This is a genomic window from Streptomyces xanthophaeus (assembly GCF_000725805.1).
In the GTDB taxonomy this organism is placed as follows: Bacteria; Actinomycetota; Actinomycetes; order Streptomycetales; family Streptomycetaceae; genus Streptomyces; species Streptomyces xanthophaeus.
Genome location: NZ_JOFT01000042.1, coordinates 1 through 56,474, shown reverse-complemented (window position 1 = coordinate 56,474; position 56,474 = coordinate 1). Strand labels below are relative to the sequence as shown.

The following is a 56,474-nucleotide window of genomic DNA, read 5'->3' as shown; positions in this document are numbered from 1 at the left end:
CGGGGCCGTCGATCCCCGCGTAGCGCGCACCGAGGCCGACGCCCAGTTCCTCCGCGACCAGCAGCAGCTCGCCGATCCCGCCCAGCGGACCGGGTCCCGAGCAGGCCACGGCCGTCGCCCGGCCGCCGCTGCGGTCGTCACCGGCGGACGCGACCCCGGTGAACAGCCAGCCCACCGGCAGCGGCCACGGCATCCACACGGGCACCTGGGCCCGGTGGACGACCACGCTCAGGGCCTCGACGCTCGGCGGGATGACGGGTTGCAGGGGGTGGACAGTGCCGTGGTCCGCGCACTGCCAGGAGTCGGAGAAGAGACCGGGCGCCCTGACCCGGCCACCGCACTTCGGGCAACTTGGTTCGCCCCTCATAAGAAGCCACGCTCCTCCCCGCCCGGCGCCCCGTCAAGACACGATCACCCGTCCGGGGGCGGAGCGCCCGGCTCAGTCCAGTGCGACTGCCGTACGCAGAGGGTCCCGCAGATCCGTGCCGCGCGCGAGCCAGCGTTCCTGGAGGGCGGCCGCGCCGTGCACCCGCTTCCAGGCGGCCTCGTTCGCCGTCATGGGCAGCAGGGGCAGGAAGTGCACGGGGTCCATGGGCTCGTCCAGCTCCAGGTCCGCCACCAGCCCGCCCGGTTCCGCCACCAGGACCGAGCTGAACGGCGCCCCTTCCCAGAGCGGTTCGCCCACGTCCAGCGAGGCCCCGGGGGCCACGATCAGCCCCTCGACCTGAGGGGAGGCCGCCAGCACCGCGAGCGGCCTCAGCAGCCGGTCGGTGGGCGCCAGGCCCGCCCGTACGGTCAGCACCAGCTCGGCGCGGGGTCCGCGCACGGGGTCGGCGACCACGGCGGTCGGGTCGGTCATCGGGTGCGCGGACATCCCGAGGGTCGCGTAGCGCACGAGGTCGTCCTCGGCGAAACGCAGTACCTCGATGCGGTCGGTGCCCAGGAAGGTGACGGCGGCGCGGGCGTCGGGTTCCCCGAACGCGGTGCGCAGCCGGGCCTCCACAAGGGCGAGAATTTCTGCCATGGAGCGAGCATAGAACTCGTATCAGCCGGGTAAAGGGCGGGTCTTGACCATCCGTCGGCTGATAGTGTTGACAGCTGTTCGGGGCCGCACGCAGAAGCAGTGTTTCGGTGCCCCGGATACAGGACGTCCCTCACGGGGGACCGGCCGGAGGAGGTGGGGCTGCGGTGGACCGAAGTCGATCGTGCAGTACCAATCGCTCTTCCACTTCTGTGACGGGCGCCTCCCGCCCCCTGTGATCTCCTGATCAGTAGAAGAGCGACGGCAGAACTTTGTCCTCCCGTCCTGCTTCCTTCCGCCTGCCCGGGCCTGCCCGCCCGCCGCAGGAGGAGGGTCTCCCACCCGTACGGTCCGCAGCCGTGCGCGCGAAGGAGCCTGCCATGTCGATGCTGCCCTACCTGCGTGCGGCCGTCCCGTCGCTGCGCAAGTCCACCCCGGCCCAGCCCGGCTACGACACCACCCGCGACCCGTCCGCGAGCAGTGCGGTGGTCGACTGCGCCGTGTACCGGGGCGGCCGGCGCGACGCCCCGGACCTGGGGGCGGCGTGCCTGACGCCGCGTGAGGCGATCCGCCGGGTCCGCGAGGACGGCGGGTTCGCCTGGATCGGCCTGCACGAGCCGACCGAGGCCGAGTTCGCGGGGATCGCCGCCACCTTCGGCCTGCACCCGCTGGCGGTGGAGGACGCCGTGCACGCGCACCAGCGGCCGAAGCTGGAGCGCTACGACGACACCCTCTTCACCGTCTTCAAGACGATCCACTACGTCGACCACGCCCAACTGACCGCCACCAGCGAGGTGGTGGAGACCGGCGAGGTGATGTGCTTCACCGGCCCCGACTTCGTCATCACCGTCCGGCACGGCGGCCAGGGCTCCCTCAAGGGGCTGCGCCACCGCCTCCAGGCCGATCCCGAGCTGCTCGCCAAGGGGCCCTCGTCCGTCCTGCACTCCATCGCCGACCACGTGGTCGACGGGTACATCGCGGTGGCGGCGGCCGTGCAGGACGACATCGACGAGGTGGAGAGCCAGGTCTTCGCCGCTCCCGCCAAGGGCTCCACGCGCGGCGGGGAGACGGGCCGCATCTACCAGCTCAAGCGCGAGGTGCTGGAGTTCAAGCGGGCGGTGTCCCCGCTGCTGCGGCCGATGGAGCTGCTGAGCGAGCGGCCGATGCGGCTGGTGGACCCGGACATCCAGAAGTACTTCCGCGACGTCGCCGACCACCTGGCGCGGGTGCACGAGCAGGTCGTCGGCTTCGACGAGCTGCTGAACTCGATCCTCCAGGCGAACCTCGCCCAGGCGACGGTCGCCCAGAACGAGGACATGCGCAAGATCACCTCCTGGGCGGCGATCATCGCCGTGCCCACGATGATCTGCGGGGTCTACGGGATGAACTTCGAGCACATGCCCGAGCTCCAGTGGAAGTACGGCTATCCGATGGTCATGGCCATGATCGCCGGGACCTGTTTCACCATCCACCGGGCGCTGCGCCGCCACGGCTGGCTCTGACCCCCGAGGAGCCCGTTCCGGGGGCCGGACACCCCCAGGGGGCCCGGGGTGCACCCCCTACTCTGGTCGGCATGACTCTCAGCACGCTCGACCTGGCCCTCGTCGAGGAGGCCACCAAGAAGTCCGGCCTGATCTGGGTCCGCGGCGCCGGGGCCGACCGCGCCCTGTGGCACGCCTGGGTGGACGGCGCGGCCCACGTCCTGGGCGACGGGCCCGGCGAGCAGCCGTTCCCGGGGCTGGCCGACGGCTCGGCCGCGGAGGTGACCGTACGCAGCAAGGACAAGGGCGGCCGGCTGGTCGCCTGGACGGCGACCGTACGGGAGCTGGCGCCCGGCAGCGAGCCGTGGGAGGCCGCGGTCGCCGAGCTGAAGGGCAAGCGGCTGAACGCGCCCGACTCGGAGCGGATGACCGAGCGCTGGGCCCGGGAGTGCCGGCTGCTGCGGCTGGAGCCGGAGGCCGTGCGCCCGGAGCTGCCGGCCGGATCGCTGGCCGCGGCGCCGCTGGAGTCGTCCGCGACGACCCGCGAGCCGGTCCCTGCGGGCCTGCCGAAGCTGCTGCTGAAGCGGAAGAAGGCCGCCCGCTAGCCGGTCACAGCCCTAGGGGGTGGTCGGGTTCGAGCCCTGGCCCGGCCCCTTGGACGGGGAGCCGGACGGGGAGCCGCCGGTCCCCTGGCCCTTCGTCGTCGGCAGCTGGGAGCCGTAGTCCACGGTCTGGTCCTGCGCGGGCGGCTCCAGCGGGAAGGCCTGCCCCCACTCCGCGAGTTCCACCCGGCCGGCGCCGCCGGCCCGCTCCATCAGCAGCGGGTACGGGGTCCCCTCCAGGGACACCGAGAGCTTGCCGCCCTTGCCCGCGTCCGCCGTGACCGGGACGGCGCGGGTGTGCCCGACCTTGCCGTAGGCGCCCTTGGCGAGCTTGCCGTCGAGGCCGAGCAGCCCGTCCAGCAGGACGTCCATGTCGGTGAAGCCGCGGAACTGCTTGTACGAGGGGTCGGCCTCGGGCACCTTCACGTACTTGTCGCCCAGTTTCCCGGCCGAGTCGGACTGCCCCCAGAAGGCGGCGCTGGCCTTCAGGTACAGCTGCTCCCCCACCCGCAGCAGCTGGAAGGTGTCCTCCTGCGACTTCACCTCGCCGGAGCCGCCGTCCGACTTCAGCCGCATGTCCAGGGTGAAGGTCTTGCCGCCGCTGACCAGGGTGCCGGAGAGGTGCACCGATTCCGCTTCCGTGGCGGCGGCCCTCGCCTTCTCCTCGATCTTCTCGGCGGTGAGCTTGCCGACCCCGTTCGTCCCCTTGTCGGGATCCTCCTCGCCCCCGCAGGCGGTGCCGGCGGCGGCCAGGCCCGCGCACAACGCCCCGATGAGGGCGACCCGGCGCAGGCGCGTGGCGGGGAAGGTGGCGGTCACGGGCGGAAGCCTCTCGTCGGCGGGCTACGGCAGCAGGCAGCGTACCCGCCCGTATGCCGCCGCCGGCGACCGCGCCCCGCACGTCCGTTCCTGCCCCGCCCGGACCGCCCCACCAGGACGCCTTCGTCCGGCACGGGCTAGCCTGAGGGGCGGCAGGACTGTCGATTGACGCTCTAGGAGGCGCTCGGATGGCTGCAGGCGCCCCGCGGATCTTCGTCTCGCATCTGTCGGGTGTGCCCGTCTTCGACCCCAACGGCGACCAGGTCGGCCGGGTCCGCGACCTCGTGGCCATGCTGCGCGTGGGCGGGCGCCCGCCGCGGCTGCTGGGCCTGGTGGTCGAGGTGGTCAGCCGCCGCCGGATCTTCCTGCCGATGACCCGGGTCACGGGAGTGGAGTCGGGGCAGGTCATCACGACCGGCGTCGTCAACATGCGCCGCTTCGAGCAGCGCCCCACCGAACGGCTGGTCCTCGGTGAACTGCTGGACCGGCGGGTGAAGCTCGTCGCGGACGGCGAGGAGGTCACCGTCCTGGACGTGGCCATCCAGCAGCTGCCGGCCCGCCGGGACTGGGAGATCGACCGGATCTTCGTGCGCAAGGGCAAGTCGGGCGCGCTGCGCCGGCGCGGCGAGACCCTGACCGTCGAGTGGTCGGCGGTGACCGGTTTCTCGCTGGAGGAGCACGGGCAGGGCGCCGAGAACCTGGTGGCCACCTTCGAGCAGATGCGCCCGGCCGACGTGGCGAACGTCCTGCACCACCTGACGCCCAAGCGGCGCGCCGAGGTGGCCAGTGCCCTCGACGACGACCGGCTCGCGGACGTCATGGAGGAGCTGCCCGAGGACGAGCAGGTGGAGATCCTCGGCAAGCTGAAGGAGGAGCGCGCCGCCGACGTCCTGGAGGCGATGGACCCCGACGACGCGGCCGACCTGCTCTCGGAGCTGCCGGAGGACGACAAGGAACGGCTGCTGACGCTGATGCAGCCGGACGACGCGGCCGACGTGCGGCGCCTGCTGTCCTACGAGGAGAACACCGCGGGCGGCCTGATGACCACCGAGCCGATCGTGCTGCGGCCGGACGCGACGGTCGCCGACGCGCTGGCCCGCGTACGGCAGGCGGACCTGTCGCCCGCGCTGGCGGCGCAGGTGTACGTGTGCCGCCCGCCGGACGAGACGCCGACGGGCAAGTACCTGGGCACGGTGCACTTCCAGCGGCTGCTGCGGGACCCGCCGTTCACCCTGGTCAGCTCGATCGTGGACACGGACCTGCCGCCGCTGCGGCCGGACGCCTCGCTGCCCGCGGTGACCACGCACCTGGCCGCCTACAACATGGTGGCGGTGCCGGTGGTCGACGAGAGCGGCTCGCTGCTGGGCGCGGTCACGGTGGACGACGTACTGGACCACCTGCTGCCGGACGACTGGCGGGAGACGGAATTCCATTCCGAGGAGGCCGTGCGTGGCCACTGAGCGAGGGCGCTTCGACCGGGGGCGCGGCGAGCAGGCGCGCGAACGGCGCCGGGAGCAGATCCGGGAGCGGCGCGAGCAGGCCCGGATGCAGGCGCGGGAGCAGGGGCTGGCCGCGGATGCGGCGGACCGGTCCGCCGAACGCGCCGGGAAGTCCGGCCCGAGCACCGGGGCGAGTGCGCTGACGCGTTCACGGGTCCGGCTGGACCTGCCGCGCGCCCCGCGCCGCTCGCTGCTGCCCGAGTACGACCCGGAGGCCTTCGGGCGGCTGTCGGAGCGGGTGGCGCGGTTCCTCGGCACGGGCCGGTTCATCGTCTGGATGACCCTGGTCATCATCGTCTGGGTGCTGTGGAACATCTTCGCGCCGGACGACCTCCGGTTCGACCAGTACCCCTTCATCTTCCTGACGCTGATGCTGTCGCTCCAGGCCTCGTACGCGGCCCCGCTGATCCTGCTCGCGCAGAACCGGCAGGACGACCGGGACCGGGTCAACCTGGAGCAGGACCGCAAGCAGAACGAGCGCTCCATCGCGGACACCGAGTACCTGACGCGGGAGATCGCGGCCCTGCGGATGGGCCTGGGCGAGGTGGCCACGCGCGACTGGATCAGGTCCGAGTTCCAGGATCTGATCAAGGAGATGGACGAGCGCCGTCTATTCCCGGCCGAGAGTGACGAAGGCGACCGTTAGCAGTCTGCCCCGCAGCATGCTACCGAGCCGTACCATCGGGGCATGGCTACCGACACATCCTCCGACGCCGCCGCCGTGCCCGAGCAGGACGCGATCCTCGACGCGCTGGCGACGGTGAACGACCCCGAGATCCACCGGCCGATCACCGAACTCGGCATGGTCAAATCGGTGGAGATCGGTGACGGCGGCGCGGTCGCCGTCACGGTCTACCTCACCGTGTCGGGCTGCCCCATGCGCGAGACCATCACCAAGAACGTCACCGAGGCCGTGGAGCGCGTCGCGGGCGTCACCTCGGTCGCCGTCACCCTGGACGTGATGAGCGACGAGCAGCGCAAGGACCTGGCGGCCACCCTGCGCGGCGGCACCGCCGAGCGCGAGGTGCCCTTCGCCAAGCCGGGCTCGCTGACCCGCGTCTACGCCGTCGCCTCCGGCAAGGGCGGCGTCGGCAAGTCCTCCGTCACCGTCAACCTGGCCGCCGCGATGGCGGCGGACGGTCTGAAGGTCGGCGTGGTGGACGCCGACATCTACGGCCACAGCGTGCCGCGCATGCTGGGCGTCGAGGGCCGCCCCACCCAGGTCGAGAACATGATCATGCCGCCGTCCTCGCACGGCGTGAAGGTCATCTCCATCGGCATGTTCACCCCGGGCAACGCGCCGGTGGTGTGGCGCGGGCCCATGCTGCACCGTGCGCTCCAGCAGTTCCTGGCCGACGTGTTCTGGGGCGACCTGGACGTGCTGCTGCTGGACCTGCCGCCGGGCACCGGTGACATCGCGATCTCGGTGGCGCAGCTGGTGCCGAATGCCGAGATCCTCGTCGTGACCACCCCGCAGCAGGCCGCGGCCGAGGTCGCGGAGCGGGCCGGCTCGATCGCCGTCCAGACCCACCAGAAGATCGTCGGCGTCGTCGAGAACATGTCGGGCCTGCCGTGCCCGCACTGCGACGAGATGGTGGACGTCTTCGGCTCGGGCGGCGGCCAGAAGGTCGCCGACGGGCTGACCAAGACGGTCGGTGCGAGCGTGCCGGTGCTGGGTTCGATCCCGATCGACGTCCGGCTGCGCGAGGGCGGCGACGACGGCAAGCCCGTGGTCCTGTCCGACCCGGACTCCCCGGCGGGCGCGGCCCTGCGGGCGATCGCGGGCAAGCTGGGCGGCCGCGCGCGCGGTCTGTCGGGCATGTCGCTGGGCATCACCCCGCGCAACAAGTTCTGATCCGCAGTCACGCGAAGGGCGCCGCTCACCGAGCGGCGCCCTTCGCGTGTCCCGGCCGCCGCCGGGGAGCGGCTATTCGTACGTCGCCAGGTCCGAGATGACCGAGAAGCCGAGGCCGTAGGCGCTCATGCCGCGCCCGTACGCCCCCAGGTGGACCCCGCTGCCGGTCGATCCGGCGAGCACCCAGCCGAACTCCGACTCGCGGTAGTGGAAGGGCGTGGGCTCCCCGTCGACGGGCAGGGACAGCGTCGACCAGTCCTCGCCGGCGAGGTCGTCCGCGAGCTCCCAGGCGGCCTCGGTCTGCTGGTCGAGCCAGTCGCTGCGCAGGGAGTGGTCCATCTGCCCGGGCCAGCTGTAGGCCAGCAGCCCGGAGCCGGCCAGCCAGGCCGCCGAGGAGACCGAGGTGGCCTCCAGGACGCCGGTGCCGTCGCCGCTGCGGCGCAGCGGGTTGCTCGCCACGGTGACGACCACGGCGAAGCGCTCCTTCTCGCCGGTGGCGATCTCGCCGCGGGCCGAGGGCTCGTCCCCGTGGCCGGTGGAGCCGTGCTCCACGGTGCCGTCGGCCGCCACGCCCACCTGCATGAGCCAGCGGGGGCCGGTGAAGGCCCCGTCCAGCCCGTACCAGGGGAAGTCGGCCCGCAGGTACCCCTCGGCGGTCCGGCGGGCCCCAGGGACGGGCGCGGTGGCTTCTCCTGGTGCGGGCTGCGCACCCGCCTGCGCGGCGGTCTGCGGTTCCTGCGCGGGTGCGGCGGCGGGAGCGGGTGCTTCGGCGGACTGCGTCCCTACCCGGCTACTGCTCGTCGTCTCCATCTGCGCGGCCTCTCGTTCCGTGGGGTCCGAAGCGGCCCTCCCCCACACTTCGCTGGGGGGACCCCCGCCCTCGGTCGTCCTGGATCCGGACTCATGGAGGATAGCCATCCGTCTGCGGATCGCCGGGCAGGCTGGGGGGTGCGGCTCAGGTGGCGTCGGCGTCGAAGCGTGCGCCGCGGTCCGCCGCGGGGGCCGCGGGCTTCTTCACGAGGTCGGGTGCGGCGGGGGACGCGCCGGGGGCGGCGGAGGCCGGGGCGGGGTCGGTCTCCTTGCTGTTCACGGCGTCGGTGACGTCGTTCAGCTCCTTGCGGAGATCGAAGCTGCTGCGGATCTCCTTGAGGTCCTCGTTCTCGCCCAGCTGCTTGCGGATGAAGGTCTTCGGGTTCAGGTCCTCGAACTCGAAGTCCTTGAATTCCGGGCCCAGTTCCGAGCGGATGTCCTGCTTGGCGCTGTCGGAGAACGCGCGGATCTTCCGGATCACGCCCGTGACGTCCTGGATGACCTTGGGCAGCTTGTCCGGACCGAAGACGAGAATGGCGAGCACCACGATCGTGACCAGTTCGAGTGCGCCTATGTCGTTGAACACCTTGCCGCTCCTCGGCTCTCTTCACTTCGGGCCCCGACACACGGTACCCGGCCCGGTCCGCGGGCCCATACCTGCGTGCCGCTTCCGCCGCGGTTTCACCCGCACGTCATGGCGCGCTCATGAGCCGTTCGCCGACCCGAGGACCACCTCCAGCGTGCGCTCGCGGCCCTCGCGGAGCACCGTGAGGGCCAGCCGGTCCCCCGGGCGGTGGGCCCTGATCTTGATGATCAGCTCGTCGCCGCCGCGCACCCGCTGGCCGTCCACCTTGGTGATCACGTCGCCGGGCCTGATCCCGGCGCGGGCGCCCGGCCCGTCCGCGACCACGGTGGGCTTGCCGTCGTCGCCCTTGTCGCCGACCCGGGCCCCGGCGCCGGTCCAGTCCATGTCGAGGGTGACGCCGATGACGGGGTGGGTGGCGCGGCCGGTGGCGATGAGTTCCTCGGCGACGCGCTTGCCCTGGTTGATGGGGATGGCGAAGCCCAGCCCGATGCTGCCGCCCTGGCGGGTGGGGTCGGTCTTGTCGGCTCCGCGGATCGCGCTGTTGATGCCGACCACCCGGGCCGAGGCGTCGAGCAGCGGGCCGCCGGAGTTGCCCGGGTTGATGGGGGCGTCCGTCTGGAGGGCGTCCACGTAGCTGATGTCGCTGCCGTCGCCCTTGTCGCCGCCCGCGGTGACGGGGCGGCCGGTGGCGCTGATGATGCCCGAGGTGACGGTGTTGGACAGGTCGAAGGGGGCGCCGATGGCCACCACCGGGTCGCCGACCTTCACGTTCTCGGAGTTCCCCAGGCTCAGCGGCTGGAGTCCGCGCACCCCGCTGACCTTGACCACGGCCAGGTCGTAGCCGGAGTCGCGGCCCACCAGCTCGGCGGTGACGCTCTCGCCGGTGCTGAAGGTGACCGCTATCTCCTTGGCGTCGCCGACGACGTGGTTGTTGGTCAGGATGTGGCCCTGCGGGTCGAGCACGAAGCCGGTGCCGGTGCCGCTGCCCGCGGTGCCCCGTACGTGCAGGGTGACCACTCCCGGCAGTGCGGTGGCCGCGATCCCGGCCACGCTCTCGGGTGCCCGGCCCCGGTCCGCGGCGGCGGACTGCGGCAGCTCCAGGCGGGTGCTGCTCTGCCGCTCGGCGAGGACGCCGACGTAGCCGCCTATGCCGCCGGCGAGCAGGGCCACGGCCGTGCCGAAGGCCAGCAGGTGCCACAGGCGGACCGGACGCGCCCCCTTGCCCTGGTCCACGGCCTGCAACGGCTGGTCGCCCCAGGGGTCGTAGCGGGGCACCCGGGCAGCGGACCCGTCCGGGCCGGGGTACGGGTCCTGGTCCGGGTCGGGGTCCGGATACGGGTCGGGGTCCTGGCGCTGCGGGAGCTCCTCGGCAGGGCCGGACGCGGGGTCCTGCCCCGGGCCGTCGGCAGCGGCCGGGTCCGGGCCCCCGGCCCGGTCGCGGTCGGCTTCGGGGCGCGGGGCGGGCACCCCGTCGTGGCGGGGTTCCGCCGACCCCTCGGGCCGGCTCCACCAGGACGGAGCCGGATCGGTCTGCTGCCTGTCGGCCATGGGCGCTCCCCGCGTACTCATGCGCATGTGCCGCAGATTCAACCAGGTCCCGCGTCAGCGCAGGAGCGAGACCGGTCGGGCCGACGCCTGCGGGGAGGGGTGGAGCGGCGGCAGGAGCGTGGGGACGGCGCCGGGGGTCGGCAGCCGGTCGCGGACGACGGCGTCGGACACCGACACCGCGGGGCCGGGCCGGGAGGCGGGGGCGGGGGCATCGCCGCGGGCGTTCGGGTCGACCGTCTCCAGCGGCAGCGAGCCGCCGAGGGCGAGCGCGGCCAGCGAGACGGCCCCGGCCGCGACGAAGGCGAAGCGGCGGCGCGGGCGCCCCACCTCATGGATGCGGAAGCCCTCCTCCTGCTGCGGCCTGGCGGCCGTCGGCAGGGCGTACGCGAAGGAGGCGAGGGGATCGGGGCCGGCGGTCCCGGCCGGGCCGGACGGCCCCAGGGGCCCGGACGGTCCCTCGGGTCCGGTACCCGGCAGGCCCTGGAGCCGTGCCAGCAGTCCGGCGGACAGCGGCGGCGGCGCGCTCTCCACGAACATGGTCTTCAGACGGCGCTGCGCGTCGGCCTCGGCCTTGCACTTGGCACAGGTGGCCAGGTGGGCCAGGACCCGCTCGCGGGCGTCGTGCTTCAGCTCCCCGTCCACCAGGGCGGCCAGCCGGTCACCCAGATGCTGTTCGGCGGGGGATGGACTGACTCCGCTCACTCGGCTCCGCCCTCTCCCCCGGCTCCCGGGGCGCCCACGGCCACGCCCGCCAGCGCGCGCTGCTCGGCGCGGGCCTCGGGAGAGCGGTGCTTGAGCGCCTTGCGCAGGTGCGAACGGCCCCGGTGGATGCGGCTGCGCACGGTGCCGAGCTTCACGCCGAGCGTGGCGGCGATCTCCTCGTACGACAGGCCTTCGATGTCACACAGCACCACGGCGGCACGGAACTCGGGCGCGAGGGTGTCCAGCGCCTGCTGGACGTCCGCGTCGAAGTGGGTGTCGTGCAGCACCTGCTGCGGAGACGGCTCGCGGCTCGGCAGCCGCTCGGCGGCGTCGTCGCCGAGCGCGTCGAAACGGATGCGCTGCTTGCGGCGGACCATGTCCAGGAACAGGTTCGTGGTGATCCGGTGGAGCCAGCCCTCGAAGGTGCCGGGCGTGTAGGTGGACAGCGAGCGGAAGACGCGGACGAAGACCTCCTGGGTCAGGTCCTCGGCATCGTGCTGGTTGCCCGTCAGACGGTAGGCAAGGCGGTAGACCCGCGCGCTGTGCGTGCTGACGATCTCCTCCCATGAAGGAGGGGTCCACGCCTGGGAGCCCGCATCGGCGGCAAAGGTCGCGGTGGTTGCGGTGTCTGCGGTGTGGAAGCGGTCAGCAATGTCGGTCACGGATTTCGGCTCACCCGCCGACCGGAAGAGGCGCCTCAATGCGCCCCTGCGATCCACAGGCGCAGCCGCACCTCCCCTGTCGGCTCTGGTGGTGTCCAGTGGAGTCCCTACCATAGCCACCCCCTCCGTCAGCTCCGGATAAGCGTTTTTGCATTAACTTTGCACGGGACTTGGGCCCCGGACCGGCTCCGGGCCGCCGTTCTGCCCGGCACCGTCCCTTCTTATCCCGCGTCTACCCCTCACAACGCCCGGTCCCATCTGCGGGTTCCCGACGTCAACGGATACAGTCACCGTTGCGCCAACTATGGGGACAGGAGAGGGTCATTACCGGCAACCGGCAGACGAGCTGGGCGTTCGCCGACGCGTTTGTCGCCGAAGACGACGCTCTGCGATGGGCCCGCGACCGGTCCAGGGAAGCGGGCCTGCGCTCCGTCTCCCCCGGCACCGGGGCCGCGCTGCGCCTGCTTGCCGCCACCGCGGACGCCAAGGCGGTCGCCGAGATCGGTACCGGAACCGGCGTCTCCGGCATCCACCTGCTGCACGGGATGCGCCCCGACGGGGTCCTGACCACGGTGGATCCCGAGGCCGACCGGCAGGCCTTCGCCCGCCAGGCCTTCCGCGCGGCGGGCTTCGCGGGCAACCGCGCCCGCTTCATCCCCGGCCGCGCCCTCGACGTCCTGCCCCGGCTCGCCGACGGCGGGTACGACCTCGTCTTCTGCGACGGCGACCCGTCCGAGTCCCTCGACTACCTCGCCGAATCGTTGCGGCTGCTGCGCCCGGGCGGGCTGGTCTGCTTCGAGGGAGTCTTCTCCGACGGCCGTACGGTCGACTCCGCGGCCCAGCCGGTCGAGGTGCTCCGGGTCCGCGAACTGCTGCGCAGCGTCCGGGAGAGCCCGGCGCTGGAGGCCGCCCTGCTCCCGGTGGGCGACGGCCTGCTGTGCGCCGTGCGGCGCTGAGGCCCGTACCGCCCCACCGCCGCACCGCCGCATCGCCCCGCGTCAGCGCAGCAGCACGAAGGTGAGCGCCGCCGTGCTGCCGAGCGCCGAGCCCGCGAGGAGCTGGGCCGGGGTGTGCGCCCGGAGCGCCAGGCGGGACCAGCCGACGGCCACGGCCACCGGGACGGCGAGGAGCATCGGCGCGCCGAAGGCGATCAGAAGGATCATCACGGTGCCGCCGGCCACCGACATGTGGACCGATATCTGCCAGCCGAGGGTGACCAGCAGGGACGAGGCGAGTCCGACGAGCATCGCCACGACCAGCGCGCTGACGTCCGCCGGGGCTCCGAGGACGTGGACGAGGGCGATCCCGGCGACGACGGAGACGAGGCTCAGCGCCATCGGCAGGACCCGCTGACGGCGCACCCGGATGTGCTGGTCGGTCAGGGCGCCCCGCCGTACGCCGAACATGATGATCCCGATCGGGATCACGCCGCAGAAGAACGCGGCGAGCAGCCCCCAGCCGAGGCCCGCCCAGGACCCGGTGCTGTGCCAGCCGATCAGCAGGAGCAGGCCCACCACGAGGTTCCCGGGGGCCAGGCCGTCGGAGAGGACCCGGGCCGCCTTCAGACGGGGGCCGCAGTCCGCGAAGGCGGGGGGCGCGGGCGGGGAAAAGGTCATGGCACGGCTCCGGAGGAAGGACACGTCGCGAGGGGACGTGTCAGGCGAGGAAGGCGGGGCAGGGGCGCGGAAAGAGGAAACGAGGAACGGAGCGGAAGCGGAAACCGGCAGCGGAAGCGAGAGCGGGAAGCGGGAGCAGGAAACCAGCAGCGGGAGCGAGAGCGGGAAGCCGGCAGCAGACGGGGTCGCACCCGAAGGCACCGGAGACCCGGGCGCGCCGAGCGGTGCCGCCGGGCCGACGGCCACCGGCAGCGGAGCCGACGACCGCGGCTGCGGCCGCCAAAGGCCGGCGCGGCGCCGGCGCCGGAGCGGCGCAGCACCGGGACGACGGCCGGCCACCGGAGCACCCGAACGCCCGCCCGCGGCAGAGCACCCGCGGGTGGCGCCACCGGAGCGGCGCAGCACCGGGACGACGGCCGGCCACCGGAGCACCCGAACGCCCGCCCGCGGCAGAGGACCGGCGGACGACCGCCCCGGCGACCCAGCGGTCCGACGGCTCCGACGGCTCCGACGACCAGCGGCCCGGCAGCCCGGCAGGACGACGACCCGACGGAACGACGACCCGGCAGCCCGACGACCCAGCGACCCGCGGCCCGACGGCCGGAAGGTCCGACGCCCCAGCGCCCCAGCGGGCAGCACAACGCTGCCCCGACCGCTCATCGCGGTCGGGGCAGCGCAGAAATCAGGTGGAGAAGTGCGGTCAGCGGGTTAGCCGACGACCTTCTTCAGGGCGTCACCCAGGGCGTCCGCCTCGTCCGGGGTCAGCTCGACGACGAGCCGACCGCCGCCCTCGAGCGGTACGCGCATGACGATGCCCCGCCCCTCCTTGGTGACCTCGAGCGGGCCGTCGCCCGTCCGCGGCTTCATGGCCGCCATGCTCGTTCCCCTTCCTGAAACCAGCTCATCGTCAGCCGACGGCCCCATTCAGGCGCCTAGTACCCGGCATCGAACACATTGCTTCCCAGCCATTATCCCGCATGTCAGGACCCGATGACCAACATCGCCCGGGAACGCTTGTGCAACGCGCTCGACCAAAACCACTCATTTCGGGGACCCGCCTGCGATACTTCGCCGCTGCCCCGGCCGAACCGCATGCGCTTTCTTTGACGCACATCACATGTGCCGTTCACGTCCGGTCCGCCATGCTGGCCCTTGCACCTGCCGATACCGGCCGGTAGCCAAGCCCGCGACGAAGGGGGACCCCCTGCCATGGCCGACAGCGTGCTCTACGAAGTGACCGACGGACTCGCGACCATCACGATCAACCGTCCGGACGCGATGAACGCCATGAACACGGAGGCCAAGGTCGCCCTGCGCGACGCGGTCCTGGCGGCGGCCGGGGACACCGCGGTGCGGGCCGTCCTGCTGACCGCGGCGGGCAACCGGGCCTTCTGCGTCGGCCAGGACCTCAAGGAGCACATCGGGAACCTGGCGGCCGACCGCGAGGGCGGCTCCTCGCTGACGATGACCACCGTGTCGGAGCACTACAACCCGATCGTGCGGGCGCTCACCGAGATGCCCAAGCCGGTGGTGGCCGGCGTGAACGGCGTCGCGGCCGGAGCGGGCTTCGGCTTCGCCCTGGCGGCGGACTTCCGGGTCGTCGCCGACACCGCCTCCTTCAACACCTCGTTCGCGGGCGTCGCCCTGACCGCCGACTCCGGGGTCTCCTGGACCCTGCCCCGGCTGATCGGCGGCTCGCGCGCCAGTGACCTGCTGCTCTTCCCGCGCTCGGTGAAGGCCCAGGAGGCGTACGAACTCGGCATCGCCAACCGGCTGGTCCCCTCGGACTCCCTGCACGCGGAGGCCGAGTCGGTGGCCCGCGCGCTGGCCTCGGGCCCCACGGTCGCCTACGCGGCGCTGAAGGAGTCCCTGGCGTACGGGGCCTCCCACTCCCTCCCCGAGGCGCTGGAGCGCGAGGACGCCCTCCAGACCCGCGCAGGGGCCTCCGCCGACCACGGCATCGCCGTCGAGGCCTTCCTCGCGAAGCAGCCGCCCAAGTACCTCGGGCGCTGAGCGGGCCCTCAGGACGCGGCCGGGCGGTGTGCGCCCGGCCGCGCCGGGCGCTTCATTCGGTGTCGAACCAGTCCCGTCCGGCGGCCCAGTGCCCGGCCCATGCGGCGAAGCCGCCGAAGGGCAGGGCCCCCTCGCCGGTGACGAGCCATACGCGGCCCCGCTCGGCTCCGGTCACGACGAGGTGCCAGTTCATCCCGCAGCCGTCGGTGCCCAGCACGACCGAGCCGTGGTCGAAGACCGGGGCGAGCCGCGCCTCGAACTCCCCTGCGCCCTCCCCGGCGGGCCCGTCCTCGTCGTCCTCCCAGGTCCAGGCCTCCGTCAGGGGGAAGGGCTCGGCGAGCACCCGCGCGGGGCGGCCGTGCCCCCAGTCCACGGGCAGGGCCGCCACCGGCTCCAGGCCGTAGTGCGGCGGCCCGGCCGGGAAGCCGTCGCAGACCTCCGCGACGAGCGTCCGGTAGGGCTCGGGGAGCACGATCGCGTGCTCCGCCTCGAAGGCGCGCACGGCGTCCCAGCCGAGCGGCGGCGTGCCCGCGCCGAAGAGGGTCCGCAGCGCGGCCAGGTCGTCGGGACGGGCGTGTTCGGTGTCCATGGGGACTCGATACCAGCCGCCCGCCGCGCCGGATCAGGCGGGGTCGCGGGAGACACAGGCGGCCAGGTGGTCGTTGACCAGCCCGCAGGCCTGCATCAGGGCGTAGGCGGTGGTGGGTCCGACGAAGCGGATGCCCGCCTTCTTCAGGGCCTTGGCGAGTGCCGTGGACTCCGGGGTGACCGCCGGGACCAGTTCGGTCGTCACGGGGGCCGGGCCGGGCTCCTCCGGGACGTGCGACCAGATCAGGGTGTCGAGCTCGCCCGGCTCCCACCCGGCCAGGACCTTGGCATTGGCCAAGGTCGCCTCGATCTTGGCCCGGTTGCGGATGATCCCCTCGTCGGCGAGGAGGCGTTCCGCGTCCGCCGGTCCGAACTCCGCGACCGCCGCGATCTCGAATGAGGAGAACGCCTTGCGGAAGCCCTCCCGCCGCCGCAGGATCGTCAGCCACGACAGCCCGGACTGGAAGGCCTCCAGGCACAGCCGCTCGTACAGCGCGTCGTCACCGTGGACCGGACGGCCCCACTCCGTGTCGTGGTAGGCGATGTAGTCCTCCGTGGCCAGCGCCCACGGGCAGCGCAGCAGCCCGTCCGCGCCCGCGGCCGCGGCGCTCACCGGTCCCCGTCCCCGTGCTTGGTGAGGTCGATGTGGCCGTCCCCGTCCTGCGGGACCGCGTCCGCGGGGCCCGCGTCCACGGGCGCCGGGCCGGCCGCCACCGCCGTCAGCTGGGCGATCCGGGCGTCCCGCTCGGCCAGCTCCGCCGCCAGCCGCTCCAGGACGTCGTCCACCTCGGCCATCCGGTAGCCGCGGGGCGCGACGGGCAGCCGCAGCGCGTCGATGTCGGCCCGTACGACGGGACGGCTCTCCGGCAGCCCGTCGGCCACCCGGTCCGGCTCCGCTTCCGGCAGCACGGCCTCCGAACCCCCGCCGATCACGGCAAGGGTGACCGCCGCCACGACCACGACCAGCGCGATCATCAAGAAGAAGAACACGATCAACTCCCCTGAGAGACTCCGGCCACCAGGTTAAGGTCGCAGGCGAGGCGCAAGGGCCGCCGAAGGAGGAAAGAGCAGGATGCTGCGACTGGGCAGGCGCGAGTTCGACACCCACGAGCCGGTGATCATGGCCATCGTGAACCGGACGCCGGACTCCTTCTACGACCAGGGCGCGACCTTCCTCGACGAGCCGGCCCTGGACCGCGTCGAGCAGGCGGTCGCCGAGGGCGCCGCGATCATCGACATCGGCGGGGTGAAGGCGGGTCCGGGCGAGCACGTGGACGCGGCCGAGGAGGCGCGGCGCACGGTCGGCTTCGTCGCCGAGGTCCGGCGCCGCCACCCGGACGTGGTGATCAGCGTGGACACCTGGCGGCACGAGGTCGGCGAGGCGGTCTGCGAGGCCGGGGCCGACGTGCTGAACGACGCCTGGGGCGGGGTGGACCCCAAGCTGGCGGAGGTCGCCGCGCGCTACGGCGCCGGGCTGGTCTGCACCCATGCGGGCGGCGTGGAACCGCGTACCCGGCCGCACCGGACAGCGTACGAGGACGTGATGGCGGACATCCTGCGGGTCACCGTCGGCCTCGCCGAACGCGCCGAGGCCCTCGGCGTCCGCCGCGACGCGATCATGATCGATCCGGGGCACGACTTCGGGAAGAACACCCGCCACTCGCTGGAGGCCACGCGCCGGCTGGACGAGATGACGGCGACGGGCTGGCCGGTCCTGGTCTCCCTGTCCAACAAGGACTTCGTCGGCGAGAGCCTCGACAAGCCGGTCAAGGAACGGCTGCTGGGCACCCTGGCCACGACGGCCGTCTCGGCCTGGCTCGGCGCGCAGGTCTACCGGGTCCACGAGGTCGCGGAGACGAAGCAGGTCCTGGACATGGTCCGCTCGATCCAGGGGCTCCGCCCGCCGGCGGTCGCCCGCCGCGGCCTGGCCTGAGCCGTCGGGGCGGCCCGGCCCGAGCCGCCGGAGCTCCGGGGGCCCGGGCCTCCCGGCCCGGGCCCCGTCGCCCTACTTCCCGACTTCCTTCGTCACCAGGGCGATCGCCTCGTCCACGTCGTCCGTGACGTGGAACAGGTAGAGGTCCTTCTCCGAGGCCTTGCCCTGCGCGATCACCGTGTTCTTCAGCCAGTCGATCAGGCCGCTCCAGTACGCCGTGCCGAACAGCACGATCGGGAAGCGGGTGATCTTCTGCGTCTGGACGAGGGTCAGCGCCTCGAACATCTCGTCCAGCGTGCCGAGTCCGCCCGGCAGGACGACGAAGCCCTGGCTGTACTTCACGAACATCGTCTTGCGGACGAAGAAGTACCGGAAGTTCAGGCCCAGGTCGACGTGCTCGTTGAGGCCCTGTTCGAAGGGCAGCTCGATGCCGAGGCCGACGGAGATGCCGCCCGCCTCGCGCGCGCCCTTGTTGGCCGCCTCCATGGCGCCCGGACCACCGCCGGTGATCACCGCGAAGCCCGCGTCGACCAGCGCGCTGCCGATCCGTACGCCCGCCTCGTACTCGGGCGTCCCCGCCGGGGTGCGGGCCGAGCCGAACACGCTGATCGCGGGCGGCAGCTCGGCGAGCGTGCCGAAGCCCTCGATGAACTCCGACTGGATGCGCAGGACCCGCCAGGGATCGGTGTGCACCCACTCGGAGGGCCCGGCGGAATCCAGCAGCCGCTGGTCCGTCGTACTCCCGGCCTGCACCTGGCTCCGCCTCCTCAGCACCGGCCCGAGCTGCTGCTCCTCGGGCCGACGACGAGCTTCCCCGTCAGGATTACCGCGGTTGCCCATGATGTGCTCCCTCCTGCTGATCGTTGGATCAGGGTAGGCGCACAAAGGTGACGGGAGGCGGAATTCAGGAGGTCAGCCAGGCGCGGAGTCGTTCCTCGCAGTGCAGGATCGCCTTCGTCTCGACCCGCTCGTCGACCTTGTGGGCCAGCAGGGCGTTGCCCGGGCCGTAGTTGACCGCCGGGACGCCCAGCGCGCTGAAGCGCGAGACGTCCGTCCAGCCGAACTTCGGCATGGCGCGGCCGCCGACCGCCTCCATGAACGCCGCGGCCGCCGGGTGGCCGAGGCCGGGGAGGGCGCCGCCGGAGGAGTCGTCGACGACGAACTCGGCGATGTCGCAGTCCGCGAAGACCTCCCGTACGTGCGCCAGCGCCTCGTCCTCGCTGCGGTCCGGGGCGTAGCGGAAGTTGACCGTCACCGTGCAGGCGTCGGGGATCACGTTGTTGGCGACGCCGCCCTCGATCCGGACGGCGTTGAGGCCCTCGTGGTACTCCAGGCCGTCGATGACCGGCTTGCGGGGCTCGTACGCCGCCAGCTTGGCCAGGATCGGTCCGGCGGTGTGGATGGCGTTGGACCCCATCCAGCTGCGCGCGGAGTGGGCGCGCTCGCCCGCGGTGCGCAGCAGGACCCGCAGGGTGCCCTGGCAGCCGCCCTCGACCTCGGCGTTCGAGGGCTCCAGCAGGACGGCGAAGTCCCCGGTCAGCCAGTCGGGGTGTGCCTCGGCGACCTTGCCGAGGCCGTTGAGGTCGGCGGCGACCTCTTCCTGGTCGTAGAAAACGAAGGTGAGGTCGCGGTTGGGTTCGGGCACGGTCGCGGCGATGCGCAGCTGCACGGCGACGCCCGACTTCATGTCGGTGGTGCCGCAGCCCCACAGGACGTCGTTCTCGTCGAGGCGGGACGGCACGTTGTCCGCGATCGGGACGGTGTCGAGGTGGCCGGCGAGGACGACGCGCTCGGCCCGGCCCAGCTGCGTACGGGCGACGACGTTGTTGCCGAAGCGGTCCACGGTCAGGTGCGGCAGGGCGCGCAGCGCGTGTTCCACGAGGTCGGCGAGTACCTTCTCGTCGCCGCTCACGGAAGGAATGTCGACGAGCCGGGCGGTCAGCTCGGCGGCGTCCAGGGTGAGGTCCAGCTCGGATTCGGGCATGGAACCGACCCTAACCCGCCGGGACCGGACACACCCCCGTCGTCCGGCCGGTGGACGCGTCATATGCCTCAAGTACGGTGGGCCGCGTGTCCGAGACCCGTCGCATTCGCCCCCGTCGCCGCAGGCCGCTCCGCGTGGCCGTCGGTTTCCTCGTGCTGATCGCGGTGATCGGCTACTTCGCCGTCCAACGGGACTCCAACGGAGGTGCGGGCGCCCCGTACTGCTCCGCCTCCGTGGGCGGCGACGGCGGGCAGAAGTACGAGATGACGCCCGAGCAGGCCGCGAACGCGGCGACGATAGCGGCCGTCGGCATCTCCAAGGGGCTGCCGGACCGGGCGGTGACGATCGCGCTGGCGACCGCGATGCAGGAGTCGGCGCTGCGCAACCTCGACCACGGCGACCGCGACTCGCTGGGCCTGTTCCAGCAGCGGCCCTCGCAGGGCTGGGGCACCCCGGAGCAGATCACGGACCCGGTGTACTCGGCCGCGATCTTCTACGACCACCTCGTCGACGTCCCGGGGTACTCGCGGCTGCCCCTGACCGTGGCCGCGCAGAAGGTGCAGCGCAGCGGCTATCCGCAGGCGTACGCGAAGCACGAGCCGGACGCGACGGTCCTGACGGCCGCCTTCGGCGAGGGCGGCGTGCTGTTCTGCTCGGGTCCGGCCCCGCTGCGCGGTGACCCGCAGAAGATCGAGGCGGAGCTGGTACGGGCCTTCGGCAAGCAGACGCTCGGCGCCGCGGGCAGTGCGCCGGAGGGCCGGACGGAGGCGGGCGCGGTCCCGGAGCCCGAGGTCAACCTCCGGCTCAAGCGGGACGGCGGCCCCGAAGAGGCCCGCCGCGGCCGGGCGATGGCGCACTGGGCGGTGGCGCGCTCGCACGAGCTGGGCATCGCCCGGGTCTCGTACGGCGACGCGGGCTGGGTCGGCGGGCAGGCCCGGGGCCAGTGGCAGCACAAGGGCGACAGCGGCAAGTCCGGTGAGGCGGACCCGCACGACGCCGTCCCCGACGAGGTACGGATCTTCGTCGCCCGCTGACGCCCCCGGGAGCGCAGCGGCGGGCGAAACGCCGCCCGGAGGTGCCCGGCCGCATGTACGAGGGGTCACTCCTGCGGGGGTGACCGAGCGGCCGGTCAGAACGGGCCCCACGGGCAAGGAACCCCTGGTGGGCGCGCATCCGGTGCGTTTGTCGCGGAAGCCGATTAAACGATGCGTTACCGATCCTTTACCTGACGGCTCCGCAACTCCACCCGCCCCACGAGCGGTTGTACACGGCGTACTCAGCCGCTACCGCTTAGGAGCATCATGTCCCTCCCCCTGACCCGTCGGATCGCCCGTGCCGCGCTGCTCCTCGCAGCCGGGACAGCGCCCGTGGTCGGTGCGGCCGGCGTGGCCAGCGCCACCGGCCTGGAGTCCGTGCCGCAGCTGGGCCAGCTCACCGCCCCGCTGACCGCCCCGGACAGCGCCGACGCCACCGCCGCGACCGACGTGGCCACGGACGCCGCGGGCACCGCCACCGAAGCCGTTCCGTCCGTCGCCCCCGCCGCCGGCGGTCTGGCGGGCACCACGGGGGGCCTCCTCGGCGGCCTGCCGACGCAGGACCTCCCGGCCGCCACGGGAGGCCTGCCGACCGGCGGCCTGCCCACGGGCGGCCTGCCGCTGGCCGGCGGTCTCCCGGGCGGTCTTCCCGGCGGCCTGGCCGGCTGACCGTCCAGGAACACACCGAAGGGGCCGGGAGCGCGAACTCCCGGCCCCTTCGGGCCGTTCGGGGGCAAGCAACGCCCTGGACGCCCTCGCAGGCCTCAGCCGAGGCGCTTGACCGCCGCCTCAACCCGCTCGTCGGTGGCCGTGAAGGCGACGCGGACGAAGCGCGCGCCCGCCTCGCCGTAGAAATCGCCCGGCGCGACCAGGATGCCCAGCTCCGCCAGGTGCGCGACGGTGTCCCAGCAGGGCTCGTCGCGGGTCACCCACAGGTAGAGGCTCGCCTCGCTGTGCTCGACGCGGAAGCCGTGCGCCTCCAGGGCCGTGCGCAGCGCCGCCCGGCGGGCGGCATACCGGGCCCGCTGCTCCTCGACGTGACGGTCGTCGCCGAGGGCCGCGACCGTGGCCGCCTGGACCGGGGCCGCGGTCATCATGCCGCCGTGCTTGCGGATCTGGAGCAGCTCGCCGAGGACGTCCGCGTCACCGGCGACGAAGGCGGCCCGGTAGCCCGCCAGGTTGGACCGCTTGGAGAGGGAGTGGACGGCGACGAGGCCCTCGTACGAGCCCCCGCACACCTCGTCGTGCAGGACGGAGACGGGCTCGGCCTCCCAGCCCAGCTCCAGGTAGCACTCGTCGCTGAAGATCAGGATCCCGTGCTCGCGCGCCCAGGCCACGATCCGGATGAGCTCCTCCTTGGAGAGGACCTTCCCGGTGGGGTTGGACGGGGAGTTGAGCCACAGGAGCTTCACCCCGGCCGGGTCGAGCTCCGTGGGGTCGTCGTAGACCACCGGCTCGGCCCCGCACAGCCGCGCGCCGACCTCGTAGGTCGGGTAGGCCAGCCGCGGGTAGGCGACCTTGTCACCGGCGCCGAGACCCAGCTGGGTCGGCAGCCAGGCCACCAGTTCCTTGGAGCCGACCACGGGCAGGACGTTGCGGTGCCCTGCGGCGCTCGCGCCGAGGCGGCCGCGGACCCAGCCCGTGATCGCGTCGCGCAGGGCGGGCGTGCCCCAGACGGTCGGGTAGCCCGGGGAGTCCGCGGCGCCGATCAGGGCGCGCTGGATCAGCTCGGGAACCGGGTCCACGGGGGTGCCGACCGACAGGTCGACGATGCCGTCCGCGTGGGCCGCCGCCGTGGCCTTGTACGGCTCCAGCTTGTCCCAGGGAAAGACGGGAAGACGGTCGGAAACTGCGGCCACGGGACTCTCTGCTCTCTCTGGGTGCGGGTGCATGGACGGAAAACGCCTCGGTCCCGTGCGGCGGGCAGGCCGTACGGGACCGAGGGGCGCTTCTGCCGTGGAACGGTCAGTGCTCGTCGCCGTTGATGCCGGCGGGCAGCGCCGCGACGAAGGGGTGGTCGCGCTCGATCAGGCCCAGCTTGGAGGCACCACCGGGCGAACCGAGCTCGTCGAAGAACTCGACGTTCGCCTTGTAGTAGTCCTTCCACTCCTCCGGGGTGTCGTCCTCGTAGAAGATGGCCTCGACCGGGCAGACCGGCTCACACGCACCACAGTCGACGCACTCGTCCGGGTGGATGTACAAGGACCGCTGGCCCTCGTAGATGCAGTCGACGGGGCACTCTTCGATGCATGCCTTGTCCTTGACGTCGACACAAGGCTCCGCGATGACGTAGGTCACGCTCTCGTTCCTCCTCGGTAGGGCTTTCCATATCGCGCGGGAGCGCGGCGTCGTCGATGCCCGCACCTAGTATCTCCGTTCCCGGGCACGATCCGAACAGGAGGGGCGGACAGAGCTGTGGAAATCACTGCGGGTGGACTGCTGGAGGTCCGTATCACCCCGGCTGACGTGGGAAAACGAGTGTCTGTACGACGGGTGGAGGCACATCCGAGCGGATCCCCCGAGTTCACGGACACGGTAGGAGTTCTCACATCCTGGGACGCGGGTGTGCTGCTGATCACACGAAAGACCGGTGAGTCCGTCCGCATCGCGGAATCGTCGCTGGTGGCGGGCAAGGTCGTACCGCCCGCTCCGGCCCGCAGACGGGGCCCCGCAGCCTCCTTCGAGGAGCTCACGACGGTGGCCGCGCGGTCCTGGCAGCCGTTGGAGAGCGAGCCGCTGGGCGGCTGGACCCTGCGGGCCTCCGAGGGCTTCACGCGGCGCGCCAACTCGGTCCTGCCGCTCGGCGACCCCGGGATATCCCTGGACGATGCACTCGCGCGGGTGACGTCCTGGTACGCGCACCGCGGACTCCCCGCGTACGTGCAGGCCGCGACGGGCGCCGCCGGCACCCAGGAGCTGCTGTGCGCGGAGCTGGAACGGCGGGGCTGGACGTCCGAGGTGTCGGCCGAGGTACGGATCGGCGCGCTCGCGCCGGTGGGCGACGTGGACGCTCCCGAGGCGGCGGCCGTACGGCTGACCCGCACCCCGGACGAGGAGTGGCTGGGGCGCTACGGGAAGGTCACCGACCCGGACCTGGCCCGGCGGATGCTGGTGGCGGGGCCGTCGGTGTGGTTCGCGGCGCTGCCCGGGGGCCGGGCGATCGGGCGGTGCGTGGTGGACGGGCGGTGGGCCGGGTTCGCGGCCGTGACCGTCGATCCCGCGCACCGGCGCGAGGGCCTGGCGACGGCCGTGATGGCGGCGCTGGCCGCGCGGGCACTGGAGGAGGGCGCGTCGGCGGCCTGGCTCCAGGTGGAGACGGACAACGCCGGGGCGCGGGCGCTCTACGACGGGCTGGGCTTCTCGGCGCACCACACCTACCACCACTACCGGGCGGCGCCGTGAGTTCCGCGGAGCGCCGGGCGCAGTTCGCGGCCGAGGCCCGGTCGGAGCGGCCCGACCTCGCGGTCCTGTGCCTGCTGCTGGCGGCGGAGGCCGACCCGGAGCTGGACGAACGGGCCATGGACTGGGCCCAGATCGAGCTGGACCGGCTGGCCGGGATGCTCCCTTACGGGCTGCGCGACGCACGCCAGTGGGCCTCGGCGGTCACGGAACTGCTCGGCGGGCGCCTCGCGTTCCACGGCACTCCCGCGGACTACGACCGGCTGTCGTCCTCGCTGCTGCACGAGGTGCTGCGGCGCCGGCGGGGGCTGCCGATCCTGTTGTCGGTGGTCTGGCTGGAGGTCGCCCGGCGGGCCGGGGCGCCCGTCTACGGGCTGGGTCTGCCGGGCCACTTCGTGGTGGGCTTCGGGGATCCGCAGGACGGGATCGTGGTGGACCCCTTCGCGGGCGGCGCCTCACTGGGCGCCGGGCCCGCGGAACTGGCGACGGGGCCGCGGACGCCCGCCAGGACGCTGGACATCGTGCTGCGGATCCTGAACAACATCCGGGCCTGGGCCTCCGCGCGCCCGGAGGAGTCCGCGGTGGCGCTGTGGGCCCTGGAGCTCTCGCTGCTGCTGCCCTCGCATCCGGCGTCGCTGCGCTACGAACGGGCCCGGCTGCTGGTCGAGCGGGGCTCGTTCCGTGAGGGGGCCGCGGAGCTGGAGGCGTACGCGGAGGTGGTCGCCGCGGTGGACACGGACGCGGCGTCCCGCATCCGGGCCGAGGCCGTCTCCGCCCGCGCCCTGCTGAACTGACCGCCGCCACGGGCGCGAGGGGCCGGGACGGGGCGCCTGCCGGCCGCGCACGGCCGAGCCCCCGGCCCGGGGTCCGGGGCGGGGGCTCGGCGGGCGGGACCGCAGGGTCGGCTAGCCGGCGTTGGTGTCGATGACCACGGTGCGTTCGGCCGTGGTCTTGCCGCGCAGGGCCGTGCCGAGGGCGCCCGCGACGTCCTGCGGGGTGACCGCGGTCTTGGCGCCGGTGCCGCGGGTGATCAGGACCCCGTCGAAGGTGTTCCCGTAGGTCTCCTTGAGGGCGTCCAGGTCGAACTTCTCGACGAGGTGGCCGTCCACGGCCTGCATGCTGAGGATGCGCGGCAGGGACTTGCCGCCGAAGGCGATGGACTTGCCGCCCGCCTTGACGACGGCGTTGGCCGACATGGCCGGCTCGGCGAAGCTCTTCATCGCCCGGTCGAGTTCGGCCTGGTCGATGACCGGCGCCTTGGTGGTGACGGGCAGTTCGACCGGGGCGGCCTTGCCGGTGGCGACCATGTCGCGGAAGGCCTTGGTGACCTGGTCCACGGAGGCGTCCACGTCGAGGGTGTTGCCCGGGGTACCGGGGACGGCCACGGCCTTGCCGGTGTCGAACTTGATCGTGCCCTCGGTGGCCGTGCCCGCGGTGGAGGCGAGCTCCTGGAGCGCGACCTGGAGCTTCTCCTCGTCGACCGGCATGACGGCGTCGGCGGTGCGCTCCTGGCCGAGGAGCGAGCCGATCACGGTGACGGGGTTGTAGTCGCTGCCCGCCGCGTTGCGGACGGTGGTCTGGCTGTCCAGGGTCAGGCCGGCCTTCTCGGGCTTCAGCTCGACGGGCTTGCCGTCGACGCTGAGCTGGAGCGGGGCGCCTGCGCGGGAGCCGAAGGCCTGCTGGAGCTTGGTCACGGCCTCGTCGCGGCTGCCGCTGATGTCGACGCCGAGGACGGTGGTGCCCTTGGGTACGTCGGAGTGGTTCAGAAGCAGCCCCGCGCCGTAGGCCACGCCCAGGAGGGCGATGACTCCGCCGCCGAGCAGGACCAGCTTGGAGCGGCCCTTCTTGGCGGGCTTGGCGGTGGCGGCCGGCTTCGGGGCGGCCGGGCGGGCGGCTGCCGGGGCCGGGGCCGGGGCGGGCAGCGTCGGTACGGGCGCAGGCGCCGGGGCCTGGAGGTGGCCGGGCTGCGGGGTGTCCAGCTCGGGGCCGGGCCAGCGGGGGGCCTCGCCGGGGCGGGGGCCGTCGCCGGGGCCGGTCCCGTAGCCGGGGCCGCCGGTGGGGCCGGCGGGGGCGTCGTTCTGGCTGCCGTAGACGGGGAAGGCCTCGGTGACCGGGCCCGTGTCCTCCTGGCCGTTCCCGTACGCGGGGTAGCCCTGGGCCGAGCCCACGCCGGGGCCGCCGGGGTACGGGCCCGCGGGGGCCGGGGGCTGCGGGCGGCCGGGGCCCGGTCCCATCGGGTCCTGGCCGTAGGGCGTGCCCGGGCCGGGTACCGGCGGGGGCGGGGTGGTGCGGGGCGGGGCGTAGCCCGCACCGGGTACCGGCGGCGGGGTCGTACGGGGCGGGGCGTAGCCCGCGCCGGGTACGGGCCCGGGCGCCGGGGCGGGCGCGGGCTGCTGCACGGGCTGCTGCACCGGCGCGGGCGCCGGCGGCGGGGTGGCCGAGGCGGCGGGCGCGGGGGCCTTGCGGGGGGCGAACCAGTTGCTGGGCGCGTCCCCCTCGGCCGCGGCCGGGGCGGGCGCGGGACCCTGGCCCGGCCCGCGCGGCGGTCCGTCCACCGGCTCCTGCTCGGCTTCGATGCGGGTCGGCCGGGGCTTCGGCCGCGCCGGGAGCGGCGGCTCCGCCGGCTGCGGGGCCGGCTGCTCCTGCGGGGCCGCGGCGTCGGCTCCGGCGCTGGCCCCCATGGCCTTGCGCACGACCACGGGCGGGATCGGACGCGAACCCGGGATGTTGATCCGAATCCGGGTCGTCAGGGTGGTCTCGGTCTTGGGCCCGTCGGAATCGGGCGTGGACGGCTTCGAAGTCACAGAGTTCTCCTCCGGGGCGGTCGCCGCGGCAGGCCCAGGCGGCACAGTCGTGGACGGATACTGGCCGGTTCCATACGGCGGGGTACCCGAGGGGTAGGCGGCTCCACCGCGCCCTTGGGGCCCGGAGGACGAACTGTCAGTTTCACGACTCAAGGCAGGTTCTCCCGGTTGGCTCCGCCGCCCGTCATACCGTGCGCGGGCAGCTCGGCGGCCCGTCCACCATACTGGCCGTCGCCCGGGCGCAACTGACCACCGGGAATCAGAGGTTCCCCATGAGCCCGGTCAAACCCCTCTCAAGCGGCGCCCGGACCCCCCTGAGCCCGTCCCCCTACGGGGTCCGACACCACGTCACTTGGCAGGCCGCACGGCCTGAATCGAACGATCCTGCGGTCCGCGCATCGTGGCACAGATCACAGCGAGCACCGTTCCACCCAAAAGATACGCGTACATGCCGATACCGGACGAACTGAGCAGGAAGTCTCCCTCCGGCCGCGGAACGCTGAGCGCCACGTACGAGAGGAACCAGCCCGCTGCGGCCCCGCCCACGCCGAGGCCGGTGCCGAGGGCGATCCGGCCGCCGAGGAACAGCCCGAAGAGGGCGAGGAGTCCGAGGAGCAGCCCGGCCGGGAACCACAGGTTCACCACGAGCCAGCCGGCCGCACCGGTGAGCACGCCCGCGAGCAACAGGCCCAGGAAGCCGGCGATCCGCCCGGGGTTCATCGTCCCGCTCACGCCTGCACCCCCGCGAACAGGTCGTGCTCGCGGCGGCCCGCGGGGGCGCCCGGCCGGCCGGCGGCCAGTTCGTAGTACTCCCGCGTGAAGAGCGGCTGCGCCAGGTCGTTGGAGAGGGCGAAGAAGGGGCCGTCCACGGCGATCTGGGTGGCGTGGGCGCGCATGGCGGCCGCCTTGGCGGCCGCGTAGGGCTCCTCGTCGCCGATCTCGGCGGTGATCCGCTCGTCGGGGACGACCCCCGGCACGTCGGCCGGTGTCGCGAGCCCCGGGAAGGGCGCCTTGCCCCCGGCGGCCCGCAGGGTCGCGAACCCTTCCTCGACCACCGAGAGCGGGACGCGGTTCCAGTAGATCTTCTCGACGGTGTGCGGCGCGCCGAGGTCGCGCCGGTACGCGCTCTCCGACGCCAGCTCCGCGCCGCGCATGGCGACCCGGTGGGCCTGGATGTGGTCGGGGTGCCCGTAGCCGCCGTCCGGGTCGTAGGTGACGAGCACCTGCGGGCGGATCTCGCGGATCACCTCGACGAGGTACGCGGCGGCCTCGTCCACGTCTGCGGACCAGAAGGCCTGCGGGCGGGTGTTCTGCGGGGCGCCCATCATCCCGGAGTCCCTGAAGCGGCCGGGGCCGCCCAGGAACCGGTGGTCGGCGACGCCCAGTTCGGCCATGGCCGCGGCGAGTTCACCGACGCGGTGGGCGCCCAGGGCGTCGTCGCGATCGGCCGCCAGGTGGGCGAGCCCGGGCGGGATGACCTCGCCCTCCTCGCCGAGGGTGCAGGTCACCAGGGTGACGTGGGCACCCTCGGCCGCGTACTTGGCCATGGTGACGCCGTTGTTGATCGACTCGTCGTCCGGGTGCGCGTGCACGAGCAGCAGGCGACGGGCGGGAAGACCGTTCATGGGCCAAGCCTACGAGCTGGACCTCAGAACTTGAGGCCACTGATCATGCTGGCCACGTTGTTCGTGAGCTGACTGAGGGTCGGCGCCACCGTGGAGCTCGCCAGGTAGAAGCCGAGAAGTACGCAGACCACCGCGTGTCCTGCTTTCAGGCCCGACTTGCGGACCAGCAGGAAGACGATGATCGCCAGCAGCACCACGGCGGAGATCGAGAGTGCCACGGCGTTTCACCTCCACGTCGAGCGGACATCGGTACGCATATTCGTGCTCGGCAGGATTCATACCCACCGCGTGCTACGGATCATAACTATCCGTGCCAGCGCATCGATCGAAATCCGGCAGCACGAGGGGCGCACGGCGCGCATCAGGAGGGGCACAGGGGTGACCGGCCGGACAGGCGTGGCGCCTCTCCGGCCGGCTGTCGGCACCCGCACGGCCGCACGCCACCCAGACTGCACGGCTCATATCTCGGGGCAGAAACGCACAAGTTGCCCCCGTGTTAACGGAGTTGGGCCAGTGACCGGGGTCACCGGCCCACCCCGACGCGGGTGGCTGGAAATGAGCGGTCGGCCGCTCTACTCCTCGGACAGCGGACCCGGAGGTTCCGCCGGCGGCGCCGGGTGCGGCACGACCTGCTTCTCCGCCGCGAAGTGACACGCCGAAGGGTGCGCGGCGGGACCCGTGGGGAAGACCGCCGGGACCGCGAGCAGCGGCACCTCCGCGGCGCAGCGCGCCTCGGCCTTCCAGCAGCGGGTGCGGAAGGGGCAGCCGGAGGGCGGGTTGGCCGGGGAGGGCACGTCGCCGGAGAGGATGATCCGCTCGCGGTGGGCGCGGGCCTCGGGGTCGGGGACGGGCACGGCGGAGAGCAGGGCCTGGGTGTAGGGGTGCGTGGGGTGTTCGTAGATCTGCGCGTCGGTGCCGATCTCCACGATCCGGCCGAGGTACATGACGCCGACCCGGTCCGAGATGTGCCGGACGATCGACAGGTCGTGCGCGATGAAGACGTAGGACAGGTCGAAGTCGCTCTGCAGGCGCTCCAGGAGGTTGATCACCTGGGCCTGGACGGAGACGTCCAGCGCGGAGACCGGCTCGTCGGCGACGATGATCTCGGGCCGCAGGGCCAGGCCCCGGGCGATGCCGATGCGCTGGCGCTGGCCGCCGGAGAACTGGTGCGGGTAGCGGTTGATGTACTCGGGGTTCAGGCCCACCACGTCCAGGAGTTCCTGGACCTTGCGGCGGCGGTCCCCCTTGGGGGCGACCTCGGGGTGGATCTCGTAGGGCTCGCCGATGATGTCGCCGACCGTCATACGCGGGTTCAGCGAGGTGTACGGGTCCTGGAAGACCATCTGAATGTTGCGCCGGACGGCCTTGAGGGCCTTCCCGGACAGTTTGGTGATGTCCTCGCCCTTGTAGGAGATCGCCCCCGCGGTGGGCCGTTCCAGGTTGACCAGCATCTTGGCCACGGTGGACTTGCCGCAGCCGGACTCGCCGACGATGCCGAGGGTCTCGCCGGGGCGCAGGTCGAAGGAGACCCCGTCGACGGCCTTCACGGCGCCGACCTGTTTGCGGAAGACGATGCCCTGGGTGAGCGGGTAGTGCTTGACGAGGTCCTTCACTTCCAGAAGGGACTCAGGCATGGAGGCACTCCTTCCAGAAGTGGCAGGCGCTGGTGCGCGGCGCCGGGGACTCCGTCACCTCGTAGAGCGGCGGGACGTCGGTGCGGCACACGGGCTGGGCCATCGGGCAGCGCGGGTTGAAGGCGCAGCCGGGCGGGATGGCCAGCAGGTTGGGCGGCAGGCCCTTGATCGCGTACAGCTCCTGGCCCTTCTGGTCCAGACGCGGGATCGAGTCCAGCAGACCGCGGGTGTACGGGTGCGCGGGCGGACGACGCCGAGGTCGTGGGTGATCAGGATCAGACCCATGTTCAGCTCGCGCTGGAGCTCGGCCAGCAGGTCCATCACCTGGGCCTGGACGGTCACGTCCAGGGCCGTGGTGGGCTCGTCCGCGATGATCAGCGAGGGTTCGAGGGCCATCGCCATCGCGATCATGATGCGCTGGCGCATGCCGCCGGAGAACTGGTGCGGGTAGTCGCCCACCCGCTCCTTCGCCGCGGGGATCTTCACCCGGTCCATCAGCTCGACGGCCTTGGCCCTGGCGTCCTTGCGGGACATCCCGCGGTGGACCTCGTACATCTCGCCGAGCTGCGCGCCCACGCTCAGGACGGGGTTCAGTGAGGACAGCGCGTCCTGGAAGATCATGGCCATCCCGGCGCCGCGGACCTTGCGCCGTTCCTCCTCCTTCATCTTCAGGAGGTCCTTGCCCTGGAAGAGGATCTCGCCGCCCGCGATCCGGCCCGGCGGCGCCTCCAGGATGCCCATCACCGCCTGGGCGGTCACCGACTTGCCCGAGCCGGACTCGCCGAGCACGGCGAGGGTCTCGCCCTCGTCCACCGAGTAGTTGACGCCGTTGACCGCCTTCGCGACTCCGTCGCGCGTCTTGAATTCCACGTGCAGGTCGCGGACTTCGAGCAGCATGTGCGGGGCTCCTCAGCGCAGCTTGGGGTCGAGGGCGTCGCGCACCGCGTCGCCGAGCATGATGAAGGCGAGCACGGTCAGGCTGAGCGCTCCCGCCGGGTAGAGCAGCATGTGCGGGGCGTTGCGGATCTGGGAGGCGGCGTTGGAGATGTCGATGCCCCAGGAGACCGTGGGCGGGCGCAGGCCGACGCCGAGGAAGGAGAGCGTGGCCTCCAGGGCGATGTAGGTGCCCAGCGCGATGGTGGCGACGACGATGACGGGCGCGACGGCATTGGGCGCGACGTGCCGCAGCAGCATCCGCGAGTTGCCCGCGCCCAGCGCCCGGGCCGCCTGGACGTAGTCGTTCTGTTTGGCGGTGATCACGGAGCCGCGGGCGATGCGGGCGATCTGCGGCCAGCCGAGCAGGATGATGAAGCCGACCACGGGCCAGACGGTGGTGCTGGTGACCACGGACAGGAAGACCAGGCCGCCGAGGACGACCGGGATGCCGAAGAAGATGTCGGCGACCCGGGACAGCAGCGAGTCCCCCCAGCCGCCGAAGAACCCGGCGAGCCCGCCGAGCGCCGAGCCGAGCAGGGCCGCGCCGAGGGTGGCGCAGATGCCGACGGTGATGGAGGCGCGGGCCCCGTAGACGGTACGGGTGTACACGTCGCAGCCCTGCGTGTCGTAGCCGAAGGGGTGGCCGGGGGCGGCGCCCTGCTGGGATTTGGACAGGTCGCACTGGAGCGGGTCCCCGCTGGCGATGAGCTGTGGCCAGATGGAGATGACGATGAGGAAGAGGATCAGCAGCGAGGAGACGATGAAGACGGGGTTGCGCCGCAGCTGGTGCCAGGCGTCGGACCACAGGGAGCGGGCCTTCTCGCGGGGTGCGCCCGGTCCGGGGGCCTTCTCCAGGCTCTCGGCCTCCTGCAGCGCCAGATCCATGACGCCCCCCTGGCCGGTGGGGGAGATCGCCTCTTTGGGGCGCGGGCCCACGGGGTCGTAGCCGCCGGGGCCTTCGGGGCTCTGGGGCTCAGGCATAACGGATCCTCGGGTCCAGGACCGCGTAGAGCAGGTCCACGAGCAGGTTCGCCAGCAGGAAGACGATCACGAGGATGGTCACGAATCCGACCACCGTGGGGGCGTTGTTGCGCAGGATGCCCTGGTAGAGCTGGTAGCCGACGCCGTGGATGTTGAAGATCCGTTCGGTGACGATGGCCCCTCCCATCAGGGCGCCGATGTCGGTGCCGATGAAGGTGACCACCGGGATGAGGGAGTTGCGCAGCAGGTGCCGGGTGATGACCCGGCGGCGCGGCAGGCCCTTGGCGACGGCGGTGCGCACGTAGTCGGCCTTGACGTTCTCGGCGATCGAGGTGCGGGAGAGGCGGGTGACGTACGCGAGGGAGACCAGGGCGAGGACGATGCCGGGCAGGATCAGCTCGCTGAAGGGGGCCTCCGGGGAGACGGTGGGCCGCACCCAGCCCCATTTGACGCCGAAGAGGTACTGGAGCAGGTAGCCCGTCACGAAGGTGGGAACCGAGATGACCACCAGCGTCATCACCAGGACGGAGGTGTCGATGGACTTGCCGCGGCGCAGGCCGCTGACCACGCCGAGCGTGATGCCGACGACGACCTCGATGACGATCGCGACGATGGTCAGGCGCAGGGTGACGGGGAAGGCGGAGGCCATCAGGGAGGTGACGCTCTGCCCGTTGAAGGCGGTCCCGAAGTCGCCCTGGAAGATCTGCCCCATGTAGTGGAGGTACTGCTTCCACAGGGGCTGGTCGAGGTAGAGGTCCTTGCGGATGCGCGCGGCGGTGGCGGGGTCCGGTGCCTTGTCTCCGAAGAGGGCCGCGACCGGGTCACCGAGCGCGTACACCATGAAGAAGATCAGGAACGTGCTGCCGATGAACACCGGGATCATCTGGAGCAGCCGCCGGATCACATAACGTCCCATGGACTGCTCCAGGATCGATCCGTTGGTCGGTCAGCTGACCTTGATCTGGTCGTAGACCGGCACGCTGAACTGGTTGAGGGTGACGTCCGAGATCCGCTCGGAGTAGCCGGCGCTGCCGTTCTGGTACCAGAGCGGGATGGACGGCATCTGCTCGGCGAGGATCTTCTCGGCGTCCTGGAAGATCCCGGTCGCCTTGGCCGCGTCGCTCTCCTGGTTGGCGTCGTCGATGAGCTTGTCGAAGTCCTTGTTGCTGAACTTCCCGTAGTTGGAGGAGGCCCCCGTGTAGTAGAGCGGCTCCAGGAAGTTCTGGATCAGCGGGTAGTCGGCCTGCCAGCCGGAGCGGAAGGGGCCGGTCAGCTTGTAGGAGCTCTGCTGGTTGCGGAAGTCCGCGAAGGTGCCGACCGGGTTGACCGTGCAGACAGGTCCCTCACCGAGGGCGTTGTTGATGCTGTTGCAGACGGCGTCCATCCATTCGCGGTGCGAACCGGTGTCGACGTTCGAGGTGATGGTCATCTTGCCGCCGGGCAGGCCGCCGCCCTCCTGGATGAGCTGCTTGGCGGCCGCGGGGTCGAAGACGCAGGCCTCGCCGCAGGCCGTCTCGGAGAAGCCGCCCGTCGCGCCGAGGGCCGGTGAGGTCCAGTCCTTCGCGGGCGTGCGGGTCTCGTGGAAGATCTGCTTGGTGATCTCGTCGCGGTTCACGGCCCGCGAGATGCCCTGCCGGACCTTCTCCATGCCCGCCTTGCCCCACTGGGGGTCGTAGAGGGGGAAGGTGAGGGTCTGGATGATCAGCGCCGGCTGGTTGATGTACCGGTCGCCGAGGTCGTTCTTGACGTTCTTGAGCTGCTGCGCCGGGACGTCGTCGACGAGGTCGAGGTTCCCGGAGATCAGGTCGGTGTAGGCGGTGTTGTTGTCGGTGTAGACCTTGAGGTCCACACCGCTGTTCTGCGCCTTGTCCGCGCCCGGGTACCCCTCCCACTTGCGCAGCTTCATGCCGGTGCCCTTGGTGTAGGAGTCCACCGTGTACGGGCCGTTGCCGACGGGCTTGTTCAGCCAGCCGGCGTGGTCGGTGAAGAAGGCCTGGGGCAGCGGGGAGAAGGCCTGGTAGCCGAGGGTCTCGGGCCAGGTGGAGAACTTCTCCTTCAGGGCGACGGTGAAGGTCTTGGGGTCCTTGACCACCAGACCGGACATCGTCTTGGTCTTGGGATCGCCGGAGGCCGGGTGCAGGTCGTCGTAGCCGACGATGTCGGAGAAGAACGGCGCGTTGTTCTGCTTGTTGCGCACGTCCGCCGCGTAGTTCCAGGCGTCCACGAAGGACTGGGCGGTGACGGGCTCGTCGTTGCTGAACTTCCAGCCGTCCTTCAGCGTGATCGTGAAGTTCTGGCTGTCGGTGGTCTCGATCTTCTCGGCGAGCATGTTCGTGGCCGCGCCGGTCTTCGGGTCGTACCGCTTCAGACCCCGGAAGAGCATGTCGAGGACCTTGCCGCCCTGCACCTCGTTGGTGTTGGCCGGCTCCAGCGGGTTCTGCGGGTCACCCCAGGAGGAGGACACGATGCCCGCACCGCCGCCTCCGCCGCTGTCGCTTCCGCCGCCGCAGGCCGTCACCGCGAGGGCGACGGCCACCATACCTGCGGCCCACTTGGCGTGGGTGGCTCCGCGCATGGAGTGCCTCCTATGGATCCCAAGACTCACGTGGGCCCAATGTCACCCCATGTCGGGCACCGCACACTCCTCGTTGGACCGATTGCACCCTCGCGTCCCTCGGCTGTCACCCCTGCGAGTGCAAAGCCAGCTCCCAGGTGTCGACCGCATAGTGCAGGCCCATGCCGTGCGCCTCGTAGAGCGCGAGTGCGCCGGTTTCGTTGTCGGTGTCCACGCCGAGGCCCACGGTGTCCCGGCCGCGGGCCGCGTAGGCGGCGAAGGCGTGCCGCAGCAGGAAGCCGCCGATGCCGCGGCCGCGCAGCTCCTGCCGTACGCCGATGTGGCTGAGCCAGCCCATGCTGGTCCGGTCGTCGCGGGTGAGCAGCACCGCGGCGTCGCCGTGCCCGGGCAGGCTCGCGATCCAGACCAGGGACCAGTCCAGGGCGCGGGCGTCCAAGTGGTCCAGCCAGGCCTCGTACGGACGGTCCGCGTGACCGAAGTGTGCGGCGAAGGTCTCCTCCACGAGTGCGTGCGCCCGGCGCCGGTCGGCCTCCTCGGACGCGCAGTGGCGCAGGGTCAGCCCGGCGGGAGGGGTGGGCGGCAGGTCGCGGTCCGGGGCGAGCGCGCGGGTCATGACCTGATAGCTGCGCACGGTGCGGTAGCCGCGCCCGCGGAGCAGGGCGAGGTCGAGGGTGGGTGCCACGTTGAGCTGGATCCGCAGGACGGCGGGGCCCTGCCCGGCGGCCATCTCGCGGGCCCGCTCCTCCATCCGTTCCAGCAGGAGCAGGGCGGCCTGCGGACGGCCGGGCAGTACGTAGTGGTCGCCGTCGACGCGGCCGGGTCCGGCATCGGACCAGACCAGGGCGTAGGCCACGAGTCTGCTGCCCTCGAAGGCCAGCCAGGAGTCGGTGGCCAGATCGACGTCGGGGTGGTGGAGATCGGCCTCGACGGTGCCGAGGTCCGTCTCCGGCCGGCCGATCTCGATCATGTCGACGGCGTTGAGCAGGGCGCAGATGTCGGACGCGTCCCCGGGCCCCGCGGGCCGGACGGTCAGCATGGCGGTCATCGGCCCACTGTCGGCCCGGGCGGCGGGCGGGTGCAACCCGCTTTCCCCGTACCGGAACGCGGCAGGGCGCCCGCTACCGGAAGGATCCGGTACCGGGCGCCCTGGACGCCTTGCTGCGCGGGAGATCAGACGGGCAGGACGGCCCGCTCCTCCGCGAAGTGGCACGCCGACTCGTGAGCGGCGAAGGTGTCCTGGCCCTTGAAGCGCTCCGGGATCGCCAGCAGCGGCTCCTCGGTGGAGCACTTGTCCTGGACCTTCCAGCAGCGGGTGCGGAAGCGGCAGCCCGACGGCGGGTTGGCCGGGGACGGGACGTCACCGGTGAGGATGATCCGGTCGCGGCCCTCGCGGGCCTCCGGGTCCGGGACCGGAACGGCCGACAGCAGCGCCTGGGTGTAGGGGTGCGTCGGGTGTTCGTAGATCTGCGCGTCGGTGCCGATCTCGGCCATCTTGCCGAGGTACATGACGCCGACCCGGTCCGAGATGTGCCGGACGATCGACAGGTCGTGCGCGATGAAGACGTAGGACAGGTCGAACTCGTCCTGGAGCTTCTCCATCAGGTTGATGACCTGGGCCTGCACCGACACGTCGAGCGCGGAGACCGGCTCGTCGCAGATGATGATCTCCGGGTTGAGCGCGAGGCCGCGGGCGATGCCGATGCGCTGGCGCTGGCCGCCGGAGAACTGGTGCGGGTAGCGGTTGATGTACTCCGGGTTGAGGCCCACGACGTCCAGGAGTTCCTGGACCTTGCGGCGCCGGTCGCCCTTGGGAGCCACCTCGGGGTGGATGTCGTACGTCTCGCCGATGATGTCGCCGACCGTCATGCGCGGGTTCAGCGAGGTGTACGGGTCCTGGAAGACCATCTGGATGTTGCGGCGGACAGCCTTCAGGGCGCGGCCGGACAGCTTGGTGATGTCCTGGCCCTTGTAGAAGACCTCGCCGGCGGTCGCCCGCTCCAGGTTCATCAGCAGCTTGGCGACGGTGGACTTGCCGCAGCCGGACTCGCCGACGATGCCGAGGGTCTCGCCCCGGTACAGGTCGAAGCTGATGCCGTCGACGGCCTTGACCGCGCCGACCTGCTTCTTGAACAGGATGCCCTGGGTCAGCGGGAAGTGCTTGACCAGGTTGCGGACCTGGAGGATCGGCTCGCGCTCGGGGGCGTTCTTGGTGAGCTCAGCCATGGATCTGCTCCTTCCAGAAGTGGCACGCGCTGCGGCGGCCCGGCAGCTCGCTGCCGTCCTGCTCGCTGACCGCCTGAAGTACGGGGACCTCGGAGCGGCAGATGTCCTGCGCGGCGGTGCAGCGCGGGTTGAAGGAACAGCCGCTGGGGAGCCGCAGGAGGTTCGGCGGCAGGCCCTTGATGGCGAAGAGCTCCTGGCCCTTCTGGTCCAGACGCGGGATCGAGTCCAGCAGACCGCGGGTGTACGGGTGCGCCGACGACGCCGAGGTCGTGGGTGATCAGGATCAGACCCATGTTCAGCTCGCGCTGGAGCTCGGCCAGCAGGTCCATCACCTGGGCCTGGACGGTCACGTCGAGAGCCGTGGTCGGCTCGTCGGCGATGATCAGGTCCGGCTCCAGCGCGATCGCCATGGCGATCATGATGCGCTGACGCATACCGCCCGAGAAGTGGTGCGGGTAGTCGTCCACGCGCTGCGCGGCGGCCGGGATCTTGACCTTGTCCATCAGCTCGATGGCCTTGAGCCGGGCTTCCTTCTTCGACGCACCCTGGTGGACGCGGAACATCTCGCCCAGCTGGTAGCCGACGCTGAGCACCGGGTTGAGGGAGGACAGCGCGTCCTGGAAGATCATGGCGATCTTCCGGCCGCGGAGCTGGCGCCGCTCCTCGAAGCTCATCTTCAGCATGTCCTGGCCGCGGAAGAGGATCTCGCCCTGCGGGATCTTGCCGGGCGGCATGTCGAGGATGCCCATGATGGCCTGGGCGGTGACCGACTTGCCGGAGCCCGACTCGCCGAGCACGGCGAGGGTCTCGCCCGCGCTCACGCTGTAGTTGACGCCGTTGACTGCCTTGGCCACGCCGTCGCGGGTGTGGAACTCCACGTGGAGGTCGCGCACTTCGAGGAGCGGGCCCTGCTTGTCCCCGTCACGCGGGGCGGGAACCGTACTGGTGTTGTCCATGGTGATCACTTACGCCCTCCTCAGCGCAGCTTCGGGTCGAGGGCGTTGCGGACCGCTTCGCCGAGCATGATGAAGGCGAGGACGGTGATGCTGAGCATGATCGAGGGGTAGAACAGGATGTGCTCCGCCACTCGGATCTGCGCAGCGCCCGCGGAAATGTCCACACCCCACGAGATGGTGGGGGACGCGAGGCCGAGGCCCAGGTAGGACAGGGTCGCCTCGGCGGCGACGTAGCCGCCCAGCGCGATGGTGGCGACCACGATCACCGGTGCCATGGCGTTCGGCAGGATGTGCTTGATCAGGATGCGGGGGGTGCCCGCGCCCAGGGCCTTCGCCGCGTGCACGTAGTCGGCCTGCTTCACGGTGATGACCGCACCGCGCATGACGCGGTTGATCTGCGTCCAGCCGAGGAAGGCCAGGGCGAAGACGACGGTCCACACGGTCCGCTTGGTGAAGGCCTGGAGGACGACCATCGCACCGAGCAGGAAGGGGATGCCGAAGAAGATGTCGGTGACCCGGGACATGATCGCGTCCGTGAGTCCGCCGAAGTAACCGGCGATCATGCCGGTGATGGAGCCGACGACCGTGACGATCGCGGTCACGCAGACGGCGACGATGATCGAGGCACGGGTGCCGTAGATCAGTCGCGCGTAGACGCTGCGGCCCTGGCCGTCGTAGCCGAGCCAGTCGGGCGAACCGATGCTGCCCAGCTCCGGCTTGGTGAGGAAGTGCTTCACCAGGTCGCCCTTGGTCGGGTCGGCGCTGGTGAACAGTCCCGGGAAGGCGGAGATCGTCAGCAGGATGAGGATCAGCACCGACGAGACGATGAAGTACGGGTTGCGGCGCAGGTCGGCCCAGGCGTCGCCCCAGAGGCTGCGGGCCTTCTCGGCCTTCGCCGGCTCGACCGGCGCTTCCGGAGCGGCCGGGGTGGCGGGCGTCACGGCTTCGATCTTGGTCAGGTCAGGCATACCGGATCCTCGGGTCCATGACCGCGTAGAGGAGGTCGACGAGCAGGCTGGCTATCAGGTAGACCACGACCAGGACGGTGACGACACCGACGACGGTCAGGCCTTCGCGCCGGACGATCGAGTCGTAGATCAGACCACCGACGCCCTTGACGTTGAAGATGCCCTCGGTGACGACGGCGCCGCCCATGAGGGCGCCGATGTCGGTACCCAGGAAGGTCACGACGGGGATCATCGAGTTGCGCATGAGGTGCACACCGATGACGCGGCGCTTGGGCAGACCCTTGGCGATCGCGGTGCGCATGTAGTCGGCGCGCAGGTTCTCGGCCATCGAGGTGCGGGTCAGGCGGGCCACGTAGGCGAGCGAGAGCGATCCGAGGACGATGGCCGGGGCGAGCAGCTCGCTCCACAGCTCGTCGTTGCTCACGTTGGGGTCGATCCAGCCGAGCTGGAAGGCGAACACCGACTTCACGATGAAGCCGAGCACGAAGACCGGCATCGAGATGATCAGCAGCGTGAGGATCAGGACCAGGTTGTCGGCGAGCTTGCCGGCCTTGAGGCCCGCCACGATGCCGAGGCCGAGACCGAGGACGATCTCGATGGCGAAGGCCATCATCGCCAGGCGGAGCGTGACCGGGAAGGCGTCTCCGATGACGTCGGTGATCTCACGACCACTGCGGATCTGGGTCCCGAAGTCGAAGTGGAAAAGGATGCTGGATATGTAGTTCCAATACTGGACAATCCAGTGCCTGTCCAAGCCATGCTCATGGCGGAGCTTCGCCAGTGTGGCCGGGTCGGTGCCCTTGTCACCGAAGAGACCGGCCACGGGGTCGCCGGGCAGGCTGTACACCATCATGAAGATGAGCAGGGTCGTCCCGAAGAAGACCGGGATCATCTGGAGCAGTCGTCGTGCGACATAGCGCCCCATCATGCCTCCGTAGAAGATGCGGCAGGCGCAGCCGGACGGGCCCTTTCGCCACGCACGCGCGTGACGGTGTCGTCACTGCGTCGCGAAAGGGCCCCCCGGGCGCTGCGTATAGGCCCGGATGCGGGCCGGCTCCCCGCCGGCCCACATCCGTCGAACGAAATTACGCGGCGGGACTTACTTCTTGACCTCGACCTCTTCGATGATCGGGTCGCCGTCCTGGGCGTACTTGACGTTCTGGACCTTCTCCGAGTAACCCGCGTTGACCTTGTAGTACCAGAGCGGGATGGAAGGCATGTAGGTGACCAGTTCCTTCTCGATGGCCTGGTACGCCTTCACGGACTCTTCCAGGGTCGCCGCGGAGTCGGCCGCAGCGATCTTGGCGTCCAGGTCCGCGTTGGTGAAGCCACCCTGGTTACCGCTGGCGCCCGTACGGAACAGGTCGCTGACGAAGTTGGCGTTCACCGGGTAGTCGAGGACCCAGCCGGAGCGGTAGATCGACTTGACCTGCTTGGACTTGCGGGCCTGGAGGTCGGCCTGGAAGTCCGGCTTGGCGTCACCGGTGCACTTGACGCCGGTGGCCTGGGTGATGCTGTTGCAGACAGCCTCGACCCATTCCTTGTGACCGCCGTCCGAGTTGAACTGGATGGAGATCTCGTTGTTCGGGACGCCGCCGCCCTCGGCGATGAGCGCCTTGGCCTTCGCGGCGTCGAACTTGGTGACGTCACCGGTCGCGTTCGGCGTGTAGCCGAGGACGCCCTTGGCGACCCAGCCGGTGGCGGGCTCGCGGGTGCCCTGGAGCACGGTCTTGGTGATGGTGTCGCGGTCGATCGCCATCGACAGGCCCTGGATGACCTTCGGGTCGACCTGCTTCGGGGTCTTCCACTGGTCGGCGTAGAACGCGATGGCCAGCGTCTGGACGGCGGAGTACGCCTGGTCCACGGCACGGTCACCGAGGTCGGCGCGGTAGACCGGGAGGTCCTTCGGGCCGATGGTGCGCAGGACGTCGACGTTGCCCGACTTCAGGTCCTCGTAGGCGGTCTCGACGGTGGAGTAGTTCTTGAGGATCACACCGCCGTTCTTCGCCTTGTTCTCGCCCTTGTAGTCGTCGAAGCGGGTCAGCTCGATCTGCTTCTTGTGTTCCCAGTTCTTGAACTTGTACGGGCCGTTGCCGACCGGCTTCTCACCGGCGGCCGCGGGGTCCTTGTAGAAGGACTCCGGCAGCGGGGAGAAGACCTCGTAGCCGAGCTTGTACGCGAAGTACGGGACGGCGTTGGCGAGCTCGATGGTGAAGGTGTTCTCGTCGACGACCTTCAGGCCCTCCATCGCGGTGCCGGCGGGCTTGGCGCCCTCGGCCTCGGGGTGGACGGTCTCGAAGCCCTTGATGTCGGCGAACCAGGACGCGTTGCCCTGCTTGTTGTCGATGTTCGCGGCCCAGTTCCACGCCTTGACGTAGGAATCGGCCGTGACCTTGGTGCCGTCGTGGAAGGTCCAGCCGGCCTTCAGCTTGACGGTCCACAGCTTGCTGTCCTTGGACTCCACCGACTCGGCGTTGACCATCGTCAGCTTGCCGTCGGCGTCGTAGTCGACGAGCTGCGAGAACAGACCCGACATGGCGATGGAGCCGTTGGACTCCATCGTGTCGGCCGGGTGCAGGAGCTTCTCCGGCTCGCCGACCTCGATCGAGTAGATACCGTTCGGGTCAACCTCACCCTTTGCGGCATCGCCCTTGTCGCCACCGCCACAGGCGGTCGCTGCCAGGGCGACGACAATCGCGCCCGCTACCCACTTGGCGCTCTTGGCACCGCGCATGGGTTTCCTCCTCATGAGTCCACTGTCTGATGTGAAGGGCACAGGTACGTTTCGCCGACACCCCTGACGGCGATAGGAACAGTGCCCCGAGTGTGCTCGTGAGTCGGCGCTCCCCACAGCGCGTGACCCATTGACCCGAGCTCAATGGAGCCATCCTCAGGGACTGCCTGACCGTAAACCACACTTAAGTGGTCTCGTTTTCACAACATCACCGCACGGCGAAAACCCGAAATCCGGACAAACGGATAGGAGACAGACACGTGCGAAACGGACGGTTAGCTCACCTTCCGGAGTGTCACGGTCGGTATGCGGACACCAGAGCGCAAAAATCAGCTTGACAAACGCGAACAGCCCCTCCCGTCAAGGACTCCATGACGGGAGGGGCTGCCGTATGCCGGGGGTCGGGCCGCCGCTGGTCGCGGCGGCCCTCTACTGCGTTGTTACTTCGCGGACTTGGCGCGCGAGGCGGTGCGCGAGCGGTCCTTCTGGTCCAGGACGACCTTGCGGATGCGGACGGCCTCCGGGGTCACCTCGACGCACTCGTCGTCGCGGCAGAACTCCAGGGACTGCTCCAGGGAGAGCTTGCGGGGCGGCACCACGTTCTCGGTGTTGTCCGCGGAAGCCGCACGCATGTTGGTGAGCTTCTTCTCCTTGGTGATGTTCACGTCCATGTCGTCGGAGCGGGAGTTCTCGCCGACGATCATGCCCTCGTACACCTCGGTGCCGGGGTCGGTGAACAGGACGCCGCGCTCCTGGAGGTTGATCATCGCGAACGGCGTGACCGAACCCGCGCGGTCGGCGACCAGCGAACCGTTGTTACGGGTCACCAGCGGGCCGAACCACGGCTCGTGGCCCTCGTGGATCGAGTGGGCGATGCCGGTGCCGCGCGTGCCCGTCAGGAACTCCGTACGGAAGCCGATGAGGCCGCGCGACGGGACGACGAACTCCATACGGACCCAGCCGGAGCCGTGGTTCGACATGTTGTCCATGCGGCCCTTGCGGACGCCCATGAGCTGCGTGACCGCGCCCATGTGCTCCTCGGGGACGTCGATCGTCATGCGCTCGACCGGCTCGTGCACCTTGCCGTCGATCTCCTGCGTGACCACCTGCGGCTTGCCGATGGTCAGCTCGAAGCCCTCGCGGCGCATCTGCTCGACCAGGATGGCGAGCGCGAGCTCACCGCGGCCCTGGACCTCCCAGGCGTCGGGACGCTCGGTGTCGAGGACGCGGAGCGAGACGTTACCGACCAGCTCGCGGTCGAGGCGGTCCTTGACCTGGCGGGCGGTGACCTTGCGGTCCTTGACCGCGGACTTGGCGTCCGCGCCCTTGCCGCTGCCGCCGCGGCCGACCATCGGGGAGGTGTTCGTACCGATGGTCATGGAGATCGCCGGCTCGTCGACCGAGATCAGCGGGAGCGCGATCGGGTTCTCCGGGTCGGCCAGGGTCTCGCCGATCATGATGTCGGGGATACCCGCGACGGCGCAGATGTCACCGGGGCCGGCGACCTCCGCCGGCTTGCGGGTGAGCGCCTCGGTCATCATCAGCTCGGTGATGCGGACGTTCGACTGGGTGCCGTCGCGCTTGATCCAGGTGACGGTCTGGCCCTTGCGCAGCTCGCCCTGCTCGACGCGCAGGAGCGCGATGCGGCCGAGGAAGTTGTCGGCGTCCAGGTTGGTGACGTGGGCCTGCAGCGGCGCCTCGTCGTCGTACACCGGGGCGGGGACGTGCTCCAGGATGGTGGAGAAGAACGGCTCCAGGCTGTCGCTGTCCGCGGGGACGGTGCCGTCCTCGGGCTTGGTCAGCGAGGCGACGCCGTCACGGCCGCAGGCGTAGACGATCGGGAACTCGATCTGGTCCTCGTCCGCGTCCAGGTCCAGGAAGAGGTCGTACGTCTCGTTGACGACCTCGTCGATCCGGGAGTCCGGGCGGTCGGTCTTGTTGATGCAGAGGATGACCGGCATCTTCGCCTGCAGGGCCTTGCGCAGGACGAAGCGGGTCTGGGGCAGCGGACCCTCGGAGGCGTCCACCAGCAGGACGACCGCGTCCACCATCGACAGACCGCGCTCGACCTCACCACCGAAGTCGGCGTGGCCGGGGGTGTCGATGATGTTGATCGTGATGGGCGCCCCGCCGTCCTTGGGGTGGTACTTCACCGCCGTGTTCTTGGCGAGGATCGTGATGCCCTTCTCACGCTCCAGGTCGTTCGAGTCCATCATGCGGTCGTCGAGGTGCTGGTGGGCGGCGAAGGCACCGGCCTGCTTGAGCATGGCATCGACGATGGTCGTCTTGCCATGGTCGACGTGGGCGACGATGGCGACGTTACGGATGTCGTGGCGCGTGGGCACTTCGGCGCTTCTCCCGGGATCGTGGATGGCGTCGCGTACGGCCTGGCACGCGCGCCTCGACCGGGCGAAAACCTGCCACGGCCTTACCCCATGGTACGTCGCGTGGCGGGAACTGCCTGCCGGGGGGGCTGTCAAGGGGCTGGACGAATGAAGGCCGCCGAGTACGGGGTGGGGGGTCTCGGGTGCCGGTCAGCCCCGTATTCATGCGGGTCAACGGGTATCCACGACCTTGCCCGCCGGATCTGCGGCGGGCAAGGGAATTGAGTCACATCTGAGCTTGAAACCCTGAGGTCAACCCCTCGGGCACCTCTTTGTCACTACTTCTTCTTGTCCTTGGCGTTCGGGGCCTTCTTCCAGCCGATGTCCTGGAAACGGGGGGCGCCGAGACCGAAGGCGCCCGCGTTGACCAGACCCGGCTTCACGGCCACCAGCTCGGGGCGCTGGTAGAGCGGGATGGAACCGGCGGCGGCCCAGATCCGGGCGTCCGCCTTGCGCATCAGCTCGCGGGACTCCTCCTCGTCCAGCTCGCCGACCGCCTGGTCGAACAGCTGGTCGATGTGGTCCGTGCCGACCCGGGTGTAGTTCTGTTCGACGAGGAGCGAGCCGTCCGCGGCCGGCTCCGGCTTGGCGAAGATCGGCCGGGCGTCGGTGGCCGGGAAGGCCGTGGCCGGCCAGGAGTACAGCGCCAGGTCGTACTGGCCCGAGGCGATGTGGTCCTTGAAGAAGCTCTCGTCGGCCACCTTGGTGCTCTCGGTCTGGATGCCGACCTTCTGGAGCATCCGGGCGATCCGGTCGCCGACCGTGCGCAGGGCCTCCGAGCCGGGGCCCGCCGGGACGACGAAGCGCAGGGTCAGCGGCTTGCCGTCCTTGGCGAGCATGTTCCCGGAGGTGCGTACGGCCTGCTTGGCCGGGGCGGGCGAGGCCTTGGCGGGGTCGGCGCCCTCGCCCTCGTCGTCGCGGGCCGGGGCGCGCTTGCCGTCGTCCTCCTGGCCCGCGGCGCCGAGCGCGGCGGCCTGGGCCCGCAGCGCGATCTCCTGCTGGGCCGCGAAGGGGGCCGGGGCCAGCACCGGGGAGGGCTGGGTGCGGGCTTCCTCGGCGAGGGCGTCGGCGTCGACGACCTCCCCGTCGGGGCGGTGCCCGGCTCCGTGGTCCGCGGGCCGGTCCCCTTCCGCGGCCCGGTCCGCCGTGGCCGACCGCAGGTCTCCGTTGCGTCCGTCGTCCTGGCCGACGATGTACAGCCCGTCGTTGCCGGTGCCCGGGCCGGACGGGGTCTTCCCGTCGTCCTGCGGTGCGCCCTCCGGGCCCGCCTTGGCTCCCGCGGGTTCGGTGAGCTTGCCGCCCCGGCGCCAGCCCGCGTCCGCGAGGAGGGCCTGGGCCGCCTGGGTGTCCTGGTTGCCGAGGGCGCCGCTGTTGTCGGCGTACGTCCGCTGCCCGGCGAGCGCGAGGTGGCTGCCGACCGGCTTCGCGGGGAGGCCGAGGGGCTTCAGCACGGCCTCGGCCAGGGCCTTGCGGTCCAGTGCCCGGGCCACCGCCCGGCGCACGCGCTCGTCGGACAGCGGGCCCGAGGAGCCGTTCATCGCGAGCTGGGTGTAGGCGGGCTCCAGGGACTTGCGCACGGTGAAGGTGCGCAGGGCCGCCTGCTCGTCGGCGTACTTCTTCGCCGCCGCGGCCTTCTTCAGCCGGTTCTCCTTCTCGGCCTCGGCCTTCTCCTCGTCCGCGCCGAAGGCGACGGCCCAGGACAGGGTGGCCTGCGCCGCCGTCACCGAGGCGGCCGGGCCGTGGGCCGGGGCCCCGCCGCTGCCCGCGCCGCTGCGCCCGGCGGCGTCCCGGCGGGCCAGCGCGATGCGGTCGGCGCCCGTCCGGTCGACCTCCGCGAGGTCGAGCCTGCCCGCGGCCAGCGCGGCCGGGCGCTCGGCCCTGGGCACGGCCGTCAGCACGAGCGAGTCCAGCTTGGTGGGCTGGCCCCACCAGCGCGGATTGCGGGTCAGGGCCGCGGTGCCGGTCTTCTTGTCGATGGCCCCGAGGCCGAAGGGTCCGGCGGTGACCTTCAGGGCGCCCCGGGCCCCCTCGTTGAAGGCGTCCGGGGTCCCGGTGACCTGCTTGGGGTAGAGCGGTGTGAACAGCGAGCGCCAGTCCGCGTACGGCTTGGCGAAGGTGACCCGGACCTCCAGGTCGGTCTTGCCGCGCTCGATCTTCTCGATGCGGTCGTAGCCCGCGTTGCGTGCGGTCCAGTACGCCGAGTCCTTGCCGTTCAGCGCGCGCCATTGCGCCACGAAGTCGGCGGCGCCGATCTCGCGGCCGTCGCTCCACACCGCCTGCTGGTTCAGCTTGTACAGGACGACCTGCTTGGGCTCGGTCTCGACGACCTCGGCCTTCTCCAGGTAGTCGGGGTTGGCGGCCGGCCGGCCCTTGCCGTCCAGGACGAACAGCTGCGGGAGCACCGCGGCGGCGATGCGGCCGGTGGTGGCGTCCGCGTCGGCCTGGAAGGTGTTCAGGGTGTTGGGCAGGGAGTCCACCGCCCAGCGCAGCACTCCCCCGTCGGCCACCTTGTCGCGGGCCGTGGCCGCGATGTCCTGCCCGGCGGCGGCCCGGCCGCCCTCCTCGTCACCCGCGCCGCAGCCCGTGAGCAGCGGCAGTGCGAGGACTCCCGAGGTCAGGAGCGCCACTGACCTGCGCCTTCTCTGGGACATGGGTGGTACCTCCGGGGCAGGGCGTGGGGGAAGCATGATCACGTTTGGCGGTATATGGAGCTGATCACATCGGTTGCCGGAACCCACTGAAATCCACGGCGCGCCGGACCCCTCGCAGGGGCTCCGCGCCACGCCGCGAAGCCCACCCGTGCGGACCAACGCGGGGTGGGCGCCGGGCGGGCGTTCGGCCGGAAGGGGGATGACAATGGGCTCCGGGGAGGGGCGCACGGTTCAGGCCTGCGCGCCCGCAATCGCTGCACGTCCCTTCACACCGGGGACCGGAAGCGCGACACTCGCAGGCGCACATGAGCGTTGCCACCGCACTTGCGGAATCGAGGTCACATCATGTCCCTGCAAGACGATCTCAGCGCCGTCCGGCGGAACCTGGACGAGCTGACGCGCAAGGTCGAGCAGCTGGAGCGGCGGGCCGGGCGAGCGCAGCCGGACCGCTCCGGCGCCCCGCCGGAGCCTTCCCGGATGGTCACCGTCCCGGACACCCCGTACGACAGCACGCTGTGGACCGATTCCGACGACGAGGGCCTCGGGGCCCGCGACCGTCGCGCCCCCTGACGGCGCGGTCCCGGGCCCGGCCGTGATCCGCGGGGCCCGGGACGGCCCGCCCGGCCATCCCGCCCACCCATCTGGCCCGGCCGCTCGCGGCCGGGTCTCCTGGGCCACCCCTCATCACTCCACCCGGAGTCCCCCTTGGCCACAGGCACACAACCACCCAGGCAGCGGCCCGGCGGCGTCCACGACGCCTCCCGGGCCGCGATCGCTGCCCGGCACCTGCGGACCGACCGGTGGTGGCTGGCCCCGGCCGTCACCACGGCCGGGCTGCTCGCCTTCATCGTCTACTCGACGTGGCGGGCGTTCGCCAACTCCGACTACTACGCGGCCCCGTACGTCTCGCCCTTCTACTCCCCGTGCCTCGCGGAGAACTGCCAGGAGATGCGCGGCGGCCCCAACTGGGAGCTCTTCGGCAGCTGGTGGGGCCTGTCCCCCGCGCTGCTGATCCTGGTCTTCCCGCTCGGCTTCCGGCTGACCTGCTACTACTACCGCAAGGCCTACTACCGGGGCTTCTGGGCCTCGCCCCCGGCCTGCGCCGTCGCCGAACCGCACGCGAAGTACACGGGCGAGACCCGCTTCCCGCTCGTCGTCCAGAACGCGCACCGGTACTTCTTCTACGCCGCGGTGCCCGTGGCCGGGATCCTCACCTATGACACGGTGCTGACCTTCCGCGACGAGCACTACGCCTGGGGCCACATGGGCCTGGGCACCCTGCTCTTCCTCGTCAACATCGTGCTGATCTGGGCCTACACCCTGTCCTGCCACTCCTGCCGGCACATCATGGGCGGCCGTCTGAAGCACTTCTCGAAGCACCCGGTGCGCTACCGGCTGTGGGGCTGGATCAGCAGGCTCAACACCCGTCACATGCAGCTGGCGTGGGCCTCGCTGATCAGCGTGGCCCTGTGCGACTTCTACGTGTACCTGCTGGCCAGCGGCGCCTTCACCGACCCGAGGATCTTCTGAGATGGCTCAAGTGGAACGGCAGCAGTGGGACGTGGTCGTGGTCGGCGCGGGCGGCGCCGGGCTGCGGGCCGCGATCGAGGCCCGCGAGCGGGGTGCCCGTACGGCCGTGATCTGCAAGTCCCTCTTCGGCAAGGCCCACACGGTGATGGCCGAGGGCGGCATCGCCGCGTCCATGGGCAACGTGAACGAGGGCGACAACTGGCAGGTGCACTTCCGCGACACCATGCGCGGGGGCAAGTTCCTCAACCAGTGGCGGATGGCCGAGCTGCACGCCAAGGAGGCCCCGGACCGGGTGTGGGAGCTGGAGACCTGGGGCGCGCTCTTCGACCGGACCCCGGACGGCCGGATATCCCAGCGCAACTTCGGCGGCCACGAGTACCCGCGGCTCGCGCACGTCGGCGACCGCACCGGCCTGGAGCTGATCCGCACCCTCCAGCAGAAGATCGTCGCCCTCCAGCAGGAGGACTTCAAGGAGCACGGGGACTACGAGGCCCGGCTCAAGGTCTTCCAGGAGTGCACCGTCACCCGGGTCCTCAAGGACGGGGAGAGGGTCTCGGGGACCTTCTGCTACGAGCGCGAGTCCGGCCGCTTCTTAGTCCTGGAGGCCCCGGCGGTCGTGCTGGCCACGGGCGGAATCGGCAAGTCCTTCAAGACGACCTCCAACTCCTGGGAGTACACGGGCGACGGCCACGCGCTGGCCCTGCTCGCGGGCGCACCCCTGCTGAACATGGAGTTCGTGCAGTTCCACCCGACCGGGATGGTCTGGCCGCCCTCGGTGAAGGGGATCCTCGTCACCGAATCGGTGCGCGGGGACGGCGGGGTGCTGCGCAACAGCGAGGGCAAGCGGTTCATGTTCGACTACGTCCCGGACGTCTTCAAGGAGAAGTACGCCGAGTCGGAGGAGGAGGGCGACCGCTGGTACGAGGACCCGGACCACAACCGGAGGCCGCCCGAGCTGCTGCCCCGTGACGAGGTGGCCCGGGCGATCAACTCCGAGGTGAAGGCGGGCCGCGGCTCCCCGCACGGCGGGGTCTTCCTGGACGTCTCCACCCGGATGCCCGCGGAGCGGATCAGGCGGCGGCTCCCGTCGATGTATCACCAGTTCAAGGAGCTGGCGGACGTGGACATCACCGCGGAGCCGATGGAGGTGGGCCCGACCTGCCACTACGTGATGGGCGGCATCGCGGTCGACTCCGAGACCGCGGCCACCGTCGGGGTGCCGGGGCTGTTCGCGGCGGGCGAGGTCGCGGGCGGCATGCACGGCTCGAACCGGCTCGGCGGCAACTCCCTGTCCGACCTGCTGGTCTTCGGACGCCGGGCCGGGCTGCACGCCGCCGGGTACGCGGCCTCCCCCGGCGGCCGCCCGGCCGTGTCCCAGGCCCAGGTCGACGCGGCGGCCGCGGAGGCGCTCGCGCCGTTCCACGCCGTCGAGGGCGCGGAGAACCCGTACACGCTCCACCAGGAACTCCAGACCGCCATGAACGACCTGGTCGGCATCATCCGCCGGGAGGGCGAGATGGCCGAGGCCCTGGAGAAGCTGGCGGGGCTGCGCGTACGGGCCGCACGGGCCGGCGTCGAGGGTCACCGGCAGTTCAACCCGGGCTGGCACCTGGCGCTGGACCTGCGGAACATGCTGCTGGTCAGCGAATGCGTGGCCCGCGCGGCCCTGGAGCGCACCGAGAGCCGGGGCGGGCACACCCGCGAGGACTGCCCGGCCATGGAGCGCAGCTGGCGCCCGGTGAACCTGCTGTGCCGGCCGGTGGACCCGGCCCCCGCGGACCCCGCGGCCGACCGGATCACGCTGGTCCGGACCCGCACCGATCCCATCCGCCCCGACCTGCTCGCGCTGTTCGAGAAGGAAGAGCTGGTCAAGTACCTCGCCGAAGAGGAGCTCTACGAGTGACTACCTACGAGGCACGCTTCCGGATCTGGCGGGGCGACGCGCAGGGCGGGGAGCTGCGGGACTTCACCGTCGAGGTGCACGACGGCGAGGTGGTCCTGGACATCGTCCACCGCCTCCAGGCCACCCAGACCCCGGACCTCGCGGTGCGCTGGAACTGCAAGGCGGGCAAGTGCGGCTCGTGCAGCGCGGAGGTCAACGGGCGGCCGCGGCTGATGTGCATGACGCGGATGTCGACCTTCGAGGCCGACGAGACGATCACGGTCACGCCGCTGCGGGCCTTCCCCGTCGTCCGCGACCTGGTCACGGACGTGTCCTTCAACTACGCCAAGGCGCGGGAGGTACCGGCCTTCGTGCCGCCGGAGGGGGTGGCTCCGGGGGCGTACCGGATGCAGCAGATCGACGTGGAGCGCTCGCAGGAGTTCCGCAAGTGCATCGAGTGCTTCCTGTGCCAGGACACCTGTCACGTGGTGCGTGACCACGAGGAGAACAAGGGGGCCTTCGCCGGTCCGCGGTTCCTGATGCGGGTGGCGGAGCTGGACATGCACCCGCTGGACGCGGCGGCGGAGAGCGGCCTGGACCGCAAGCGCACCGCGCAGGAGGAGCACGGGCTGGGCTACTGCAACATCACCAAGTGCTGCACGGAGGTCTGCCCCGAGGGCATCAAGATCACCGACAACGCCCTGATCCCGCTGAAGGAGCGGGCCGTGGACCGCAAGTACGACCCGCTGGTGTGGCTGGGCAGCAGGATCCGGCGGCGGCCGGCTCCCTAGCATCCCCGGCCGTTCACCCCCAGCTGTTCACTTCGCAGGACACAATGCCCCCTGGGAGACCGTCGGATGACGTGTCGTCAGGGGGCATTGCAGTGCGGGTGGGGGATCGACTGGGCGGCCGGTACCGGCTGGACCAGCGGCTCGGGCAGGGCGGCATGGGCGAGGTGTGGCGCGGGTACGACCTGACGCTGGACCGGGCCGTGGCCGTGAAGGTGCTGCTGGACACGGCGACGAACGAGGAGGTGGTGAGCCGGTTCCGGCGCGAGGCCACCATCGGGGCGCGGCTCCAGCATCCGGGGATCACCGTGGTGCACGACGTGGGCCGCCACGAGGGCCGGCTGTTCATCGTGATGGAACTGCTCGCGGGCGAGGACCTGGCGTCGCTGCTGGCCCGTACGCCCGGCGGGCTGCCCGGGGAGACGGCGGCCGCACTGGCGGCACAGACCGCGGAGGCGCTCGCCGCGGCCCACGAGCAGGCGGTGGTGCACCGTGACCTGAAGCCCGGCAACCTCTTCCTGCTGCCCGGCGGGCGGCTGAAGATCTGCGACTTCGGGATCGCGCACTCGGCGGACGCTACGGGCGGCTGGACGGTCACGGGCCGGATGTTCGGCACGCCCGCCTACATGGCGCCCGAACAGTGGCGGGGCGAGCACGTCGACGCGCGCTGCGACCTGTACGCGCTGGGGTGCGTGCTGTACGCCATGCTGAGCGGCCTGCCGCCGTTCGGCGTGGCCGAGTCCCCGTACGTGCTCATGCGCCGGCACATCGAGGACGTCCCGCTCGCGCTGCGGGAGGCGGGCTTCCCCGTGGCGCCGGAGCTGGAACAGCTGGTACGGGCCCTGCTGGCCAAGGACCCGGCGGACCGGCCGGAGTCGGCACAGACCGTGGGCGAGGCGCTGCGGGCCCTCGCGGGAACGGGCGCGGGCCGCGGCGCGGAGCGCGTCCCGCTCGCGCTGCGGGAGCCGGGCTTCCCCGTGGCGCCGGAGCGGGGCGCGGACCGCGGCGCGGAGCCGGGGTCGGGGCCCCGGTACCCCGCGACGGTGCGCGTGCACGCCACCGCGGCGGGACCCGGGCCGCAGGGCGCGCCGCACGCCGCGACGGCCGTGGCGACCGCACCCGGGACGGCCGCCGGGCCGGATACCGGAGCGGAGGCGGGAGCGGGACCGGCGGCGGGAGCAGGAACGGGGGCGGGAGCAGAGGCCAGCCCCGGAGCGGGAGCGGGTTCGGGGCCCGGGGAGGTGCCCTTCCCGGTGCGGGAGTTCGTCCGTGGGCTGCTGCACGAGGCGGAGCAGATCCTGGGGGCCTCGGCACCCGGCTGGGAGCACCTGCGCGTGGAGGGCCTCGCCGTCGCCGCCGACGCCGCCGCGCACTTCGACACCGCCCTCGCCGGCCGCCTGCTCGCGGGCGCCGAGCACGCGGCGTGGACCGACGGCCAGGGGGACGGGGCCCGGATCGCCGACCTGCTGACCCTCCTCGCCCGGCGCACGGCCCGGCACGCCCCCGCACGCACCGGCCGGCTGCTCACCGACGCCCAGCAGGCCCTGTTCACCGTCTTCGGTTCGAACCGCCGGGCTCCGCTGCGGACCGTCGCGGAGGAGCTGGCCCGGGTCTCCCCGGAGCGCGCCGCGCAGCTCGCCCTGCGCCACTTCTCCGGGCATCCGGCGGGGGACCGGATCTGGGCCCGGGTGGCCGTGGCCACCGCGGCCGCCGACACCGCCCTCGCCGAGGAACACCTGTCCCGCATCCGCGACGCGGGGCTGCGCGAGACGGCCCGTACCGACCTGGTCGTGGAAATGGCCGGACGGGACCTGGCGGCCGCACTGGAGCTGGCCGGCCGGATCGAGGACGGGGGCGTCCGCGTCCGGGTGCTGTGCGAGGTGGCGGACGGGCGGGCCGCCGCCGGGGACCCGGCGGGCGCGGGCGAGGCGCTGGCCCACGGGACGGAGGCCCTCGCCCGGTTCACCGAGGAGCGGGCCGCCCGGCTCCGGGAGGACGCGGCACGGCACGCCGAGCGGGGCGAACTCGTCCGGGCCGAGCAGCTGCGCAGTCAGGCGGCCTCGGTCCTGCGCCAGGACGGCCGGAGCACCGGCGACGCGGAGGTCGAGCGGGCCCGCACCGCCCTGGACCGGGCCCGTACGCGGACCGGGCCGGAGCAGCGCCGCCTGCTGGACCCGGCCGCGGCGCAGGAGCGTGCGGCGGCGGCCCGGGACCTCCCGGACGCCCCCGACCGGGCCCTGGAACTGGTGCGGATCGCCCGGGAGTGCGTGGCCTGGCGGCGCGCGCCCTGGCCGGCGGAGCTGGCCGCCGATCCCGGCACCCCGCCCCCGCACGAGGTGGCGGTCGCCGTGGCGGCCGCCGTCCGCACCGACCCCTCGGCCCGGCCGGGCCCGGACGCCCCGGTGCAGCCCGGCGCCCGCCGGTGGTTCACGGGGGCCCTGCCCCAGGCCCTGTCCGCGGCCGGGGACGGCGTCGTGTGGACCTCGGGCGACGAGGTGGGCTGCGTCCTGGCGGGCAGCGGAGGCACCCGCTGGACTGCGGCCGGCGACGAGGGGGTGCCCGCGGCGCCCCTGCCGGGGGAGACGGCCGTCCACTGCGCGGCCGACGCCGTCACGGTCTGCGTGGCGCTGGAGGAGCGGGCGGGCTCCGGGGTGCGCCTGCTGGCCCGGGAACCCGTGGACGGCCGGGTGCGCTGGTGGCGGGACCTGCCCGGGGCGGGGCCCGGCGGGGACGGCCGTACGCCGGTGGTGCTCGCCGATGCCCTGGTCCTGCACACCGGCCGGGAGCAGCTGAGCGCCCTGGACGCGCACACCGGCGAAGTGCGCTGGCAGCGCCCGGGCCCGTACCACTCCTCCCTGACGGCCACGGTGGACGGGGACTGCGTCGTCCTGGTGGGCCGGGACACCCTGATGGCCCTCCATGCGGCCCGCGGCGCTCTGCTGTGGACCTGGCAGCGCGGGGCGGGGCGGGTCCTGGTGCCGCCGGGCGCCCCGGAGGTGCCCGGCGGGCCGGTGACCGTGCTGGACGGGCCGGTGCTGCGCACCCTGGACCGGCGGCGCGGGAACGAGCTGTGGTCCGTCGGACTGGGCTCCCCCGCGTCCGTGCTGGCCGCCGGGCCGGTGGTGTTCGCCGCCGGACGGCAGCCGCAGGAGAAGGGCGACCTGGTGTTCGCCTTCGACGCGTCGACCGGCCGGGAACTGGCGCGGCAGCGGATCGTGCAGCACGACGGGAGCTGCGCGCTCGAACTGCTCGGCATGCGCCGGGGGCTGCTGTACGTGAAGTCCGCGCGCGGCAGCCGGGCCCGGCTCGGCCGGGCCGTGCAGCCGCCGTTCCTGGCCGCCCTGGACCCGGCGACCCTGAAGACCGTCTGGCAGTGGAAGGACGTCCGCATCGGCCGCCGGGACGCGGTGCTCACCGGGGACGACGTGGTCCTGCCGTTGCCGGAGCTCACGGCGATCGCGCTCCCGTGAGACCGCCGGGGGCCGCTCCGGGCCCCGGCGGGCGCGCGGTGATCACTCCGGGTGCGGGGCCCAGGAACCGCCCATACCCTCCGAAATGTGATTGCGCCGAGCAGCAGGACGACGAAGAGCCGCGCCACCGCCGCGATATCCGTACGGGCCGGGCTCGCCCTGGCCTGCGCGCTCCTCGCGCTCGGCGGGTGGGGCGTCGCCGGGGCGCCGCCCGCGCGGGCGGAGGATCCGGTCACCCTGTCGCAGCAGGGGCAGGTCACCGACCGCGTCGGGGCGCTCGGCGACCGCGCGCCCGCCGTCACCGCCGCGCTCGACAAGCTGTACGCCGACCGCCGCATCCAGCTGTTCGTCACGTACGTCCGCGACTTCTCCGGACGCTCGGCGCAGAGCTGGGCCGACGCCACGGCGGAGAAGAACGGCCTCGGGCAGAACGACGTCCTGCTGGCCGTCGCCACCGGGGCCCGGCAGTACGCCTATTCGGCCGCGGTCGACTCCGGTTTCACCGAGGAGCAGCTCGCCACGGTCGCGCGGACCGCCATCGAGCCGCCCCTGAAGCAGAACGACTGGGCGGGCGCTGCCATCGGCGCGGCGAACGGCTACAACGCCGTGCTCGGCGGACTTCCCGTGCCCGTGCCCGCCATCACCCCCGGCCCGGCCGACCCGGGCGCCAAGGCGAGCGGCGAGAGCGGGGCCGGGGACTTCGTGCTCCCGGTGGTGGCCGTCGGCGCGGCCGGGGCGCTCGGCGCGTACGCCTACTCCCGCCGCAAGCGCAAGGGCGGCGGCGGACGCGGTACGACGACCGGCCCGGGCTGGGGCACGCAGGGGGCCGCCCAGCTGGACCTGCCGGAACTGGATGCCAAGGCCAAGGCCCTGCTGGTGGAGACCGACGACGCGGTCCGCACCAGCACGGAGGAACTCGGCTTCGCCTCGGCGCAGTTCGGCGACGAGGCGGCCGCCCCCTTCGTCCAGGCCGTGGAGTACGCCAAGGACGAGCTGACGCACGCCTTCCGGCTGCGCCAGCAGCTCGACGACGCCTACCCGGAGGACGATCCGACGCGGCGCCGGATGCTGGACGAGATCGTGGCCCGGTGCACCGAGGCGAGCCGGCGGCTCGACGCCGAATCGGTGGCCTTCGACAGGCTGCGGGACCTGGAGAAGAACGCCCCCCAGGCGCTGTTGACCGTGGAGGCGCACTTCCGGGCCCTGGCGGGGCGCACCACGACGGCCGAGGCGACGCTGGCCGCCGTGGTCCAGCGGTACGCGGACTCCGCGGCCGCGCCCGTCGCCGCCAACCCCGAACAGGCCAAGGACCGCCTGCTGTTCGCGACGACCAGCCTCGGCGAGGCCCGGGCGGCCGTCGACGCCGGGGACAACGGCAGGGCGGCCGTGCACGTGCGGGCCGCCGAGGGAGCCGTGGACCAGGCCGCGACGCTGGTCGACGCGGTCGAACGGCGGGCCGGGGAACTGGCGGAGGCGGCCGGGAAGCTGCCGGGCGCCCTGAACGAGACGGAGACCGACCTCGCGGACGCCGAGGGCCTGCTGACGGGCACCGCGGAGGGCACCTCCACGGCGGACCTGCGCGGCCGGATCGGCCGGGCGCGGGCCGTACTGGCCGACGTCCGGCAGGAGCAGACGGCGGGACGGTACGACCCGATCGATGCCCTGCGGCGCGTCGAGGAGGCCGACGCGGCCCTCGACGAGGCGCTGGCCGGGGCGCGCGAGCGGGAGTCGGGCCGCCAGCGGGCGGTGGCCCTGCTGGACCAGGCCCTGCTCTCGGCCCGCAGTGCGATCGGCGCGGCCACGGACTACGTCACCACCAGCCGGGGCGCGGTCGGCAGCCAGGCCCGCACCCGGCTGGCGGAGGCCGGACGGCACCTTGAGCGGGCGGTCTCCCTCCAGGCCTCGGACCCGGCGGGCGCCCTGGCGGAGGCCCAGCAGGCGGATTCCCTGGCCCGGCAGGCGCAGCAGCTGGCGGAGCAGGACGTACGGGGCTACCAGGACCCGTACGGCGGCGCCCGCTCGGGCGGCGGCCGGGGCGGGGCCGTGCTCGGCGGGATCATCCTCGGCGAGATCCTGCGGGGCGGCGGAGGCTTCGGCGGCGGAGGCTTCGGCGGGCGCGGGGGCGGGGGCGGCTTCGGCGGGGGGGGGGGGAGGGGCCCGGGGTCCTTCGGCGGCGGGGGG

At 72.0% G+C, this 56,474-nt stretch carries 50 protein-coding genes and 2 pseudogenes (1 of these 52 running past the window's edge); 18 read left to right on the top strand and 34 right to left on the bottom strand.

Annotated features, from left to right (window positions below):
- Positions 1-367 carry the 5' portion of a DUF6758 family protein gene (locus IO30_RS0124770; protein WP_031146304.1) on the bottom strand. Its footprint begins 278 nt before the window's first position, so the window shows 367 of its 645 coding nt (coding positions 1-367); the start codon lies at positions 365-367; its stop codon lies off the left edge, out of view.
- A gap of 72 nt (positions 368-439) precedes the next feature.
- Complete coding sequence (locus IO30_RS0124765; protein ID WP_031146303.1) at positions 440-1,024, bottom strand: suppressor of fused domain protein; 585 nt, start codon at positions 1,022-1,024, stop codon at positions 440-442.
- Positions 1,025-1,401: 377 nt separating this feature from the next.
- On the opposite strand from IO30_RS0124765, the gene IO30_RS0124760 reads away from it, so the two are divergent.
- Together IO30_RS0124760 and IO30_RS0124755 are read left to right on the top strand one after the other, a co-directional pair.
- Complete coding sequence (locus IO30_RS0124760; RefSeq protein ID WP_031146302.1) at positions 1,402-2,523, top strand: magnesium and cobalt transport protein CorA; 1,122 nt, start codon at positions 1,402-1,404, stop codon at positions 2,521-2,523.
- Between the two features lie 71 nt (positions 2,524-2,594).
- Positions 2,595-3,107, top strand: coding sequence for a hypothetical protein (locus tag IO30_RS0124755; RefSeq protein ID WP_031146301.1), 513 nt, complete (start codon positions 2,595-2,597; stop codon positions 3,105-3,107).
- Between the two features lie 12 nt (positions 3,108-3,119).
- Here the strand turns inward: IO30_RS0124755 and IO30_RS0124750 are convergent, their stop codons facing one another.
- Complete coding sequence (locus tag IO30_RS0124750; protein WP_234321495.1) at positions 3,120-3,923, bottom strand: hypothetical protein; 804 nt, start codon at positions 3,921-3,923, stop codon at positions 3,120-3,122.
- 188 nt (positions 3,924-4,111) lie between these two features.
- Here IO30_RS0124750 and IO30_RS0124745 point away from each other — a divergent pair, with 188 nt between their 5' ends.
- The 3 genes from IO30_RS0124745 (at position 4,112) to IO30_RS0124735 (ending at position 7,277) form a co-directional block, all read left to right on the top strand.
- Entirely contained in the window at positions 4,112-5,383 is a 1,272-nt protein-coding gene (locus tag IO30_RS0124745; RefSeq protein ID WP_031146299.1) for a magnesium transporter MgtE N-terminal domain-containing protein, read from the top strand.
- Between the two features lie 85 nt (positions 5,384-5,468).
- Complete coding sequence (locus IO30_RS0124740; RefSeq protein ID WP_078903718.1) at positions 5,469-6,068, top strand: DUF1003 domain-containing protein; 600 nt, start codon at positions 5,469-5,471, stop codon at positions 6,066-6,068.
- A gap of 42 nt (positions 6,069-6,110) precedes the next feature.
- On the top strand, positions 6,111-7,277 hold the full coding sequence (locus tag IO30_RS0124735) for an Mrp/NBP35 family ATP-binding protein (protein WP_373316466.1): 1,167 nt from the start codon (positions 6,111-6,113) through the stop codon (positions 7,275-7,277).
- A gap of 72 nt (positions 7,278-7,349) precedes the next feature.
- On the opposite strand, the gene IO30_RS0124730 is transcribed toward IO30_RS0124735, so the two are convergent.
- From IO30_RS0124730 to sigE, 5 genes are all read right to left on the bottom strand, one after another.
- Positions 7,350-8,087, bottom strand: a complete 738-nt coding sequence (locus IO30_RS0124730) for a hypothetical protein (RefSeq protein WP_031146296.1) — start codon at positions 8,085-8,087, stop codon at positions 7,350-7,352.
- 145 nt (positions 8,088-8,232) lie between these two features.
- Positions 8,233-8,673 carry a sec-independent translocase gene (locus IO30_RS0124725; RefSeq protein WP_031146295.1) on the bottom strand — a complete coding sequence of 147 codons (441 nt, stop codon included), beginning with the start codon at positions 8,671-8,673 and terminating at the stop codon, positions 8,233-8,235.
- Positions 8,674-8,790: 117 nt separating this feature from the next.
- Positions 8,791-10,221, bottom strand: a complete 1,431-nt coding sequence (locus IO30_RS0124720) for a S1C family serine protease (RefSeq protein ID WP_037895033.1) — start codon at positions 10,219-10,221, stop codon at positions 8,791-8,793.
- A gap of 54 nt (positions 10,222-10,275) precedes the next feature.
- A complete protein-coding gene (locus IO30_RS0124715) occupies positions 10,276-10,923 on the bottom strand; it encodes a zf-HC2 domain-containing protein (protein WP_031146293.1) in 648 nt (215 codons plus the stop codon).
- Entirely contained in the window at positions 10,920-11,699 is a 780-nt protein-coding gene (gene sigE / locus IO30_RS0124710) for an RNA polymerase sigma factor SigE (protein WP_199920966.1), read from the bottom strand. The genes IO30_RS0124715 and sigE overlap by 4 nt, the downstream gene beginning before the upstream one ends.
- A gap of 179 nt (positions 11,700-11,878) precedes the next feature.
- Between sigE and IO30_RS0124705 the strand changes: the two genes are divergently transcribed.
- Positions 11,879-12,541, top strand: a complete 663-nt coding sequence (locus IO30_RS0124705; RefSeq protein WP_030385883.1) for an O-methyltransferase — start codon at positions 11,879-11,881, stop codon at positions 12,539-12,541.
- 42 nt (positions 12,542-12,583) lie between these two features.
- On the opposite strand, the gene IO30_RS0124700 is transcribed toward IO30_RS0124705, so the two are convergent.
- On the bottom strand, positions 12,584-13,201 hold the full coding sequence (locus IO30_RS0124700; protein ID WP_031146290.1) for a hypothetical protein: 618 nt from the start codon (positions 13,199-13,201) through the stop codon (positions 12,584-12,586).
- A 708-nt stretch (positions 13,202-13,909) separates the two neighbouring features.
- Positions 13,910-14,077, bottom strand: coding sequence for a DUF3117 domain-containing protein (locus IO30_RS43735; RefSeq protein WP_003966491.1), 168 nt, complete (start codon positions 14,075-14,077; stop codon positions 13,910-13,912).
- 333 nt (positions 14,078-14,410) lie between these two features.
- Here IO30_RS43735 and chcB point away from each other — a divergent pair, with 333 nt between their 5' ends.
- Entirely contained in the window at positions 14,411-15,214 is an 804-nt protein-coding gene (gene chcB, locus IO30_RS0124690; protein ID WP_031146288.1) for a 2-cyclohexenylcarbonyl CoA isomerase, read from the top strand.
- Between the two features lie 52 nt (positions 15,215-15,266).
- Here chcB and IO30_RS0124685 read toward each other — a convergent pair whose 3' ends face one another.
- Genes IO30_RS0124685 through IO30_RS0124675 form a run of 3 tightly spaced genes read right to left on the bottom strand, consistent with a single transcriptional unit; the run spans position 15,267 to position 16,798 of the window.
- Positions 15,267-15,803 (bottom strand): hypothetical protein, encoded by a 537-nt coding sequence (locus IO30_RS0124685; protein WP_031146286.1) that lies wholly within the window; start codon positions 15,801-15,803, stop codon positions 15,267-15,269.
- A gap of 33 nt (positions 15,804-15,836) precedes the next feature.
- Entirely contained in the window at positions 15,837-16,415 is a 579-nt protein-coding gene (locus IO30_RS0124680) for a DNA-3-methyladenine glycosylase I (RefSeq protein ID WP_031146284.1), read from the bottom strand.
- The gene (locus tag IO30_RS0124675) at positions 16,412-16,798 is read right to left on the bottom strand and encodes a DivIVA domain-containing protein (RefSeq protein ID WP_051858886.1); all 387 of its coding nucleotides are present in this window, start codon (positions 16,796-16,798) and stop codon (positions 16,412-16,414) included. Before IO30_RS0124675 ends, IO30_RS0124680 begins: the two co-directional genes overlap by 4 nt.
- Positions 16,799-16,874: 76 nt before the next feature.
- Here IO30_RS0124675 and folP point away from each other — a divergent pair, with 76 nt between their 5' ends.
- On the top strand, positions 16,875-17,735 hold the full coding sequence (folP, locus tag IO30_RS0124670) for a dihydropteroate synthase (RefSeq protein WP_031146281.1): 861 nt from the start codon (positions 16,875-16,877) through the stop codon (positions 17,733-17,735).
- 72 nt (positions 17,736-17,807) lie between these two features.
- Here the strand turns inward: folP and IO30_RS0124665 are convergent, their stop codons facing one another.
- Both IO30_RS0124665 and dapE read right to left on the bottom strand, forming a co-directional pair.
- Positions 17,808-18,575, bottom strand: a complete 768-nt coding sequence (locus tag IO30_RS0124665) for an LOG family protein (RefSeq protein ID WP_031146280.1) — start codon at positions 18,573-18,575, stop codon at positions 17,808-17,810.
- 64 nt (positions 18,576-18,639) lie between these two features.
- Positions 18,640-19,719, bottom strand: coding sequence for a succinyl-diaminopimelate desuccinylase (gene dapE / locus IO30_RS0124660; protein ID WP_031146277.1), 1,080 nt, complete (start codon positions 19,717-19,719; stop codon positions 18,640-18,642).
- Positions 19,720-19,805: 86 nt separating this feature from the next.
- On the opposite strand from dapE, the gene IO30_RS0124655 reads away from it, so the two are divergent.
- Both IO30_RS0124655 and IO30_RS0124650 read left to right on the top strand, forming a co-directional pair.
- Entirely contained in the window at positions 19,806-20,753 is a 948-nt protein-coding gene (locus IO30_RS0124655) for a hypothetical protein (RefSeq protein WP_031146275.1), read from the top strand.
- Between the two features lie 267 nt (positions 20,754-21,020).
- Positions 21,021-21,422: a hypothetical protein gene (locus tag IO30_RS0124650; protein WP_031146273.1), complete on the top strand. Its 402-nt coding sequence runs from the start codon at positions 21,021-21,023 to the stop codon at positions 21,420-21,422.
- Positions 21,423-21,517: 95 nt separating this feature from the next.
- Here IO30_RS0124650 and dapC read toward each other — a convergent pair whose 3' ends face one another.
- Positions 21,518-22,612: a succinyldiaminopimelate transaminase gene (dapC, locus tag IO30_RS0124645; RefSeq protein ID WP_031146272.1), complete on the bottom strand. Its 1,095-nt coding sequence runs from the start codon at positions 22,610-22,612 to the stop codon at positions 21,518-21,520.
- Positions 22,613-22,718: 106 nt separating this feature from the next.
- Positions 22,719-23,051: a ferredoxin gene (gene fdxA, locus IO30_RS0124640; RefSeq protein WP_031146270.1), complete on the bottom strand. Its 333-nt coding sequence runs from the start codon at positions 23,049-23,051 to the stop codon at positions 22,719-22,721.
- A 117-nt stretch (positions 23,052-23,168) separates the two neighbouring features.
- Between fdxA and IO30_RS0124635 the strand changes: the two genes are divergently transcribed.
- Positions 23,169-24,155 carry a GNAT family N-acetyltransferase gene (locus tag IO30_RS0124635; RefSeq protein WP_031146269.1) on the top strand — a complete coding sequence of 329 codons (987 nt, stop codon included), beginning with the start codon at positions 23,169-23,171 and terminating at the stop codon, positions 24,153-24,155.
- Positions 24,152-24,946, top strand: coding sequence for a transglutaminase-like domain-containing protein (locus IO30_RS0124630; protein WP_031146267.1), 795 nt, complete (start codon positions 24,152-24,154; stop codon positions 24,944-24,946). Before IO30_RS0124635 ends, IO30_RS0124630 begins: the two co-directional genes overlap by 4 nt.
- Before the next feature lie 111 nt (positions 24,947-25,057).
- Here IO30_RS0124630 and IO30_RS0124625 read toward each other — a convergent pair whose 3' ends face one another.
- The 17 genes and pseudogenes from IO30_RS0124625 to IO30_RS0124545 form a co-directional block, all read right to left on the bottom strand.
- Entirely contained in the window at positions 25,058-27,109 is a 2,052-nt protein-coding gene (locus tag IO30_RS0124625) for a peptidoglycan binding domain-containing protein (protein WP_031146265.1), read from the bottom strand.
- Positions 27,110-27,304: 195 nt separating this feature from the next.
- A complete protein-coding gene (locus tag IO30_RS0124620; protein ID WP_031146264.1) occupies positions 27,305-27,688 on the bottom strand; it encodes a DUF6113 family protein in 384 nt (127 codons plus the stop codon).
- Positions 27,685-28,581, bottom strand: coding sequence for an N-acetyl-1-D-myo-inositol-2-amino-2-deoxy-alpha-D-glucopyranoside deacetylase (gene mshB, locus IO30_RS0124615; RefSeq protein WP_031146263.1), 897 nt, complete (start codon positions 28,579-28,581; stop codon positions 27,685-27,687). Before mshB ends, IO30_RS0124620 begins: the two co-directional genes overlap by 4 nt.
- A 23-nt stretch (positions 28,582-28,604) precedes the next feature.
- Positions 28,605-28,799, bottom strand: coding sequence for a hypothetical protein (locus tag IO30_RS0124610; RefSeq protein ID WP_031146261.1), 195 nt, complete (start codon positions 28,797-28,799; stop codon positions 28,605-28,607).
- A 354-nt stretch (positions 28,800-29,153) separates the two neighbouring features.
- Positions 29,154-30,215, bottom strand: coding sequence for an ABC transporter ATP-binding protein (locus IO30_RS0124605; RefSeq protein ID WP_031146259.1), 1,062 nt, complete (start codon positions 30,213-30,215; stop codon positions 29,154-29,156).
- A pseudogene (locus IO30_RS40780) lies at positions 30,208-31,112 on the bottom strand (ABC transporter ATP-binding protein). Before IO30_RS40780 ends, IO30_RS0124605 begins: the two are co-directional and overlap by 8 nt.
- Positions 31,113-31,124: 12 nt before the next feature.
- Positions 31,125-32,132 (bottom strand): ABC transporter permease, encoded by a 1,008-nt coding sequence (locus IO30_RS0124595; RefSeq protein WP_031146258.1) that lies wholly within the window; start codon positions 32,130-32,132, stop codon positions 31,125-31,127.
- Positions 32,125-33,048 carry an ABC transporter permease gene (locus IO30_RS0124590; RefSeq protein ID WP_031146257.1) on the bottom strand — a complete coding sequence of 308 codons (924 nt, stop codon included), beginning with the start codon at positions 33,046-33,048 and terminating at the stop codon, positions 32,125-32,127. Before IO30_RS0124590 ends, IO30_RS0124595 begins: the two co-directional genes overlap by 8 nt.
- A gap of 30 nt (positions 33,049-33,078) precedes the next feature.
- Positions 33,079-34,707, bottom strand: coding sequence for a peptide ABC transporter substrate-binding protein (locus IO30_RS0124585; RefSeq protein ID WP_031146255.1), 1,629 nt, complete (start codon positions 34,705-34,707; stop codon positions 33,079-33,081).
- A gap of 106 nt (positions 34,708-34,813) precedes the next feature.
- Positions 34,814-35,752 (bottom strand): GNAT family N-acetyltransferase, encoded by a 939-nt coding sequence (locus IO30_RS0124580; RefSeq protein ID WP_051858885.1) that lies wholly within the window; start codon positions 35,750-35,752, stop codon positions 34,814-34,816.
- A 125-nt stretch (positions 35,753-35,877) separates the two neighbouring features.
- A complete protein-coding gene (locus tag IO30_RS0124575) occupies positions 35,878-36,930 on the bottom strand; it encodes an ABC transporter ATP-binding protein (RefSeq protein ID WP_031146252.1) in 1,053 nt (350 codons plus the stop codon).
- Positions 36,923-37,886, bottom strand: a pseudogene (locus tag IO30_RS40775) (ABC transporter ATP-binding protein). Before IO30_RS40775 ends, IO30_RS0124575 begins: the two are co-directional and overlap by 8 nt.
- A 20-nt stretch (positions 37,887-37,906) precedes the next feature.
- A complete protein-coding gene (locus IO30_RS0124565) occupies positions 37,907-38,854 on the bottom strand; it encodes an ABC transporter permease (RefSeq protein ID WP_031146251.1) in 948 nt (315 codons plus the stop codon).
- Positions 38,847-39,779 (bottom strand): ABC transporter permease, encoded by a 933-nt coding sequence (locus tag IO30_RS0124560; RefSeq protein WP_031146249.1) that lies wholly within the window; start codon positions 39,777-39,779, stop codon positions 38,847-38,849. Before IO30_RS0124560 ends, IO30_RS0124565 begins: the two co-directional genes overlap by 8 nt.
- Before the next feature lie 174 nt (positions 39,780-39,953).
- The gene (locus IO30_RS0124555) at positions 39,954-41,588 is read right to left on the bottom strand and encodes a peptide ABC transporter substrate-binding protein (protein WP_031146248.1); all 1,635 of its coding nucleotides are present in this window, start codon (positions 41,586-41,588) and stop codon (positions 39,954-39,956) included.
- Between the two features lie 440 nt (positions 41,589-42,028).
- A complete protein-coding gene (typA, locus tag IO30_RS0124550; protein ID WP_031146246.1) occupies positions 42,029-43,933 on the bottom strand; it encodes a translational GTPase TypA in 1,905 nt (634 codons plus the stop codon).
- Positions 43,934-44,250: 317 nt separating this feature from the next.
- Complete coding sequence (locus IO30_RS0124545; RefSeq protein ID WP_031146244.1) at positions 44,251-46,623, bottom strand: ABC transporter family substrate-binding protein; 2,373 nt, start codon at positions 46,621-46,623, stop codon at positions 44,251-44,253.
- Between the two features lie 345 nt (positions 46,624-46,968).
- Between IO30_RS0124545 and IO30_RS0124540 the strand changes: the two genes are divergently transcribed.
- The 6 genes from IO30_RS0124540 to IO30_RS0124515 all read left to right on the top strand — a co-directional run.
- Positions 46,969-47,193 (top strand): hypothetical protein, encoded by a 225-nt coding sequence (locus IO30_RS0124540; protein WP_031146242.1) that lies wholly within the window; start codon positions 46,969-46,971, stop codon positions 47,191-47,193.
- Positions 47,194-47,328: 135 nt separating this feature from the next.
- Positions 47,329-48,153, top strand: a complete 825-nt coding sequence (locus IO30_RS0124535; RefSeq protein WP_031146240.1) for a hypothetical protein — start codon at positions 47,329-47,331, stop codon at positions 48,151-48,153.
- 1 nt (position 48,154) lies between these two features.
- Complete coding sequence (locus IO30_RS0124530) at positions 48,155-50,056, top strand: fumarate reductase/succinate dehydrogenase flavoprotein subunit (protein ID WP_031146238.1); 1,902 nt, start codon at positions 48,155-48,157, stop codon at positions 50,054-50,056.
- Positions 50,053-50,826, top strand: coding sequence for a succinate dehydrogenase/fumarate reductase iron-sulfur subunit (locus tag IO30_RS0124525; protein ID WP_031146236.1), 774 nt, complete (start codon positions 50,053-50,055; stop codon positions 50,824-50,826). The genes IO30_RS0124530 and IO30_RS0124525 overlap by 4 nt, the downstream gene beginning before the upstream one ends.
- A 98-nt stretch (positions 50,827-50,924) precedes the next feature.
- A complete protein-coding gene (locus IO30_RS47680) occupies positions 50,925-54,293 on the top strand; it encodes a protein kinase domain-containing protein (RefSeq protein ID WP_051902559.1) in 3,369 nt (1,122 codons plus the stop codon).
- A 135-nt stretch (positions 54,294-54,428) separates the two neighbouring features.
- Positions 54,429-56,474 (top strand): TPM domain-containing protein (locus IO30_RS0124515; RefSeq protein ID WP_037895038.1); only part of this gene is annotated, 2,046 nt, incomplete at its 3' end.

What these genes read in the sequence shown, in the direction of transcription:
- IO30_RS0124540 (WP_031146242.1), top strand. Translation starts at nt 46,969, where the DNA reads ATGTCCCTGCAAGACGATCTCAGCGCCGTCCGGCGGAACCTGGACGAG.
- IO30_RS0124685 (WP_031146286.1), bottom strand. Translation starts at nt 15,803, where the DNA reads ATGGACACCGAACACGCCCGTCCCGACGACCTGGCCGCGCTGCGGACC.
- IO30_RS0124720 (WP_037895033.1), bottom strand. Translation starts at nt 10,221, where the DNA reads ATGGCCGACAGGCAGCAGACCGATCCGGCTCCGTCCTGGTGGAGCCGG.
- IO30_RS0124650 (WP_031146273.1), top strand. Translation starts at nt 21,021, where the DNA reads ATGTCCCTCCCCCTGACCCGTCGGATCGCCCGTGCCGCGCTGCTCCTC.
- mshB (WP_031146263.1), bottom strand. Translation starts at nt 28,581, where the DNA reads ATGAACGGTCTTCCCGCCCGTCGCCTGCTGCTCGTGCACGCGCACCCG.
- IO30_RS0124700 (WP_031146290.1), bottom strand. Translation starts at nt 13,201, where the DNA reads ATGACCTTTTCCCCGCCCGCGCCCCCCGCCTTCGCGGACTGCGGCCCC.
- IO30_RS0124560 (WP_031146249.1), bottom strand. Translation starts at nt 39,779, where the DNA reads ATGGGGCGCTATGTCGCACGACGACTGCTCCAGATGATCCCGGTCTTC.
- IO30_RS0124575 (WP_031146252.1), bottom strand. Translation starts at nt 36,930, where the DNA reads ATGGCTGAGCTCACCAAGAACGCCCCCGAGCGCGAGCCGATCCTCCAG.
- IO30_RS0124555 (WP_031146248.1), bottom strand. Translation starts at nt 41,588, where the DNA reads ATGCGCGGTGCCAAGAGCGCCAAGTGGGTAGCGGGCGCGATTGTCGTC.
- IO30_RS0124760 (WP_031146302.1), top strand. Translation starts at nt 1,402, where the DNA reads ATGTCGATGCTGCCCTACCTGCGTGCGGCCGTCCCGTCGCTGCGCAAG.
- sigE (WP_199920966.1), bottom strand. Translation starts at nt 11,699, where the DNA reads ATGGTAGGGACTCCACTGGACACCACCAGAGCCGACAGGGGAGGTGCG.
- IO30_RS43735 (WP_003966491.1), bottom strand. Translation starts at nt 14,077, where the DNA reads ATGGCGGCCATGAAGCCGCGGACGGGCGACGGCCCGCTCGAGGTCACC.
- IO30_RS0124740 (WP_078903718.1), top strand. Translation starts at nt 5,469, where the DNA reads ATGCAGGCGCGGGAGCAGGGGCTGGCCGCGGATGCGGCGGACCGGTCC.
- IO30_RS0124730 (WP_031146296.1), bottom strand. Translation starts at nt 8,087, where the DNA reads ATGGAGACGACGAGCAGTAGCCGGGTAGGGACGCAGTCCGCCGAAGCA.
- folP (WP_031146281.1), top strand. Translation starts at nt 16,875, where the DNA reads ATGCTGCGACTGGGCAGGCGCGAGTTCGACACCCACGAGCCGGTGATC.
- IO30_RS0124530 (WP_031146238.1), top strand. Translation starts at nt 48,155, where the DNA reads ATGGCTCAAGTGGAACGGCAGCAGTGGGACGTGGTCGTGGTCGGCGCG.
- IO30_RS0124605 (WP_031146259.1), bottom strand. Translation starts at nt 30,215, where the DNA reads ATGCCTGAGTCCCTTCTGGAAGTGAAGGACCTCGTCAAGCACTACCCG.
- IO30_RS0124595 (WP_031146258.1), bottom strand. Translation starts at nt 32,132, where the DNA reads ATGCCTGAGCCCCAGAGCCCCGAAGGCCCCGGCGGCTACGACCCCGTG.
- IO30_RS0124580 (WP_051858885.1), bottom strand. Translation starts at nt 35,752, where the DNA reads ATGACCGCCATGCTGACCGTCCGGCCCGCGGGGCCCGGGGACGCGTCC.
- IO30_RS0124590 (WP_031146257.1), bottom strand. Translation starts at nt 33,048, where the DNA reads ATGGGACGTTATGTGATCCGGCGGCTGCTCCAGATGATCCCGGTGTTC.
- IO30_RS0124735 (WP_373316466.1), top strand. Translation starts at nt 6,111, where the DNA reads ATGGCTACCGACACATCCTCCGACGCCGCCGCCGTGCCCGAGCAGGAC.
- IO30_RS0124745 (WP_031146299.1), top strand. Translation starts at nt 4,112, where the DNA reads ATGGCTGCAGGCGCCCCGCGGATCTTCGTCTCGCATCTGTCGGGTGTG.
- IO30_RS0124665 (WP_031146280.1), bottom strand. Translation starts at nt 18,575, where the DNA reads ATGGGCAACCGCGGTAATCCTGACGGGGAAGCTCGTCGTCGGCCCGAG.
- IO30_RS0124585 (WP_031146255.1), bottom strand. Translation starts at nt 34,707, where the DNA reads ATGCGCGGAGCCACCCACGCCAAGTGGGCCGCAGGTATGGTGGCCGTC.
- IO30_RS0124765 (WP_031146303.1), bottom strand. Translation starts at nt 1,024, where the DNA reads ATGGCAGAAATTCTCGCCCTTGTGGAGGCCCGGCTGCGCACCGCGTTC.
- IO30_RS0124755 (WP_031146301.1), top strand. Translation starts at nt 2,595, where the DNA reads ATGACTCTCAGCACGCTCGACCTGGCCCTCGTCGAGGAGGCCACCAAG.
- chcB (WP_031146288.1), top strand. Translation starts at nt 14,411, where the DNA reads ATGGCCGACAGCGTGCTCTACGAAGTGACCGACGGACTCGCGACCATC.
- dapE (WP_031146277.1), bottom strand. Translation starts at nt 19,719, where the DNA reads ATGCCCGAATCCGAGCTGGACCTCACCCTGGACGCCGCCGAGCTGACC.
- IO30_RS0124565 (WP_031146251.1), bottom strand. Translation starts at nt 38,854, where the DNA reads ATGCCTGACCTGACCAAGATCGAAGCCGTGACGCCCGCCACCCCGGCC.
- IO30_RS0124545 (WP_031146244.1), bottom strand. Translation starts at nt 46,623, where the DNA reads ATGTCCCAGAGAAGGCGCAGGTCAGTGGCGCTCCTGACCTCGGGAGTC.